Origin of the sequence: Rhizobium sp. CF142 (assembly GCF_000281145.1) — a bacterium.
In the GTDB taxonomy this organism is placed as follows: domain Bacteria; phylum Pseudomonadota; class Alphaproteobacteria; order Rhizobiales; family Rhizobiaceae; genus Rhizobium.
Genome location: NZ_AJWE01000129.1, coordinates 1 through 50,089, shown reverse-complemented (window position 1 = coordinate 50,089; position 50,089 = coordinate 1). Strand labels below are relative to the sequence as shown.

The 50,089-nt window shown below is 59.6% G+C and carries 52 protein-coding genes and 2 pseudogenes; 30 read left to right on the top strand and 24 right to left on the bottom strand.

The genetic code is table 11. From position 1 onward, the window contains the following. Nucleotides 1–72 precede the first annotated feature (72 nt). The gene (locus PMI11_RS32630; protein WP_007826090.1) at nucleotides 73–1,062 is read left to right on the top strand and encodes an IS5 family transposase; all 990 of its coding nucleotides are present in this window, start codon (nucleotides 73–75) and stop codon (nucleotides 1,060–1,062) included. Nucleotides 1,063–1,157: 95 nt separating this feature from the next. Here the strand turns inward: PMI11_RS32630 and PMI11_RS32625 are convergent, their stop codons facing one another. After that, the gene (locus PMI11_RS32625; RefSeq protein WP_007826089.1) at nucleotides 1,158–1,910 is read right to left on the bottom strand and encodes a YoaK family protein; all 753 of its coding nucleotides are present in this window, start codon (nucleotides 1,908–1,910) and stop codon (nucleotides 1,158–1,160) included. Nucleotides 1,911–2,253: 343 nt separating this feature from the next. Between PMI11_RS32625 and PMI11_RS32620 the strand changes: the two genes are divergently transcribed. From PMI11_RS32620 to PMI11_RS38555, 10 genes are all read left to right on the top strand, one after another. Beyond that, a complete protein-coding gene (locus tag PMI11_RS32620) occupies nucleotides 2,254–2,568 on the top strand; it encodes a helix-turn-helix domain-containing protein (protein WP_244430739.1) in 315 nt (104 codons plus the stop codon). After that, nucleotides 2,565–4,592: a hydrogenase 4 subunit B gene (gene hyfB / locus PMI11_RS32615; RefSeq protein ID WP_007826084.1), complete on the top strand. Its 2,028-nt coding sequence runs from the start codon at nucleotides 2,565–2,567 to the stop codon at nucleotides 4,590–4,592. The genes PMI11_RS32620 and hyfB overlap by 4 nt, the downstream gene beginning before the upstream one ends. Then, complete coding sequence (locus tag PMI11_RS32610) at nucleotides 4,583–5,539, top strand: respiratory chain complex I subunit 1 family protein (RefSeq protein ID WP_007826081.1); 957 nt, start codon at nucleotides 4,583–4,585, stop codon at nucleotides 5,537–5,539. The genes hyfB and PMI11_RS32610 overlap by 10 nt, the downstream gene beginning before the upstream one ends. Continuing rightward, nucleotides 5,539–6,204: a hypothetical protein gene (locus PMI11_RS32605; RefSeq protein WP_007826080.1), complete on the top strand. Its 666-nt coding sequence runs from the start codon at nucleotides 5,539–5,541 to the stop codon at nucleotides 6,202–6,204. Before PMI11_RS32610 ends, PMI11_RS32605 begins: the two co-directional genes overlap by 1 nt. After that, the gene (locus PMI11_RS32600; RefSeq protein ID WP_007826079.1) at nucleotides 6,201–7,664 is read left to right on the top strand and encodes a hydrogenase 4 subunit F; all 1,464 of its coding nucleotides are present in this window, start codon (nucleotides 6,201–6,203) and stop codon (nucleotides 7,662–7,664) included. The genes PMI11_RS32605 and PMI11_RS32600 overlap by 4 nt, the downstream gene beginning before the upstream one ends. A gap of 13 nt (nucleotides 7,665–7,677) precedes the next feature. Beyond that, on the top strand, nucleotides 7,678–9,195 hold the full coding sequence (locus PMI11_RS32595) for a hydrogenase large subunit (RefSeq protein WP_007826078.1): 1,518 nt from the start codon (nucleotides 7,678–7,680) through the stop codon (nucleotides 9,193–9,195). 12 nt (nucleotides 9,196–9,207) lie between these two features. Then, nucleotides 9,208–9,741, top strand: coding sequence for an NADH-quinone oxidoreductase subunit B family protein (locus PMI11_RS32590; protein WP_007826077.1), 534 nt, complete (start codon nucleotides 9,208–9,210; stop codon nucleotides 9,739–9,741). 184 nt (nucleotides 9,742–9,925) lie between these two features. Beyond that, on the top strand, nucleotides 9,926–10,810 hold the full coding sequence (locus PMI11_RS32585) for a DUF4365 domain-containing protein (RefSeq protein WP_007826076.1): 885 nt from the start codon (nucleotides 9,926–9,928) through the stop codon (nucleotides 10,808–10,810). Nucleotides 10,811–10,876: 66 nt separating this feature from the next. Next, entirely contained in the window at nucleotides 10,877–11,587 is a 711-nt protein-coding gene (locus PMI11_RS38560; RefSeq protein ID WP_348258209.1) for an IS110 family transposase, read from the top strand. Between the two features lie 15 nt (nucleotides 11,588–11,602). Continuing rightward, nucleotides 11,603–11,932 carry a transposase gene (locus PMI11_RS38555; RefSeq protein WP_348258207.1) on the top strand — a complete coding sequence of 110 codons (330 nt, stop codon included), beginning with the start codon at nucleotides 11,603–11,605 and terminating at the stop codon, nucleotides 11,930–11,932. A gap of 135 nt (nucleotides 11,933–12,067) precedes the next feature. Here PMI11_RS38555 and PMI11_RS32575 read toward each other — a convergent pair whose 3' ends face one another. Genes PMI11_RS32575 through PMI11_RS32530 form a run of 10 tightly spaced genes read right to left on the bottom strand, consistent with a single transcriptional unit; the run spans nucleotide 12,068 to nucleotide 21,044 of the window. Then, the gene (locus PMI11_RS32575; RefSeq protein WP_007826061.1) at nucleotides 12,068–12,949 is read right to left on the bottom strand and encodes a F0F1 ATP synthase subunit gamma; all 882 of its coding nucleotides are present in this window, start codon (nucleotides 12,947–12,949) and stop codon (nucleotides 12,068–12,070) included. Next, a complete protein-coding gene (locus tag PMI11_RS32570; protein WP_007826059.1) occupies nucleotides 12,946–14,493 on the bottom strand; it encodes a F0F1 ATP synthase subunit alpha in 1,548 nt (515 codons plus the stop codon). The genes PMI11_RS32575 and PMI11_RS32570 overlap by 4 nt, the downstream gene beginning before the upstream one ends. Next, nucleotides 14,480–15,220, bottom strand: coding sequence for a F0F1 ATP synthase subunit delta (locus PMI11_RS32565; RefSeq protein ID WP_007826057.1), 741 nt, complete (start codon nucleotides 15,218–15,220; stop codon nucleotides 14,480–14,482). Before PMI11_RS32565 ends, PMI11_RS32570 begins: the two co-directional genes overlap by 14 nt. 13 nt (nucleotides 15,221–15,233) lie before the next feature. Then, complete coding sequence (locus PMI11_RS32560) at nucleotides 15,234–15,479, bottom strand: F0F1 ATP synthase subunit C (protein ID WP_007826055.1); 246 nt, start codon at nucleotides 15,477–15,479, stop codon at nucleotides 15,234–15,236. Beyond that, nucleotides 15,476–16,174, bottom strand: a complete 699-nt coding sequence (locus tag PMI11_RS32555; protein ID WP_007826053.1) for a F0F1 ATP synthase subunit A — start codon at nucleotides 16,172–16,174, stop codon at nucleotides 15,476–15,478. Before PMI11_RS32555 ends, PMI11_RS32560 begins: the two co-directional genes overlap by 4 nt. Next, complete coding sequence (locus PMI11_RS32550; RefSeq protein ID WP_007826052.1) at nucleotides 16,171–16,464, bottom strand: ATP synthase subunit I; 294 nt, start codon at nucleotides 16,462–16,464, stop codon at nucleotides 16,171–16,173. The genes PMI11_RS32555 and PMI11_RS32550 overlap by 4 nt, the downstream gene beginning before the upstream one ends. Next, nucleotides 16,461–16,715 (bottom strand): AtpZ/AtpI family protein, encoded by a 255-nt coding sequence (locus PMI11_RS32545; RefSeq protein WP_157179724.1) that lies wholly within the window; start codon nucleotides 16,713–16,715, stop codon nucleotides 16,461–16,463. The genes PMI11_RS32550 and PMI11_RS32545 overlap by 4 nt, the downstream gene beginning before the upstream one ends. Before the next feature lie 32 nt (nucleotides 16,716–16,747). Continuing rightward, nucleotides 16,748–17,197 carry a F0F1 ATP synthase subunit epsilon gene (locus PMI11_RS32540; protein WP_007826049.1) on the bottom strand — a complete coding sequence of 150 codons (450 nt, stop codon included), beginning with the start codon at nucleotides 17,195–17,197 and terminating at the stop codon, nucleotides 16,748–16,750. Continuing rightward, a complete protein-coding gene (gene atpD, locus PMI11_RS32535) occupies nucleotides 17,194–18,639 on the bottom strand; it encodes a F0F1 ATP synthase subunit beta (RefSeq protein WP_007826047.1) in 1,446 nt (481 codons plus the stop codon). Before atpD ends, PMI11_RS32540 begins: the two co-directional genes overlap by 4 nt. Nucleotides 18,640–18,674: 35 nt before the next feature. Next, nucleotides 18,675–21,044, bottom strand: a complete 2,370-nt coding sequence (locus PMI11_RS32530) for a phosphoketolase family protein (protein WP_007826045.1) — start codon at nucleotides 21,042–21,044, stop codon at nucleotides 18,675–18,677. 1,135 nt (nucleotides 21,045–22,179) lie between these two features. On the opposite strand from PMI11_RS32530, the gene PMI11_RS32525 reads away from it, so the two are divergent. Beyond that, a complete protein-coding gene (locus PMI11_RS32525) occupies nucleotides 22,180–22,695 on the top strand; it encodes a RidA family protein (RefSeq protein WP_202803167.1) in 516 nt (171 codons plus the stop codon). 253 nt (nucleotides 22,696–22,948) lie between these two features. On the opposite strand, the pseudogene PMI11_RS32520 reads toward PMI11_RS32525, so the two are convergent. Continuing rightward, nucleotides 22,949–23,572, bottom strand: a pseudogene (locus PMI11_RS32520) (plasmid pRiA4b ORF-3 family protein). Nucleotides 23,573–23,862: 290 nt separating this feature from the next. Between PMI11_RS32520 and PMI11_RS32515 the strand changes: the two are divergent. The 3 genes from PMI11_RS32515 (at nucleotide 23,863) to PMI11_RS32505 (ending at nucleotide 26,102) form a co-directional block, all read left to right on the top strand. Further along, nucleotides 23,863–24,189 (top strand): hypothetical protein, encoded by a 327-nt coding sequence (locus PMI11_RS32515; RefSeq protein WP_007826037.1) that lies wholly within the window; start codon nucleotides 23,863–23,865, stop codon nucleotides 24,187–24,189. A gap of 787 nt (nucleotides 24,190–24,976) precedes the next feature. Then, a complete protein-coding gene (locus PMI11_RS32510; protein ID WP_007826035.1) occupies nucleotides 24,977–25,459 on the top strand; it encodes a CBS domain-containing protein in 483 nt (160 codons plus the stop codon). Nucleotides 25,460–25,583: 124 nt separating this feature from the next. Further along, the gene (locus PMI11_RS32505) at nucleotides 25,584–26,102 is read left to right on the top strand and encodes a SixA phosphatase family protein (protein ID WP_037072608.1); all 519 of its coding nucleotides are present in this window, start codon (nucleotides 25,584–25,586) and stop codon (nucleotides 26,100–26,102) included. A 142-nt stretch (nucleotides 26,103–26,244) separates the two neighbouring features. Here the strand turns inward: PMI11_RS32505 and PMI11_RS37550 are convergent, their stop codons facing one another. Further along, entirely contained in the window at nucleotides 26,245–26,460 is a 216-nt protein-coding gene (locus PMI11_RS37550; protein WP_157179723.1) for a Na+/H+ antiporter NhaA, read from the bottom strand. Nucleotides 26,461–26,534: 74 nt separating this feature from the next. Here PMI11_RS37550 and PMI11_RS38310 point away from each other — a divergent pair, with 74 nt between their 5' ends. After that, a complete protein-coding gene (locus PMI11_RS38310; protein ID WP_007826031.1) occupies nucleotides 26,535–26,792 on the top strand; it encodes a hypothetical protein in 258 nt (85 codons plus the stop codon). Between the two features lie 690 nt (nucleotides 26,793–27,482). Further along, complete coding sequence (locus tag PMI11_RS32495; protein WP_007826020.1) at nucleotides 27,483–28,250, top strand: toll/interleukin-1 receptor domain-containing protein; 768 nt, start codon at nucleotides 27,483–27,485, stop codon at nucleotides 28,248–28,250. Here the strand turns inward: PMI11_RS32495 and PMI11_RS32490 are convergent, their stop codons facing one another. Further along, the gene (locus tag PMI11_RS32490) at nucleotides 28,251–28,454 is read right to left on the bottom strand and encodes a cold-shock protein (RefSeq protein ID WP_007826019.1); all 204 of its coding nucleotides are present in this window, start codon (nucleotides 28,452–28,454) and stop codon (nucleotides 28,251–28,253) included. Nucleotides 28,455–28,657: 203 nt separating this feature from the next. Continuing rightward, entirely contained in the window at nucleotides 28,658–29,032 is a 375-nt protein-coding gene (locus PMI11_RS32485; protein WP_007826017.1) for a winged helix-turn-helix transcriptional regulator, read from the bottom strand. Between the two features lie 123 nt (nucleotides 29,033–29,155). Here PMI11_RS32485 and PMI11_RS32480 point away from each other — a divergent pair, with 123 nt between their 5' ends. Then, nucleotides 29,156–29,989, top strand: a complete 834-nt coding sequence (locus PMI11_RS32480; protein WP_007826011.1) for an enoyl-CoA hydratase/isomerase family protein — start codon at nucleotides 29,156–29,158, stop codon at nucleotides 29,987–29,989. Nucleotides 29,990–30,140: 151 nt separating this feature from the next. On the opposite strand, the pseudogene PMI11_RS36935 reads toward PMI11_RS32480, so the two are convergent. Both PMI11_RS36935 and PMI11_RS32475 read right to left on the bottom strand, forming a co-directional pair. Beyond that, nucleotides 30,141–30,572 (bottom strand): annotated as a pseudogene (locus PMI11_RS36935) (class I tRNA ligase family protein); the annotation flags it as partial. Further along, nucleotides 30,484–31,458 carry an AraC family transcriptional regulator gene (locus PMI11_RS32475; protein WP_244430737.1) on the bottom strand — a complete coding sequence of 325 codons (975 nt, stop codon included), beginning with the start codon at nucleotides 31,456–31,458 and terminating at the stop codon, nucleotides 30,484–30,486. The pseudogene PMI11_RS36935 and the gene PMI11_RS32475, both read right to left, overlap by 89 nt. A gap of 84 nt (nucleotides 31,459–31,542) precedes the next feature. Between PMI11_RS32475 and PMI11_RS32470 the strand changes: the two genes are divergently transcribed. Beyond that, the gene (locus PMI11_RS32470; protein WP_007826005.1) at nucleotides 31,543–32,283 is read left to right on the top strand and encodes an SDR family NAD(P)-dependent oxidoreductase; all 741 of its coding nucleotides are present in this window, start codon (nucleotides 31,543–31,545) and stop codon (nucleotides 32,281–32,283) included. Between the two features lie 119 nt (nucleotides 32,284–32,402). Here PMI11_RS32470 and PMI11_RS32465 read toward each other — a convergent pair whose 3' ends face one another. After that, entirely contained in the window at nucleotides 32,403–33,296 is an 894-nt protein-coding gene (locus tag PMI11_RS32465; RefSeq protein ID WP_007826003.1) for a LysR family transcriptional regulator, read from the bottom strand. 152 nt (nucleotides 33,297–33,448) lie between these two features. Here PMI11_RS32465 and PMI11_RS32460 point away from each other — a divergent pair, with 152 nt between their 5' ends. The 6 genes from PMI11_RS32460 (at nucleotide 33,449) to PMI11_RS32435 (ending at nucleotide 38,179) form a co-directional block, all read left to right on the top strand. Further along, entirely contained in the window at nucleotides 33,449–34,111 is a 663-nt protein-coding gene (locus PMI11_RS32460) for a hydrolase (protein WP_007826001.1), read from the top strand. Between the two features lie 218 nt (nucleotides 34,112–34,329). Continuing rightward, complete coding sequence (locus PMI11_RS32455; RefSeq protein WP_007825998.1) at nucleotides 34,330–35,361, top strand: LLM class flavin-dependent oxidoreductase; 1,032 nt, start codon at nucleotides 34,330–34,332, stop codon at nucleotides 35,359–35,361. Nucleotides 35,362–35,398: 37 nt separating this feature from the next. Next, the gene (locus PMI11_RS32450; RefSeq protein WP_007825996.1) at nucleotides 35,399–36,289 is read left to right on the top strand and encodes a LysR family transcriptional regulator; all 891 of its coding nucleotides are present in this window, start codon (nucleotides 35,399–35,401) and stop codon (nucleotides 36,287–36,289) included. Between the two features lie 166 nt (nucleotides 36,290–36,455). Further along, entirely contained in the window at nucleotides 36,456–37,391 is a 936-nt protein-coding gene (locus PMI11_RS32445; protein ID WP_007825994.1) for a pirin family protein, read from the top strand. A 76-nt stretch (nucleotides 37,392–37,467) separates the two neighbouring features. After that, nucleotides 37,468–37,755: a GNAT family N-acetyltransferase gene (locus PMI11_RS36930; RefSeq protein WP_007825993.1), complete on the top strand. Its 288-nt coding sequence runs from the start codon at nucleotides 37,468–37,470 to the stop codon at nucleotides 37,753–37,755. 82 nt (nucleotides 37,756–37,837) lie between these two features. Then, nucleotides 37,838–38,179: a hypothetical protein gene (locus tag PMI11_RS32435; protein WP_007825992.1), complete on the top strand. Its 342-nt coding sequence runs from the start codon at nucleotides 37,838–37,840 to the stop codon at nucleotides 38,177–38,179. Nucleotides 38,180–38,368: 189 nt separating this feature from the next. Here PMI11_RS32435 and PMI11_RS32430 read toward each other — a convergent pair whose 3' ends face one another. Next, entirely contained in the window at nucleotides 38,369–39,280 is a 912-nt protein-coding gene (locus PMI11_RS32430) for a LysR family transcriptional regulator (RefSeq protein ID WP_007825991.1), read from the bottom strand. A 251-nt stretch (nucleotides 39,281–39,531) separates the two neighbouring features. Here PMI11_RS32430 and PMI11_RS32425 point away from each other — a divergent pair, with 251 nt between their 5' ends. The 3 genes from PMI11_RS32425 (at nucleotide 39,532) to PMI11_RS32415 (ending at nucleotide 43,420) form a co-directional block, all read left to right on the top strand. Further along, entirely contained in the window at nucleotides 39,532–41,337 is a 1,806-nt protein-coding gene (locus PMI11_RS32425) for an amidohydrolase (RefSeq protein WP_007825989.1), read from the top strand. Between the two features lie 171 nt (nucleotides 41,338–41,508). Further along, entirely contained in the window at nucleotides 41,509–41,742 is a 234-nt protein-coding gene (locus tag PMI11_RS32420; RefSeq protein ID WP_202803166.1) for a VOC family protein, read from the top strand. Nucleotides 41,743–41,941: 199 nt separating this feature from the next. Then, nucleotides 41,942–43,420 (top strand): alginate export family protein, encoded by a 1,479-nt coding sequence (locus PMI11_RS32415; protein WP_007825981.1) that lies wholly within the window; start codon nucleotides 41,942–41,944, stop codon nucleotides 43,418–43,420. 333 nt (nucleotides 43,421–43,753) lie between these two features. On the opposite strand, the gene PMI11_RS32410 is transcribed toward PMI11_RS32415, so the two are convergent. The 5 genes from PMI11_RS32410 to PMI11_RS32390 all read right to left on the bottom strand — a co-directional run bounded on the left by PMI11_RS32410 (nucleotide 43,754) and on the right by PMI11_RS32390 (nucleotide 48,749). Beyond that, nucleotides 43,754–44,740: an aldo/keto reductase gene (locus PMI11_RS32410; protein ID WP_007825979.1), complete on the bottom strand. Its 987-nt coding sequence runs from the start codon at nucleotides 44,738–44,740 to the stop codon at nucleotides 43,754–43,756. Between the two features lie 58 nt (nucleotides 44,741–44,798). Further along, the gene (locus PMI11_RS32405; protein WP_007825977.1) at nucleotides 44,799–45,995 is read right to left on the bottom strand and encodes a (R)-mandelonitrile lyase; all 1,197 of its coding nucleotides are present in this window, start codon (nucleotides 45,993–45,995) and stop codon (nucleotides 44,799–44,801) included. 64 nt (nucleotides 45,996–46,059) lie between these two features. Further along, nucleotides 46,060–47,076: a zinc-dependent alcohol dehydrogenase family protein gene (locus PMI11_RS32400; RefSeq protein WP_007825975.1), complete on the bottom strand. Its 1,017-nt coding sequence runs from the start codon at nucleotides 47,074–47,076 to the stop codon at nucleotides 46,060–46,062. A 48-nt stretch (nucleotides 47,077–47,124) separates the two neighbouring features. Beyond that, nucleotides 47,125–47,952, bottom strand: a complete 828-nt coding sequence (locus tag PMI11_RS32395; protein WP_007825973.1) for an SDR family oxidoreductase — start codon at nucleotides 47,950–47,952, stop codon at nucleotides 47,125–47,127. Beyond that, a complete protein-coding gene (locus PMI11_RS32390; protein WP_007825972.1) occupies nucleotides 47,949–48,749 on the bottom strand; it encodes an SDR family oxidoreductase in 801 nt (266 codons plus the stop codon). Before PMI11_RS32390 ends, PMI11_RS32395 begins: the two co-directional genes overlap by 4 nt. Before the next feature lie 264 nt (nucleotides 48,750–49,013). On the opposite strand from PMI11_RS32390, the gene paoA reads away from it, so the two are divergent. Together paoA and PMI11_RS32380 are read left to right on the top strand one after the other, a co-directional pair. Continuing rightward, on the top strand, nucleotides 49,014–49,652 hold the full coding sequence (gene paoA, locus PMI11_RS32385; RefSeq protein ID WP_007825971.1) for an aldehyde dehydrogenase iron-sulfur subunit PaoA: 639 nt from the start codon (nucleotides 49,014–49,016) through the stop codon (nucleotides 49,650–49,652). Then, nucleotides 49,649–50,089, top strand: a 441-nt coding sequence (locus tag PMI11_RS32380; RefSeq protein WP_007825970.1) for an FAD binding domain-containing protein, incomplete at its 3' end; no start/stop codon positions are given. The genes paoA and PMI11_RS32380, both read left to right, overlap by 4 nt.

Below are 50,089 nucleotides of genomic sequence, written 5' to 3'. Positions count from 1 at the left end.
GGCGTTGGTGCAGGGATCGTTAATCGCAGCGGCTTAGGTGCTGTTCCAGTCTCATAACTGGTCTGCCCGACGATGCCCTTCAAACACAACGCCTCTCGCCGCCATCGCATCGACAAGATGAAGTTCAAGCTGACGAACTGGCCGGAATATGAGGCCGGTCTTCGTCGGCGAGGCAGCCTGACGCTTTGGATCTCGCCGCAAGTAGTATCGTCCTGGCAGGCGCCGAAGCGAACAACACGCGGCGGTCAGCCGCGCTATTCCGATCTGGCGATAGAGACTGCTTTGACGCTGGGATTGGTGTTTGGCCTGAGGCTGCGACAGACGGAAGTCTTTATGGCTTCGGTGCTCAAGCTGATGGGGCTGGATCTGGCCGTTCCCGATCATACGACGTTGAGCCGAAGGGCAAGCAACCCGAGAGCGCCGAACAAGCGGCAGTTTTCTCGTGTCCCCGACAAGGGGCCCGTCCACGTCCTCATCGATAGTTCAGGGTTGCAGATCTACGGTGCGGGCCAATGGCTGGAGGAAAAGCACGGCGCCAGATCCCGTCGCAACTGGCGTAAACTGCATCTGGCGCTGGATGCCGACAGCGGCGGGATCATCGCACAGGTCATGACGGATCAGGATGCCGGCGACGCTTCTCAGGTGGAGCCGCTGCTTGACCAGATAGAGATGCCGATCGGGCAGTTCACGACCGATGGCGCTTATGATGGGAATCCCCCCTATGAGGCTGTTATCAGGCACAGCCCCGGCGCTACGGTGGTAATTCCGCCACGTGCCAATGCGGTGGAACAGCCAGCCAGCGATCCCACCGATCAACGAAACCAACATATCGCGGCCATCGACGCCGATGGCCGGATTAAGTGGCAAGTCGATACCAGCTATGGCAAGCGATCGCTGGTGGAGAACGCGATCGGCCGGTACAAATCGATCATCGGCACCCGGCTGAGGGCACGCTCGTTCGCAGCACAGCAGACCGAAGTGGCCATTGGCTGCGGCGTCCTGAACCGGATGCTCGCATGCGCCCGCCCGAAATCCGTCCGATGCAGAAAAGCTACCGCATAGCCAGGACTTCAGAGACAGAAATCGACTTACACTGCGATCGCTGCACCAACGCCTAGATTAACCCGAAAACTGATTCCTGTGAATTCGCTGGAGTTTTACGGCCCCATTCTTGCCGGAATCTCGCTTGGAAGGGCCGGTGTGCGTCTCGCGCGTCGGATGGCATCTAGCGCTATCGCGGTTAGGAGGCCTGCGGCGAGAATGAGGAGGTAGCCGCCGATGGCGCGATAGATGATCACGCCGAGAATGCCGCCCGCCAGGAACGAGGTGATCGTATAGAGATGCAGCCGGAGCTTGGTCTGGTCGCGCCGGGCTTCTGCCGTCGGCTCGCGTCCAAGCAAGATGTCAAAGGCGGTCCCGAGTTCGATGCCGAGATCGGTGGCCATGCCGGGAACGTGGGTGGTGCGCACACGCGCATCGGAGATGCGGGTAACGACGGCATTTTGCACGCCCATCAGGAAGGCAAGCCCCAGGATGAGGACCGGCACGCGCCAGGTGGAGAGCAGCCAGAGATCCGCGCAGCCGAGAATGGCAAGTAGTGCCGCCTCGGTGAGGATGCTGTAGGCATAGATGGCATGCATGTTGCGGCGGCGGCCTTCCTTGACGATCAGCGTCGATACTGCCGCGCCCAGAACGAAGGAGACGACGATACCGCCGTAAAACAGGGCAGAAAGAAATTGGCTGACGGCAAGGTGATCGGAGAGCGTTGACACGTTGCCGGTCATGTTGGCGGAGAAGAAGCCAACGGCATAGAACGCCGAGGCGTTGAGCGCACCGGCGATCGCAGCAAGCGAAGCCGCCAAGCTGAGATCGATCTTTTCGTTACGATGAGAGCCTTGTCTTACGAGCATTTGTCCGAACTATCGGCGCGACCGCATCAGGATCGCCTGGAGGAGGGGTACGCCTTGCACGCTACTTTCAAAGGGCTCAACGACCGGGGATCTGATCTGCCACCACGTTTTGAGGCGGACCCATCGTCCAGAGTTGCGGCCGCTGACGGCAGAGGCGCTCTCGGACGTCGATCTCTCCTGGGTCGATGATGAGGCTCATCCTTACTCCCTGGTGCGACGTCCTCACAAGCCAAAGATCTGCATCGAACGAAGATGACGCATCGAAATCTTGATTTAAAACATCAATAAGTAGATCATATCCGGCAAATATCAGGGCCTGCGCAAGATAAACGATGGTTTGATCGTGATTACTGCCGCTCAGATGCGGGCCGCCCGGGCCCTTCTCGGCATCGACCAGCGTCGGCTGGCCGATCTGGCGGGAATTTCGGTGCCGACAATCCAGCGCATGGAAGCGAGCGCCGACGTCGTGCGTGGCAATGTCGATTCGCTGATGCGGCTGCTGGCGGCGTTCGATGGCGCCGGCATCGAGCTGATCAACGAAGGGGCTGTGAGCGAAGAGGGCGGGCGAGGGGTCCGGCTCAAGGCGAAGGCTAAGCCTTCCGATGGCGGAGCGAAAGGATCATCCGGGTCCGCGCGTGGCGCGAGGACACGCCCATGACGCCTGTTTCCGCCATGCTGTGGTACGCGGCGGCGCTGCTTGCGATCGCGGTTGTTGCGGTCTTCATCGCGCGGTCGAACTACGCGACGCGGATCATATACGGATCGTGCCTCGTCGTTTCGGCGACCGCCTTTGCGACCGCGCTGGTGCATCTCGCCGGGGCGATCTCCGATACGCCGGCTCCGACGCTGGTTCTTCCGATCGGCTTGCCGTGGCTCGGAAGCCGTTACCGGCTCGATGCGCTTGCCGCCTTCTTTCTCGCGGTTGTCAATCTCGGCGGCGCCCTTTCCAGCCTCTATGCCCTCGGTTACGGCCGTCACGAGCATGCCCAGCATCGCGTGCTGCCGTTCTTCCCTGCCTTTCTCGCCGGCATGAACCTCGTGATCCTGGCCGACGACGCCTTTACCTTCCTCATTTCCTGGGAGTTCATGTCCCTCGCATCATGGGCGCTGGTAATGGCCAATCATCGTGATATCGACAGCCGGAAGGCCGGCTATCTCTATATCGTCATGGCAAGCCTCGGTACGCTCGTCCTGGTGCTTGCTTTCGGTCTGCTGGCAGGCCCGGAGGGCAACTACGGCTTCGCAGCCATGCGTGCTGCCGGGCATATGCACACGCCGTTTGTCGCCGCCATCACGCTTATCCTGCTGCTCTTCGGCGCCGGCTCGAAAGCCGGTCTCGTTCCCTTGCATGCCTGGCTGCCCCTGGCGCATCCGGCAGCGCCGAGCCATGTCTCGGCGCTCATGAGCGGCGTCATGACCAAGGTCGCGGTCTATGGCTTCATCCGAGTGGTCTTCGATCTGCTCGACGCGCCGGCGTGGTGGTCGGGCGTCGTCGTCCTCACGGTCGGTGGCGGGACGGCCGTGCTCGGCATCCTGCACGCAACAATGGAGAACGATCTCAAACGGCTGCTTGCCTACAGCACGATCGAGAATATCGGTGTCATCTTCATCAGTCTCGGGCTTGCGCTCGCCTTTTCGGCAAACGGCATGGGGCTGGCTGCGGCGCTGGCATTCACGGCCGCTCTGTTCCACGTCCTCAATCACTCGCTCTTCAAGAGCCTTCTGTTCTTCGGCGCCGGCGCGGTGCTGACGGCAACGGGCGAGCGCAACATGGAGAGACTGGGCGGCCTCATCCATCGCATGCCGTTCACCAGCTTCGCATTCCTGATCGGTTGCGTGGCGATTTCGGCGTTGCCGCCGTTCAACGGCTTCGTTTCCGAGTGGCTGGCGTTCCAGGCCGTTCTGCAAAGCCCCGACCTGCCGCAATGGGGGCTGAAGATCATGGTGCCGGCCGTGGGCGGACTGCTTGCCTTTTCGGCGGCACTTGCGGCCACCTGTTTCGTCAAGGCGTTCGGCGTCAGCTTCCTCAGCCGTCCGCGAACCGCCGCCGCCGAACATGCGCTGGAGGTCGACCGCTTCTCGCTTGCTGCGATGTTCGCCCTGGCAGTCCTGTGCCTTGTTGCCGGCATCCTGCCGGGTGTCGTTATCGACTGGCTGGCGCCGGTGACGCTTTCGCTGATCGGCGAGCGGATGCCGGTACAGACGGATATTCCATGGCTATCGATCGTGCCGATCGTCGAAAGCCGCAGTTCCTACAACGGTCTGCTGGTCTTTCTTTTCACGCTCTTTTCGGCAGCGTTGACGGCCTATCTCATCCACCGTTTCGCGTCGCGAGCGCTGCGCCGGGCGCCGGCCTGGGACTGCGGCTTCCCCGAGCCCAGTCCGGCGGCCCAATATACGGCCGGCAGCTTCGCCCAGCCCATCCGGCGCGTCTTCGGGACGCTGGTTTTCCACGCACGCGAACGAGTCTACATGCCGGCGCCTGGAGATACACGGCCCGCGCATTTTGGCGTCGAGACACATGATTTCATCTGGGAGGGGCTCTATCTGCCGATTGCGGGGGCGGTTGGCTACACCGCCGAAAAGCTTAACCATCTGCAGTTTCTGACGATCAGGCGCTATCTCAGCCTGGTCTTCCTGGCGTTGGTATTCCTGCTTCTGGTGCTGGCGCTATGGTCGTGATCTCGGCTCTCTTCGCTCAGATTTTCCAGATGGTGCTCGTCGTGCTGCTTGCGCCGCTGTTGACCGGCTTTATCCGCAAGACGAAGGCACGATTGCTGCGCCGCCGGGGGCCCCCCCTCATTCAGCCTTACCGTGACCTGTCGCGGCTTCTGCGCAAGGAGGTCGTGCTGGCCGGGAATGCTTCATGGCTGTTCCGTGTGGCCCCCTATCTGATCTTTGCCATGACCTGGGTTGCAGCGGCGATCATCCCGACCTTCGCCACGGGACTGATCTTCAGCTGGACCGCCGACCTGATCGCCATCATCGCCCTGCTCGGCAGCGCGCGTTTCTTCCTGGCGCTCGCCGGCATGGATGTCGGCACCAGCTTCGGTGGCATCGGATCGAGCCGCGAGATGATGATCGCGACCCTTGCCGAGCCGTCGATGCTGCTGATCATCTTTACGCTCGCGCTTGTCGCCGGATCGACTCAGCTTTCGACCATCGCCGTCTTCATGACCTCTCCGGAGGTGGGGTTGCGCGTTTCGCTGGCGATTGCTCTCGTTGCGCTGATCATCGTCGCGATCGCCGAGAATGCCCGCATCCCCGTCGACAATCCGGCCACCCATCTCGAACTGACCATGGTGCACGAGGCCATGGTGCTCGAATATTCCGGCCGCCATCTCGCCATGATCGAACTGGCCGCATCCCTCAAGCTGCTTCTTTATGTCTCCCTGATCGCCTGCATGTTCGTGCCGTGGAAGCTCGCGGCTTTCGGGGAGGGGCCTGCCGCCTACCTGATCGGCATTTTCACCTATCTCGCCAAGCTGGCGGTTGGCGGCGTGCTGCTTGCCGTGTTTGAAACCGCAACCGCGAAGATGAGGGTCTTCCGCGTGCCGGAATTCCTGGGCGCGGCGCTCATGCTCGGTCTGCTTGCCGTCCTTCTGCGCTTCGTTTCGAGGAGCCTGTGATGAACGGTCTCTCCTTCGACATCGCCCATCTGCTTGCCGGCGGTCTGGTCGTCGTCAGCATGATGATGCTCTACCAGGATCGCCTCTATGCATTGCTCAACGTGTTCGCGCTGCACTCGCTGCTGCTGACCCTGTCGGTGGCATGGCAGGCCTTTATCCAGGATGCGCCGCATCTCTATGTCACGGCGGTGATCGCTCTGCTCTTCAAGGTCATCGTCATCCCGGTGGTGCTTCACCGCATGATCCGCCAGCTCGGCATTCACCGCGAGATCGAGACCGTCGTCGGTATCGGCCCCACCATGCTTGCCGGCATCGGCCTTGTCGCTTTGGCGATGGTGGTGATGCTGCGTGTCACGCCGCAAGCCAATCCCCTGGCGCGTGAAGACCTTGCCTTCGCATTGTCGGTCCTGCTGCTCGGGCTGCTAGTGATGGTGACGCGCCGCAACGCCGTCAGCCAGGTCGTCGGCTTCATGTCGCTGGAAAACGGCCTGGTGCTTGCGGCGACCGGCGCCAGGGGCATGCCGCTGGTGGTCGAAATCAGCGTCGCCTTCTCCATCCTCGTCGCCTTCATCGTCATCGGCGTGTTTCTGTTCCGCATCCGTGAACGGTTCGACACTATCGATGTGCGCGCGCTCGACGACTTCAAGGGGAGACGGCGGAAATGAACGTTTCTTCCTTCGTCCTGCCCTTCGATGCGGTCGCTGCCATCCTGCTGATCCCGGTCGCAGCGGCAGCCCTTCTGGCACTCTTGCCCGGCTATCGCATGACGGCACGCCTGAATGTTGCGGCAAGCCTGCTTACCCTGCTTGCCGCGCTTTCGCTGTTCGTCACCGAACGGCCCGCGCCGGGGCGGTATCTGCTCGTCGACGATCTCAACATCGTCTTCATCGTCCTCAATACCTTCGTCGGCTTCACCACAAGCCTCTTCAGCGCCAGCTACATCGCCCATGAACTTGAGACGGACCGCCTGACGCCCGCGAACCTGCGGTTCTATCACGCGATGTACCAGATCATGATGTTCGGCATGAACCTCGCCTTCGTGTCGAACAACATCGGGCTGATGTGGGTTGCCGTCGAGATCGCCACGCTGACGACGGTGCTGATGGTCGGCATCTACCGCACCCATGAAGCGCTCGAAGCCGCGTGGAAATATTTCATTCTCGGAAGCGTCGGCATTGCCTTTGCGCTCTTTGGCACCATCCTTGTGTATCTGGCCGCACAGCCAGTCGTCGGCGAGGGCTATGACGCCATGGTCTGGACCATCCTGGTGGATCATGCTGCAGCCTTCGATCCGGCGCTTCTCAATGTCGCCTTCATCTTTCTGCTGCTCGGCTACGGCACCAAGGTCGGCCTGGCGCCTCTGCATGCCTGGCTTCCCGATGCACATGCGGAAGGTCCAACGCCGATTTCGGCCGTGCTTTCCGGCCTGCTGCTGAACGTTGCGCTCTATGCCGTACTGCGGTTCAAGATATTGCTTGCCGCCAGTCCGGAGGCGATCGCGCCGGGGCCATTGATGATGACGATGGGGCTCGCTTCGTTGAACTTTGCCGCCTTCATGCTCTACCGCCGCCGCGATATCAAACGCTTCTTTGCCTATTCCTCGATCGAGCACATGGGCATTATCGTCTTTGCCTTCGGGCTCGGCGGGCCGCTCGCCAATTTTGCCGGTTTGCTGCATATGGTCATGCATTCGCTGACCAAATCGGCGATCTTCTTCGCCGTCGGCCATATCGCCCAGATCAAGGGGACACAGCGCCTCTCTGCCATCCGCGGCCTGACCGAAACGCATCCGGCGCTCGGTTGGGGGTTGGTAACCGGTGTCGTTGCCATCGTCGGCCTGCCGCCGGCCGGGGTCTTCATGAGCGAATTCCTGATCGTCAGCTCGGCTTTCGCGAAGCAACCGTTGCTTGCCATCCTGCTCGTGTTCGGTCTGTTGGTCGCTTCCGGGGCCCTCTTACTCCGGCTGACAGGCGCCGCTTTCGGCCAGCCGCGTGGCAGCACCAAGCCGTCAGAGGCATCCTACATGCCGATGTATGCCCATCTGGCGCTGGTGCTCGGCGCCGGCATCTACCTGCCGCCGCCGCTGGTCGCCTGGTTCCAGCATATCGCAAATCTTCTGCGGTGATGGGAGAGCGGACATGTCGATGCTGAGCGATCTTCTTCGGAAAGGCCAGTTGGTTCCTCACCACAGTCCATGGCCGCGCGCCGTTGTCGATCCGGCGACTTGGGAGGTTGCCGCGACACAGCTTGCGGAAGGGCAGTTGACCCTGCTCGGCTATTGGGGCGAGGGGCGTGCCGTCCATATGGCCCTGCTCGATGAGACGGCTGGTGCGATTGGCATTCTTAGCTTGGAAGGCCTGGAGGATCGTTATCCGTCCGTCGCAAGATACCATCCGCCTGCCATGCGCATGGAACGGACGATCCGCGATCTTGCCGGGCTAGATCCGCAAGGTCTGCCGGATGACCGGCACTGGCTCGACCATGGCCAATGGGACCGGCGTTTTCCGCTAGCGGACAGTCCCTCGCAGCATGCACAGGACGCGGCACCTTACGCCTTCCTTGGCGCCGAAGGGGAGCACCTCCATCAGATTCCCGTCGGTCCGGTGCACGCAGGCATCATTGAACCGGGGCATTTCCGCTTCACGGCAAACGGCGAGACCGTCGTTCGCCTCGAAGAGCGGCTCGGCTATGTCCACAAGGGGATCGAAGCGCTGATGGCCGGTGCCAACCTGATCCGTGGCGTGCAACTCGCCGGGCGCACATCCGGCGACAGCACGGTCGCCTACGCCTATGCCTTTTCGCGGGCGGCGGAGGCTGCGCTGGGCCTCGAAGTCCCGACCCGCGCAGTCTGGCTGCGGGCGCTCATGGCCGAGCTGGAGCGGCTTGCCAATCATCTCGGCGATATCGGCGCCATCTGCAACGACGCCGCCTTCCCCCTGATGCTCACCCATTGCGGCGTGCTGCGCGAACGCGTGCTGCGCACCGCCGATGCGGCCTTCGGCCACCGGCTCATGCGCGACCTTATCATGCCCGGCGGGGTCATGGCCGATCTGAGCGATGACGGAGCGGCCGGCTTGCGTAACCTGCTTGCCGATATCCGCCGGACCTTTCCGGCATTGGTGGAATTCTATGACAACACCACCTCGCTTCAGGATCGCACAGTCGGGACAGGCAGCCTCACCGCCGCGCTAGCCCGGCACTACGGCGCGGGCGGCTACATCGGGCGGGCATCCGGCCGCAGCTTCGATGCCCGGCATGTCCTTTCCTATCCTCCCTACGACGAACTGGCTTTCGACGTTCCGCTGCTCAAGGAAGGTGACGTCAATGCCCGCATCTGGATTCGCATTCGCGAGGTCGATCAGAGCCTGTCGCTCGTCGGGCAGATTCTCGACCGGCTTCCGGCCGGTCCGATCGTCACCGATATCCCTTTCACCGGCGAAAGCCGGGAAGGCGTGGCGCTGGTCGAGGGCTTTCGCGGCGATGTGCTGGTCTGGCTGCGGCTGAGTTCCGGAAGCAGGATCGATCGTTGCCATCTGCGCGATCCCTCCTGGTTCCAGTGGCCGCTGCTGGAAGCGGCGATCGAGGGCAATATCGTCGCCGACTTCCCGCTCTGCAACAAGTCGTTCAATTGCTCTTATTCCGGGCACGATCTCTGAAGGAAGGCTGTCATGCGCAAGCTGCTCTTCGAAAGTCTTATCCTGCCACCGCTGACGGAACCGGCGCCTTTCCAGGCCGACGCGGCGATGGAGGAGCTCGCTATCGCCATCGACAAGGCTGCCCGCCGGCGGCTTGGACGCAGCCTGTCGATCCGCGCCGTCGACGCCGGCTCCTGCAACGGCTGCGAACTGGAAATGCATGCGCTCAGCAACGCCTTCTACGACATAGAGCGTTTCGGTATCCGTTTCGTCGCTTCGCCGCGGCACGCCGATGTGTTGCTGGTGACCGGACCTGTGACCAGCAACATGCGGGAAGCCCTTGAGCGGACCTACAATGCCACGCCCGGTCCCAAATGGGTGGTCGCACTCGGCGGATGCGCCCGCGACGGCGGCCTCTTTGCCGGAAGTTACGCAGTCGTCGGCGGCGTTTCGAAGGTCGTGCCGGTCGATCTGCATATTCCGGGCTGCCCGCCTTCGCCGATCGATATTCTCAAAGGCCTGCTTGCATTGCTCGACCGTGTGAACAGGGGAGCCGGCGCTTCGTGACGGCAATACTTCAGTGTTTCGACTCTTCCAGGCCAGACTCATCGCAATAGGTGCTCAGCTTGCCGCCGTGACAACGGCGGCAATCAAAGTCTTCGTCTTCCTTCGAAGCCGAATATTTTCGCCAACATTGCCCTCGCGCTTGCAGCACATAAGGAGGCCGAGCAGATATGAGACCGACCCGACCGTGCGGCTTGCGATCGACGCGGTCGAGAAAATCTTCGTTCGCGATTTCAAATGGGCCTTTCGCCGGTTGCCTGAATCCGGCATCGGCATCGACGCACGCGCGGAAATCCTCGACCAAGGCCTGCCGACAGGCAGATTCCTGCCGCTGCAAATCAGATCGATGTCGTTCCAGGCAGAGCCTGGTGGCGACTACATCCACCACGGAGAGAAGAGACATCTGGATTATTGGACGAAGCATTCATTGCCCGTCTGTGTGATCGTCGTCGATAACCATACCGGCCTGACGTTATGGCAAATGGTGGAGAAGGGGCGACTGGAGGAAACGGACGCAGAGTGGTCGATCGCCATCCCGCCGACCAACCTTCTCAACGCTGCTGCCAGGCTCGGTTTCGAAGAGGCCACCCCCTCGGATGAGGAATCGCTGCTGCGTTCCGTATTTGCGCTCGATCGCGCTCTGATGGAGGCGATGCAGGATCAGACAGCTTTCTTTCTGTGGGACGAGTGGGGCGACGCGACGCCGACTTTCTGCAATCTCCGTATTTATATCGGCGAAGGCCCGGAGGAAGAGCCGGACCTGCAGGTCGACTATCATCTTCGCGCGACCAATCTCCACGGGGTCATGGCAACGCTTTTCCCTTGGGCAAGCTATGCCTATGCCGAGCCGATAAGGGAATATTCCGGACAGGTCGCCGTGCACGTCCTCGAGGTCGAACTGCGCCCAGAAGCCCGGGCCTATATCGAGGCCGAGACTTTCTTGGAGTCCGGCTATCCCGACGAGGAGGAGCCATGGGCTCCGGAAGCCGAAACCTTTGTGACGGAAGAAGAGGAGCGGGAATTCGGGCGCAGGCGCAGCCTTCGCCGCGATTTCCACGATGAGGAAGACTGAATCAACCGCCACAGCGGCCAGAGATCGCCGTATGGCCGGAAGCCTTTTGCCATCCTGACGCTCGAAGTGAACTCTGATAACGTGCCGTTTCGCGAGCGGCGGATGGCGGTGCGGACGAGGGACCAGCGCTTGGCGCGGCCCGACGGTCCAGCAACGATGGCGGGCGAAGTACGGTATCGAAAGAAACTGTCACGAGGACAGTTTCTCCGCTTCCTATCGGAACAGCCGCCAGCGATTGTGATTATGGAAGCCTGCGGTAGCGCTCATTACTGGGCTCGTGAGTTGGTCAAAGTGGGGCACGAGGTCAGGCTGATCGCTCCGCAATATGTCCGCCCTTTCGTGAAGCGCCAGAAGAACGACGCCGCCGATGCTGAAGCAATCGTCATCGCGGCCCGTCAGCCCGAGATGCGTTTCGTCCCGCCCAAAACTGCGGATCAGCAAGCTCGGGCGGTTCTGTTTCGGGCGCGCGAGCGGATTGTCCGCCAGCGAACGGAATTGGTGAACGCTTTGCGTGCTGTTCTCTATGAATATGGCCAAGCCATTCCACAGGGCATTGCTCACATCCAGCGCATTGAAGCGATCGTTGAGAGGGCTGAGATCGACCTGCCTGAACTCGTGCGGGAGGAGTGCCGTGATCTTCTGGCTCAGATAGACGAGAAGACAGCCCGGATTAAGGAGAAGGCCAAGAAGCTCGTGGACCTGTCTCGGCAGAGCGGAATCGCGCATCGACTTCAAACGATGCCTGGCGTGGGTCCGCTGGTCGCACTGGCGGTATAAGCCTTCGCGCCAGCGATGGAGAATTTCCGGTGCGGCCGAGATTTCGCAGCCTGGCTTGGTCTCGTTCCCCGACAATTTTCGTCGGGCGGAAAGGAACGACTCGGCCGGGTATCGAAGGCCGGACAGGCCGACATTCGCAGACTTCTGATCATCGGTGCGATGACCTGCGTAAGTTGGGCGGGTCGCAAACCGCCAGTGCATGGATCGTGGCTTTCACGGATGCTCGCAAAGAAGCCGAAGATGCTGGTGGCTATCGCACTGGCAAACAAAATGGCGCGGAATATATGGGCCATGCTGACGAAGCAGGAAGATTATAGAGACCCGGCTCCGGCAATTATGGCGTGACACGGAACCGCTACGGATAACCAGAACTTAGGAAACGCGCGGCTACCCTACGTGATTGGAATAGCGGGGAGATCGGTTCAAGTGACCCATATGCGGAACTGTCCGATTAGCGAGGTGTTTTTGCGTCGATCGCCATTAGACGTCCAGTCGCCAGAAGGTGGCGCTTTGCGCGCCGCTGGCCAGTTCGACAATCTCGTTGGTGATTTCTTCCTGACGCAATTGCCGCGATCGGGCCACAAGTTCATCGAGGGTTTTCGACACATTGGTCCGGGCTGCGATCATTGCCCGTGTTCTTGCTTCGTTTTCGGCGGCAAATGAGAGGATCACAGCTTCGAACAATTCCGCATAAATATATTCCTCTGTGAGCCGTTGCACCAAAACCTCGCCTGGAAGAGTGATGAGAGGAGCCGCCGTGCCGGGCGCAATCGCGAACCGCTGGTAGTCGAAGGGCACCAATCGCCTGGTCAGAACCTGGAAGTCTTCAGCATGGCCAGGAGCTGCATGGACGATCGTGACCTGCTCGATGCTTCCGGCGTCCAGTCTCGCATAGAGCGCTTCGACCATTGCATTGGTGAGATCTGCAGCCTGATCGACATGGGCAATCATCGGCATCGACCACGCTATCTTTAATCCGCGTTCGCCGGCGATCATCAGGCCTCGATCGCCGATGACCAGCAGTTCGGCCTCTTGAACAGCAGCAGGGTCAGCCACCGCCAACGCGGCGTCGAGCACGCGCTCGTTGAAATTACCCGCAAATCCCTGTTCAGCGCAGAGCGCGATAACGGCTTGCCGTCCTTGTGAGCCCGTCACCGAATAGGTTGCGCGACCGCCCTGCAACAAGGCCAGTGCCTCGCCGATCGCCGACGCAATCACCTGAGAATAAGAGCGGATGCCGTCAAGTTGCTGTCGTGCTTCGCGCGACCGGGCGGCGGCAATACCGCGCATGGCGCCAACCACCGACGAAAGCTGCTGCACGGAACCAATGCGGGCTTCGACGTCGCTCAGCCGATCCGTCATGATGCACCCTCAGGCTTTGCCGTGTCGTTGCTGACTTCGGCGGCAAGGGATCGAACCAGCTCAACGAGCCGCAAGAGCAGCGGAGGATCCAATTTTCGACCGGCGTTGATTGCAGCGATGATATCTGCGCCAGCCGTATCGAGAAAGGATCTGATGCGGCTGCGTACGATCGCGATGGCTGCAATCGACATTTGATCGAAAATGCCTTCCTCCAGCGCGGCAAGGAGCGCGATCTGGTCGGCCGTTCTGAGCGTCGAAAACCGCGGCTGCGTCAGCAGCATTCGAATGTGCTCGCCCCGATCCATCTGAGCCTTGACCCGCGTGTCCGAAATCCCGCCAAACCTTGTAAACATCTCCAGTTCCAGAAACTGGGAATAATCGAGGCGAATGCGTCCGGAGACCTGCCGCAGCGCTGGATGCTGTGCCTTGCCTCCAACGCGGCTGACGCTCAGGCCAACATTGACCGCGGGTCGCTGGTTCGCGGCGAAAAGGTGCGAATCCAGCACAATCTGCCCGTCCGTGATGGAGATGAGGTTTGTCGGAATATAAGCGGAAAGATTGCCGGCATCCGTTTCGGCGATCGGCAATGCCGTCAAAGAGCCGCCGCCGAGAGCTGGCGACAGCATCGCAGCGCGCTCCAGCAGGCGTGCGTGCAGATAGAAAATATCCCCCGGATAAGCTTCCCGTCCGGGAGATTCGTGCGTCAACAAGGCCAGTTCCCGGTGTGTTGCCGCATGCTTGGAAAGATCGTCGACCACGATCAACGCATGGCCGCCGCGGTCGCGGAAATATTCGGCGATGGTAAATCCGGTGAAGGGGGCAATCCACTGCAGGCCCGCCGAGGCTGCCGGCGAAGCGACGATGAATATGCACCTTTCCGGAGCGCCATGTTGGCGAACGGCCTCGATGACGCGTTCGACGGCTGTCGCCCGTTGGCCGATGGCGACATAGACGCAGATCACGTCGGAATGTTTTTGGTTGATGATGGTGTCGATTGCGATCGACGTCTTTCCGGTGGCGCGATCGCCGATGATCAATTCGCGCTGACCGCGGCCAAGTGCGAACAGAGCATCGAACACAAGTATACCCGTCTCCATGGGACGAGATACGAGATCACGCTCGATGATTGCAGGCGCCGGGCGCTCGACTGCGTGGTAGTCCGCGGCGACGACGGCCTCATCGCGATCAAGCGGACGCCCGAGGGGATCGACGACCCGCCCCAGAAGTCCCGGTCCAACGGGCACGCGCACGACTTCTCCGGTCCCGGTTACCTGAGAGCCCGCCTGGATGGCCGCACCATCATCGAGGAGTACGGTATTGATGCTATCGATATCAAGTGTGAGCGCAAACCCGGTGCGACCGCCATCGAACCGCAACAGCTCGTTCAATCGCGTATCCGGCAGACCCGAAACCCGGGCTATTCCGTCGGCAATATGCTCGATGCGTCCGATCGCTTCGCCTTCCGGTGCGAGTGCCGCGCGCGCAATGGCGTCTTTGCCACGTTGGAACCAGAGAGGCTTGTCGTCGATATCAATCGTTGTCATCTCGGCTCAACTCCAGGGCAATACGGTCTAGATCGGCGCGAAAACTGTTGCGAACGAGCGCATGAGGCGTATCGATTTCAAGACCGGCGATCAGATCGGGCTCGACCGCAACGTCAAGGGTCACAGGTTTGCCGAGCGATTCAGATAGCTTTGCCGTGCATGCTTGCATTTCTGCCATTGTCATCGGTCGAGGCGCCTTTATCGCCAACGGCATCGCCTCGGTGATTGATTGCCGCTCGGCCTCCGGCAGGTCGGCCAGTACCCGGGCCATACCGTCGATGAAGCCCGTGATTTTGGCCTCATCCGGCAGCCTGGAGAACAGCTTGACCGCAATAGTCACCGCCAGTGTCTTGGCATGGACAGCATCCGCCTTGCGTGCCTCGGCTTGCGATCGCGCAATATCGATCTCGGCAAGTTTTCGCAATGCATCGGTCTGTGTGCGGGCATCGTCAAGCAGTGCCGACTTGGCGGCTTCAGCCTGTTGATTTGCCTTTGCCAGAACGTCAGCCTGTGTTTCGCCGAGGCGTAAGACCTCTGCCTGCGCCTTGATCTTGGCTTCCTCGGCTTCCGATTTCGCCGCTTGCGCCTCGTTCAAGAGCTTTTCTGCCGCCGCTTTGCGCGCATCAATGACCGCCGCCACGGGCTGAAGTAGAAAGCGCTTCAATAACCAGATCAGAACGACGACGTTGATCGTCTGCAGTCCAATTGTCCACCAGTCGATGTGCATCTGAGCGCCGGTCTCAACCGACAAACGGATTGGCGAAGAGGACAAGCAAGGCGATGACCAGGCAATAGATCGCCATGGTCTCGATCATCGCCAGGCCGACGAAAAGCGTCCTGGAAATGGTCCCGGCCGCCTCGGGCTGCCGGGCGATCGCATCCATCGCCGCGGCCACGGCACGTCCTTCCGCGAGCGCCGGGCCGATCGCCCCGAACGATACGGCAAGGGCGGCGGCGAGTATACTGACGATACCGATCACGTTCATGGTCTGCTTTTCTCCTTCGAAGGTGGGGAGGCTTTCGGGCGTTCACCGACGGCTGCTCCGATAAACACGGTCGCGAGCACCGCAAAGATGTAGGCCTGTACCGCTCCGGTCAGCAGGTCCAGCGCCATCAGCGGGATCGGAACCAGGAGACCGGCCAGAGACAGGACGATGCCGACGACAAAGACGCCGCTCATGATGTTGCCGAACAGGCGCACGATGAGCGAAAAGGTTCGCGTAATCTGCTCAATGATGTTGAGCGGGATCATCACCCAACTGGGCTCAGCGAAGGTCTTCAGATATCCGGCGACGCCGCGTGTCCTTAATCCGTAAAAGATGGTGGCGCCGAGAACGACCAATGAGAGTGCTGCATCCGTCTCGATATGAGCCGTCGGCGGCTCTATGCTGGGAATAAGCGAAGACCAGTTCGCAACAAGCACGTAGATGAATATCGAACCGATCAGCGCCCGATAGGGCCGGGGATCGACCTGCATGGTATCCTGGATCTGACCGTCGATCGCGTCGACGAGCACTTCCAGGGCAGCCTGAGATCGTGACGGTTGAAGGCTGAGACGTCGTGTTGCCAGGAAAGCCAATCCGACGACAACAATCATGATCGCCCAGGTGACGATGACAGGCATGGTGATTGGCACAGGGCCAGCGTTAAAGAGAGGATCGAGCGCAAGCGGTGATTTCATTGCAGGCTCCGTACACGCCGCAGCACGAAAGACCGCGCAATGATAATTCCGAACGCTGCAGATATAAGGACGACAGCTCCATATCTGGACGCGGCATAGAGCGACGCCGTCAGAACGCCAAAGCGAAGAAGATGCAGGCCGATTGCCCGCCATGCACCGCCGCCGGCCAACAACTGAACGTTCCACCAGAGGCTTTGGAAATAGACGGCGCCCAGCAGTGTCCCGAAGGCAAATCCAAGAACAACGTGAACCGCCGTTGCAGCTGTCATCAAAGAGAGTGCATCCGTCATGGCAGACGCATCCATTTCCATGCAGACCAGAATCCAAAGATCACACCGATGATGATGAGCGGTGCGGAAAAGAAGATACCGGTTGCAAACTCACGGTCCAGCCAGCGGCTAAGTGCGAGGGCGAGCAATGTCGGCACGACAATCGTCCAGCCAAGCACACCGATCTGACCGAGACGGGCGCCGAGCGACGGCTCAGGATTTTCCAGGCTCGCCTTTGCGCGGTCGGCAGAACGCCGGGCGGCATTGGCCAACTTATCTTCTTTTTGCGGATCAGGAGGAGTGATCACCGGCGGAGGCCCCTTTCTGAGAGAGGGCCGGCAGCAGCTGCGTCCGGTCGCATGAAACGCATGAGCTGCCTGACAGCGTTTGCATGAAGGCGGGTCTGCTCGACGCGGGACTTTCGGTCGGATTCGACGGCGGCTGCGCGCATCAAGAGAACCTCGTCCTGCAGTTTCGAGAGCACTTCCCCACATGTTCCCTGGCGGCAGGCAACGAGGACGCGGCTTCCATCTGCGACAGTCAGCACACCGCCGCTTTGGGCGCAGTAGCGTTCTTTTCCGGTAAGATCCCGCCACCGCAGGACGGAGGCGGAGAGGACCGTCAGCAAATTGGCATGTCCCGCCAGGATACCGAAGCCGCCACTGTCATCTTCAGCGCGAACAGACGTCACCTCGGCGGCATCGACAAGGACGGTCGTGGGCGTTGTGATCGTGAGATGCAATTTGCCTATCATTTGACGCCCGCCACTGATGCTGCAGGTTTCAAAGCAGCCTCCTCCTTCTGGCGCGCTTCCTCAAGGGTCCCGATCATATAGAGCGAGCTTTCCTGCCAGCCGTCGCAAGTTCCCGCCATGATAGCCTTGCAGCCCGCGATCGTATCCACCACGGAAACGGAGCGCCCTGGAACACCGGTAAAGGCCTCCGTGACGGTGAAGGGTTGCGTCAGAAATCGCTGAAGCCGGCGCGCGCGCTGAACGATCTGCCGGTCTTCGCTCCCAAGCTCCTCGACGCCAAGCAGGGAAATGACGTCCTGAAGCTCGCGATAATGTTCGATCGTCTGGCGGACCTCCATGGCTACACGCGCATGTTCTTCGCCAACCACGAGCGGATCGAGCAGGATCGAGGAGGAGGCGATGGGATCGACGGCCGGATACATGCCCTCAGCGGCCATTCCACGCGACAGCACGACCATGCTGTCGACATGTGCTGCAATGGTGGTGACGGCCGGGTCCGTGAAATCGTCAGCCGGAACATAGACCGCTTCAATCGCCGTAATCGAAACGCCCCCCACTGACGCGATCCGTTCCTGAAGTGCGGCCACTTCACTCGCAAGGGTCGGTTGATAGCCGACTCGGGATGGCAGACGCCCCAAAAGACCGGAAACCTCAGCTCCCGCCTGAACAAAGCGAAAGACGTTATCCATGAGCAGCAGAACATTCTTATGCTGCTCATCGCGAAAAAATTCTGCGATGGTCAGTGCAGTCATGGGCACCCGCCAACGCGCACCAGGGGGTTCATTCATCTGGCCATAGACGAGCGATGTCCGACCAAGGACACCTGAGCCCGACATGTCGAGCAGCATCTCGTGGCCCTCACGCGAGCGTTCGCCGACGCCTGCGAATACCGATATCCCCTCATAACTTGCGACCATGGCGTGGATGAGTTCCATGACAAGCACGGTCTTTCCAACGCCCGCTCCGCCAAACATGGCTGCTTTGCCGCCTTGGGCCATCGGCGCCAACAGATCGATGACCTTGATGCCTGTCGCGAACAGGTCCGATGCCCCTGTCTGGGCAGAGAGGGGAGGGGGTGGTCGGTGAATGGGCCGGCGCAGGGTGTCGGCTGGCAGGTCGCCAAGGCTGTCACCGATCCGCCCGACGACGTCGATAAGCCGTCCCAATACGGCGTCTCCCACCGGAACGGTCACCGGGCTTCCGGATGGGCGCACGACGTCCCCACGCTTCAAGCCCGTCGTCGCCTGAAGCGCAATGGCGCGAACGGTTGACTGATCAACATGGGCCTGAACTTCGGCGACCACGGTTTTCTGCACGGCATCTTCAATGACCACGGCCTCTTCGATCGCGGGAAGATGCCCGGCTTCAAAAGCAATATCGATCACTGCGCCGCGGATAGCGACCACCCTGCCAGGCCTGTCCCGGGCGTCCCCCGACGACATGGTGTTTCCGTTTGTTTGCTCTGGATTGAGTTTTATCACTCCGACCAGATCCATTCCTTGATTTCAGGCAAATCGTCGAAATGTTTGCGAATGTAGATATCGTGTTCCCGAAGCAGTCCCGTGCAGTGCGCGGCGAGCGCGGCATTGTTCAACAGCATGCCGGGCACATAGCGCAGGACATCCAGGCAAAGATGCAGCCGGCTGATCTTGTTGAGGACGACCATGTCGAAGGGCGTGGTGGTCGTGCCTTCTTCGAGATAGCCCCGAACATGAAAGCGATCATGCGCCTCCCTGCCATGCAGGAGATCATGGATGACACCGGGATATCCATGGAAGGCAAAGATGACGGGCGCCGTCGTCGTGAATATCTCTGTAAAGTCGGTATCGCTCATGCCATGCGGATGGCGGTCTGCCGGGCAGAGCCGCATCAGATCCACGACGTTGACGACGCGCACTTTCAGATCAGGCGCATGCTGGCGCAGCATCCAGGCGGCGGCGATCGTTTCCTGCGTCGGGATGTCACCAGCACAGGCCAGCACGACGTCCGGCTCCGCAGGTTGGTTGCTGTACATATCCCAGACACCGGCACCCTTGGCGCAGTGGGCCCTTGCCTCCTCCATTGTCAGCCATTGCAGTTGCGGCTGTTTATCGATGACGATCAGATTGAGGTAGTTCCGGCTTTTGAAACAATGGTCTGCAACAGATAGAAGGCAGTTCGCGTCCGGTGGAAGGTAGACGCGGGCGACAGCCGGCTTGCGATGAATGATTGTGTCGATGAACCCTGGCCCCTGATGGCTGAAGCCATTGTGATCGTTCCTCCAGCAGGTCGAGGTGAGCAGATAGTTCAGCGACGGAATATCCGCACGCCACGGCACACGCTTGGCGTGCTCCATCCACTTTCCATGCTGCATCGACATGGAGTCGACGATCATGGCAAAAGCCTCGTACGTGGCAAAGAGACCATGACGACCTGTCAGCGTATAGCCTTCCAGCCATCCGTGGCAGCAATGCTCGCTCAGCACTTCCATGACGCGACCGTCATGCGATACATGATCATCACCAGGCACGATATTGCTGACCAGGCAGCGGTCTGAAACCTCAAACACGGCCCCGAGTCGGTTCGAGTTGGTTTCATCAGGGCAAAACAAGCGGAAATTGTCCGGATTGCTTGTATAAATATCGCGTAGATATTCGCCAAGAACCGCGGTCGACCCCAGTCTGTCTCGCGCGCGCCGTTCGAATTTTACCGCGTACGCATTGAAATCCGGCAGGTTCAACGGCACCGTCAGCTTGCCGCCATTGGCATTGGGATTCGATCCCATTCGACGCTCGCCGGCGGGTGCAAGTTCGGCGTATTCAGCACGGAAAGCCCCGTTCTCGTCGAAGAGCTCTTCCGGCCTATAGCTGCGCATCCAGTCTTCGAGGATCTGCAAGTGTTCGGGTTTGGTGAGCACCTCGGATACCGGAACCTGATGGGCGCGGAACGTGCCCTCGATCGGGAGGCCGTCGACGACCTTCGGGCCGGTCCAGCCTTTCGGCGTGCGCAAGACGATCACCGGCCAGAGCGGCCGCTTATCGACGCCGCCGGTGCGCGCCGATGTCTGAATCGCCCGGATGTTGCCGATCGCCGTCTCGAGAACCTCGGCAAAATCCTGGTGCACCGTCTCAGGCACGTCGCCTTCGACAAAGTAGGGCGCATAACCCTGTCCTTCGAAGAACTTTGCCAGGTCCGTATCGCTGTGGCGGGCCCAGACTGTCGGCCCGGAGATCTTATAGCCGTTGAGATGCAGGATCGGCAGTACGGCGCCGTCACGGGCCGGATTGATGAAATCGATGCTTTTCCAGCTTCCCGCCAGAGGACCCGTTTCCGATTCCCCATCGCCGACGACGGCTGTCACGATTAGATCTGGATTGTCCATCACCGCCCCGAAGGCATGCACCAGCACATAGCCGAGCTCGCCGCCCTCGTGAATGGATCCGGGCGTTGGAACACTCACATGGCTCGGAACCCCGCCCGGTGTCGAGAACTGCCGGAAGAGCCGGAGCATCCCGGTCTCGTCCTGGGTTACCTCGGGATAGAATTCGGTGTAGCTGCCCTCAAGGTAAACGTTGGCGATCATTGCTGGCCCGCCGTGACCAGGGCCGGCCATATAAATCGTGTTGAGGTCGTATTTCCTGATCAGCCGGTTCAGATGCACATAGATCAGGTTCAGGCCGGGCGACGTGCCCCAATGTCCCAATAGTCTCGGCTTGACGTGCTTGACCGAGAGTTTCTCGCGCAGCAATGGATTGGCAGAAAGATAGATCTGCCCGACGTTCAGATAGTTTGCAGCTCGCCACCATGCATCGATCTTTCGCAGTTCCTCCTGGCTCAGCGGGACTGGTATTCTTGCGAGATCGTTCATAGGTCGCTCCTGGGGTTGCCTGACGAAATCAAAAAGTCCAGCTGTCGCCGATGCTGAGTGAGTCCTAATGCCTGGTTTTCTATGACGCTTTGATTTCGATCATTTTTGTTCCAATGAAAGCGCTGGTAGTGGCGCTATTTCGAGACCAGAACCTTGGTCCGTTGATGGGCCATCCGTCGCCGGAACCAACGCAAATACGTCATTGACAATAACTTGCTCTTCACCCGTTGAATTAAGAAGCGCAGCGACTTGACGGGTCACTTAGAGTTTGGCTGCCGGCAGCGTTCGCTGCTTGATCGATCACTAGGCCGAGCCGAAGCAGGGTGCATCCGGCCATAGTTCCCTCGTTTTTCAGATAGTCGCGGCATGAACCGCGGGCAAGAATGCGTCACAGCGCCCACCACAATGGTGAGGAGGCATCTTACGCGGCCTTTGTCGTTTGCTTCTTCGCCTTTACGGCTGGCACGGGTCCGTTGGCGGCGATTTCGGCATCCCTGGACAGACGCAAGTCGCGAAGCCGTGAAGTTTTCTTATCTCGTGCGATTTTTTGCGCCACGATAAGCGTCTGCGACTCGACGTGGGTTGTTTCTGCTTTGCTGTAGCGTTTTGTGGAAACGACTTTTTTATTTGTCATCCTGGCCAATTAGCGCGAAACGTCGAACAATCAATAAGCGGCCTGACGTTGCTGAACCTTCAACCTTGAACGCGGGGAACGGGCGGGCTGTACTCACCATCGCGACGCCTATTTGGGAAAGACTCCGCGGATATGCCACCAGTCGGGTTGTCGTCGCGGCACTGCTGCCCGAGCATGGCGGTCAGCGGCCGACCTCTACCGTTGCTCGCGGGATGACATGCTCGACGATGTTCTTTTCATCCCTCGCCAGCGCCTGCTCACGAGAACGCCTGAGAACTGTTGAGCCATCCCGTTATGAGGTCGCTCTCCTAAAGTCACACGGTCTTCAGCGTATAAACTGGGAAGGAAAGCCGAGATGATCCACCTGGAAGGGCGCATCGGTATCGACGACGTTGATCAGACTGTGGTTGATGAACTCCTTGATGCTGAGGCAAGGCTACTCGCGGCCATAGCCTGAGCGTCGGACAAGATCGAAGGAAGGTGGGCCTTGACGATGGTGGGATGGTTGACGGTCACCTGTTCGAACCCTCCGATGTGTCCAGATCAGATGCCATGACGCAAAGGTCTTTTTTATCGAAACCAGCATCCAGCTCAAAATGGCACCGACCGGAATTGACATATCCGCGTCAGGTCCAGGCAGCAAAGTCCCTGAAGCCGTACCCGGTCGTGTTCCATAAACCAGCTTCCTACAGCCAAGCCCTCAAGGCCGCAGCATTGGTTTTCGTGTCAGGGACTGCGCCGATCGACCCGTTAACAGGGCAGGTTGTGAAGGGGCCGGTGCAGGCCCAGGTCGAACAATGTCTTCGCAACATCTCCGCTATTCTGGAAGCCGCAGGGAGCGGTTTGGAGAAGGCGGTCAGTGCGACGCTGATCGTGGCCGACGAGGAGGACTTCGCAGGTGCCAATGAGGAATGGCTTAAGTGGTTTCCACGCAATCCACCTGCCCGACAGGGCGCCAAGATGCCTGTGCGCATTCCGGACATGAAAGTCTCGATAGCAATGATCGCCGAGGCATGAGCACAGAATTGCGATAGCGACGGCGTTGATCGCCGCGCTTGGCTACGAGGCTTGCCAGCCGGTCTGCGGTGTCAGCTGTTCTTACTGCCCTCTAGCAAAGCCGCCAGTCCGTTTACGGCCTCAAAGTGGTCATTCCTCTAGGGCCGGGGCGATGTTAGCTGGACGTGCATTTGAAAAAAGGACGGCCCCTGTAAGATATAAGGCTGTCGGTTCGTGTCCGTTCAAGACGTTCCATTTGGAATCCTCGCCCAACTCATTTCTTCGGAACGGCTTTCGGTTTCGGTTGATACAGACGCCGTTTGACGTTCGAGCGTAAAGCATTGCGGAGATCTTTGTCCGCGATCGAAAGGTCGAACCATTCCGGATCAAAGTAGCCACCGCGCCACCGAATGGTTTCGTCATATTCGGGATCTTCCCGGTCGGCGATGATCTCCAGAAACCGCTCGTAACCGGAGACGCCACCAACATCTTCGGGCGGTCGCGCCCTTTCGCCGGCGATGCAGCTTCCTTGTTTGGGCGTAGAAGCGAGCGTCAAGAACTCCTGAACCGCAACTGTGTGCCGCCAGCCATCCCCGAAATCATAGTGGTAGCTGAAGACGGCACCTTGATCGAAGTCCAGCAAGCGAACCTCGCTCTGATCGAAGACCCGAGGATCCTCATCGGTTGCATCCTCCATCAGGGTCTCAACGTCGCCATACCGCAGACCACCGATGCGGAACTCCTAGAGATGATAGTTCCACTAGTTGAATGCGGCCTGAATTCCGAGATGCAACTGCTCCAGGTTCCAATGAACCGGCAGGACTAACCGACGCCAGACTTCCGGCTGGATCTCGTCGATAGAAACTCTGATCTGCACAGCGTTAGCGGCTCTGCCCATTGCACGAATGAACAAGGTCGGGGGAAGATCGTCAAGAAGGCCGTTCGATTGTGGCAGACAGCGATCTGACGGCTTGTGCAGCCTTCGCGGCGTACCATCTCTGTATAAACCCCAACGTGGAGCATCGCCATGGATCGAAGCGCGGCTAATACACTGTCGAAAGTCTGCATTGACATTTTTCCGCCGGACCGCGAAGAGACGTGCGCGTCGGATGCAACGACCTGTCCGTGCTGTCGAAAGTTGCGTCCGGCATCGAGCATGGATGACGATGGCTGCGGGATCTGCGACGAATGCCTTGCACCGTGACCGCCTGCGGCAAAACACTTCCACCTGTTACAGTGACGTTCGAAGACGCGCTTGCGAAATTGCCGGATGGCTATCGCGCCGGATATTTTGGCGGTCGACGATGGGGAGTGACGGTCAAATGGTCGGAGGATGGCAAACGGACCTGGCTTTATGGTGAGGAGCTTAGCGCAACGAATATCGTCAGCTTCAACCTCTACCGATTGGCAGGATCGAGGTCGCTACTGAAGCCGTGCGAAATGTCCGCCGCCAAGGTGATCGAATTCGTTCTCGGTTTCGAGCCGAGCACCGAGAAGAATGCGTCGCGCCCATAATGACCGAAAAATGAGCACAGAATTGATGCTCCATTGCAACATATGCATAGCTGCACTGCAATCTGAGCGCTGGCGAGGTGAGCAGTCCCTGGTATCTTTAGAGCATCGAAGCAATGCAACTCCTCCCGCAGAGCTTCGTGTCGCAGGCGACCCATTCCTCCTCCCAAGGGGCGCCTGACAGAACAGCGGCAATCCTCCTCCCAGCCGTTGTTCAATATTTCGAGAGGCCTGCCGCACCTCCTCCCGCGGCAGGCTTTTTCGTTTTCCGACACAATCAAGCTTAGAGTTCAGGCGTCAAAGCTGACTGCCCCAGCTTGTCGCTTACAATAACGCTTGGTCCTCCGGCATTGGAACAGCTCACTCTGGGGTTCCCAAAGGTTGTCCTGCCTCTATTTTTCACGGGTCAAGAGGACCATCAGTGGACAGGCCAGAATGGCAATGGAGGATTTATATCGCTTGATGAACACGGGTGAAGTGCGGGCCGTTGGGGTGGCTGATACCACGACCCAACCTGTTGTCGTTCTCGACCACTATTGCTGCGTTATCGCCAGCAGCGCTCTCGTCAAAAATTCAGGGTCGTTCTTCTACCTTGAAAGGTCGAGTGGGTTATTCCCAACGGCAGCAAGGGCATCGGTGCAATTCGTAACCACCCGACTACAGCATCGCCGCTGAGGCGTGATCATCTCCAAAGGGCAGCGACCGAGTCATCGCAAATTGCGCTGGGTCAAGGCGTTCGGCAAGTCAGTGAAGTATTCTGCGTGCTTCTGGATTCGTAGGAGGCCTATATATGACGATCCCCGCCAAGTCAGTAATGACAACGGATTTAGTTACTGTCTCGCCAGACACGACCGTGGCTGAGGCCGCCCGGCTCATGTTGCTCCATCACGTCACTGCCGTACCTGTAGTCGACGCCGATAAACGGCTGCTTGGATTGGTCAGCGAAGGTGATGTTATGCGCCACTTCGGCGCGCAGTTTCAAAGTAAGCGAGCGCAATGGCTACGCATGCTAGCAGAAGGCGAGGCACTGGCACCGGAGTTTCTCGCCGAAATCCGTATCAACCAGCAGCACGTCCGCGAGATGATGCACACTTCGATCATATCTGGTGATGAGGAAGCCTCACTTGCTGAGTTGGCCGATCTGATGCTGAAACATCAGATCAAGCGCGTTCCTATCCTGCGTAATGGCGTGTTGGTCGGCATCGTCAGCCGCGCCGATGTGGTTCGGGCCGTGGTCGAAACACTGGACGATCTAGTTGAGCCGACGGACTAACCGAATAACTGCACCTGCCGGCGACATCCGCTAATCTGAAAGCCGTATCGGAGACTGTCCTTGCTCCAACACGAAACGGAGATCTCACCTGTGCCCGGCCTCGAGCGAAATTGACGGTGAACCCATGGTTCCGAAACACCGCCTCATGCTTCTGCGCCACGCCAAATCCGCTTGGCCCAACGCCGTTGCCGACCGTGATCGACCATTGGCAGTTCGAGGTTGCAAGGCAGCATCCGTCATGGGAGCCTACATGGTACGCGAAAGGCTGTTTCCCGATCTTGCGCTCGTTTCGCCCGCCCGCCGGGCGCAGGAAACGTGGAGGCTCGTTCGCGATGCGCTTCCCAAAACGGTCTCCGAGCGCGAGGCGGATATCTACGAGGTATCGGGCGAGCGCATCCTGGATTTGATCCGGACCGTCGACCCGGGCATCCGCACGCTGCTCATCGTTGGCCATAATCCCGGCATTGAGAGTGCTGCCACGCTTATTATAACGGGCGGCAAGGCCGATGCAGTAGGACGCATGCGGGAGAAGTTCCCAACTACGGCGCTCGCCATCATCGACCTCGACTTCGAGGGCTGGGACGAAATTGCAGCGGGTACCGGTTACCTTGAGCGGTTCGTGACCCCGCGATCCTTGGGGTAAAAGAGCATTCCACCGTCGAATTTGATGGGCATCTGTTCCGTGATGGCGTGGTGAGAGCAGAATGCTTCTGGTGCGGCTGGACACGCCTTAGAAGGTGCGCAAAAATTCGCGCTCTCACGCCGCAAAATGATCTGCAGGCGCCTCAACGATCATTCGAGGAGCACGGCCGTGCCCACGACGCGGAAATGATCGAGCCGAGCAACATGCCTATTTTAACCTGATCTTGACCGACCAGGTCGTTGAACGCGAGCAACGCAATGAAGGGCGAAATGGTGAAGCCGATGCCAAAGACAACGCGGTTCCGCTCATCTGCCTCGGTAATATGCGCATTTCGTGGTTGAGTAGGATCAAGGACCATGATTGAAATCTAAACGATGATCGGAGGGCGGCTGCTGATGCTCGCCGTCACGGCATAGCACTGTGGCGATCCCGATGCTGCCGATCTCCAATGCTTTGATCAGCAAGGACAATATGACGGCGGTTTATCTCCGCCGCGGCTTCCACACGGCGGATGGCTTCCACGCCTACAATGGATACAGGGCATCGCCGGGCGACACGATGATTGTTCTAAAAGTGCTCGTGATCCTGCGTGAGTGCGCCTGTTGCGATACTGAAAACAGCGAGAAGAAAAATCGTAGCCCCGGCGGCGACGTTGCTGTAGCTAACGAATGTCTCCTCGTGGAAACGTAGCAGCCATGGACACACCACGAGCCAAGAGCCTGCACCGATCTGAATTATTGCCTGCCAATTTTTCGGAAATGCCAATGAAAGCCAAGATACCATCGTAATGAATAGACCAAATGCGACGTGTGACACGACGATCACGTCGGAGATGGCCAAGCTAGGCAACGCCCATGGCACAATCAAGGGTGTCGCAAACACGTAAATGCCGACGAACAAGCGTAGCCATATCGGCCACCGATATTCGCTCATCAAATCCTCCCTGGGTGTGATCGAAGCTTGAGTGCGCGGATGGCCGATGTGATTTACACGCCAGCAGCAGTGAGCACACTGCCCGACGAACTGTTCCAAAAGCCGTCACATCCGCGCCTGTCGGACGCCAAGCTCAGAGTTTGAGGGCGCGCAAAGCCTGCCGTCGACCGCAACAGCTTATCGCTGCCTCGCCGGAGAGCATTGCGATGAATCAATGCAAAGTAAGTTTACCCTGGCTAAAAATCTCTGGACTCAAGAGAGTTCACGAATAGGCCACGCGAGAGAACAAGCCAACCGTGCGGGAAGCGAAGGGTGGCGGGAGCACTGGAGGCACCTATCGGAGTGCCATCTCCGGTCGCTTCGTGACAACAAAGCACGGCAAGGCCAACCCGCGCACAACGATCAAGGACAATTGAACGCAACATTCCATCATGGAGAGGTCTTACAATGGCCCAATGCACAGCACCGACAGAAGGGCATCGCTCAGCGAGTGCCGCAGCGAACTGCCCGGCATGCCGTGGCCGCAGCCGCTATGGTGGCTACAGCAGTTACAGTAGCGGTTATGGTTCGTACCCCTCAAGTTCTCCGTCTTATCAATCTTCCTTAAGAAGCAGCGGCAGCGGGTTAGCTCGTGTGCGAGCGAAATGGTCGAAAGCCGGTTCGTCTGTGTTGTACACGCCTACAGAAGTGTTGGCGCTCACGCCAATTCGTCAGACTGCCGAAGTCCGAGCGGAGCTACCCGATCTCCGTGATGTTTTCCTATGTCATGCATGGGACGATCGGCAGGGGGATGCCAGGATGCTGCATGATCTTCTCGAAGCACGTGGCGTATCGGTTTGGTTTAGCGAAAAGGACGTTGCCCTCGGTACGTCTTTGCTTCGAGAGATTGACAAAGGATTGGTAAAGTCGCGCGTCGGCATCGTGCTGGTGACGCCGGCATTGCTGCGCCGTCTTCCAGCAGCGGGCGTTGCCGATAAAGAACTCTCGGCACTTCTGGCGACCGAACAGCTTGTACCGATCGTCCACAACACGACATATGAGGCTCTCCGCAACGTCAGCCCCCTTCTGGCCTCGCGAAGCGGCCTCAGCACCCAAGAAAATACTATGACAGAAGTGGCGAACAAGCTCGCCGAGCTTGTTTCGCGTTGGCCTGCGATGGTATCTTCACGCGAAGCCCAGCCTGCCTGGACAGGCTGGGAAATCTACGACCGTTGATTAGAGCACCGAGACGTTCTCAGCTTTCGACTTTCCGGTCTTGCGATCCTGTCCGACCTCGAAGCTGACTTTATCGCCTTCCCGGAGCGAACCACCGCGTTGCAAGGCAGACACGTGAACAAATACATCTTGGCCGCCATTCTCAGGCGTTATGAAGCCGAACCCCTTGTCGTCGTTGAAGAATTTAACCGTACCCGTTGGCATGAGAGACCTTATCCTTGTGTCGTTCGTCCAAATTGCGAAGTGGAAGCTACAGCGCCATCACCCATCGATCAACGGTGAGCATGCAGGTGGCTTTGATCGAGATATCCCGAAACGTCGTCAACGAGGCCCACGCCTCGACTCGCGCGTACATGCTATTTCACCCGCTGAATTGGGCTGCGCGTAAACCGCCGCTCAAGTCGGCCCTAATCCTCGCGCGCATCGTAGCTGCGCTGACAATCCTGGATGACGTCGATATTCTCGACGGTCCAGTCGAACAGGGTTGAGAACGGCCCTTGCAGCGACCTGCCAAGGGGTGTCAAGGCATATTCAACCCCGAGCACACGCCCATCCAGGATCCTGCGCGTCAGCATACCGTTGCGCTCCAGCTTTCGAAGCGTCTGTGTCAGCACGCGTTGGGTCACGCCATCGAGGCGACGCTTGATCGCATTGAAGCGACGGGGCTCGCTTAACACGGCCAGCACCATCATCGACCACTTGTCGGCGATCTGGTCGAGGATCACGCGGCTCGGGCAGTCGGCACGGTAGACCGGGCCATTTTCATCGGTCGGTTCATCCATCGGTATCCTCAAGCATCCCTGGGATGCTTATGGTGCGTAATTGACGCTAGGTATCCGATGAATACTTTAGGGTCAATGGCGCATGTGCGACGCCAGAGGTTCCCGAAGAACAGAGACCTACATATGACAGACACAGATTTCAGCCGGCTTCGGATTAGTCGGACAGACGGCGTTGCCACGATCACGATCAACAACCCGCCGGTAAACGTTCTCGATGTCCCCCTGATGAGGGAGATCCGCCACTTTCTCCTTTCTGTTCGCAACGATCCGGACACCCGTGTGCTGGTTTTCCAAAGTGCGGACCCCGAGTTCTTCATTGCCCATGTCGACATGACGTTGATCGATGAACCGCACGCCTTCGACGAGATCGCCCTTGAAGCTCCGGAAGGCCTCAACCCGTTCCAGGCATTTGGCGAACTTCTACGACAGCAGCCACAAGTGACGATCGTCAAGCTCGCAGGGCTCGCCCGCGGCGGCGGAGCTGAGTTTGTCGCGGCGGCGGACATGGTGTTTGCTGCGGAAGGGCTGGCAGGGCTTGCTCAATGCGAGGCGTTGATGGGGATTACGCCGGGCGGCGGAGCCACCCAGTATCTGTCCAGCCGGATGACGCGTGGCCGAGCTCTTGAAGTGATCCTTGCCGCCGATCTCGTCGATGCTATGACGGCGGAGCGATATGGGTGGATCAACCGGGCACTGCCGGCTTCTGAACTCGACGGCTTCGTCGAGCGTTTGGCACGCAACATCGCCGCACTGCCCACCGGCGTCATCGCCGCGGCCAAGAGGGCGTTGCCTCCCGAAGACCTGCGGGATGGCTTTCAGCGCGAGCATGAGGCCTGGGCAGGATTGTTCGAACTCCCTGCTGCCGAAAAGCTCATCCGGGGCGGACTGAAAGCAGGAGCGCAGACCAAGGAGGGCGAGAGAAGTCTGGAAGGCCTGCTCCGGATGTTGACGGTGTGAGTCCTGACTGACGAGAGAACAGCGAAACCGCTGCAAGAATTTGTTGCATAGCGGTTTCGGTCTTTGGATGGCGCGTAGGCGTTATCGGAAGCGCCCGCGCTGAATCATGACCTCGTTCGCACCACTGCCTGCCGCGGGAGGAGAACCTCTCCACGTAGCCATGAACGAAGATCGATGACGGGAGCAGCACTCCGGCAGACAGGAGTATCGCAGGCCAGTAAATCGCGTGAAACTTGGAAATTCCCTTGCCGACAAAGTGGGAGGGTTCGCCTTGCTGTGCCCAGTTTCGCCAGAACAGGGTTTAGTCGGAACCGTAGTCGAGCCCTCTGAGATAGTTCGCCAGAGTATCGAACCAGACATAGATAACTTCGTCGCTCCCAGGCACGGGCACGCCCCAGCCGCGTGCTCGCTCAGCACTACGCGACACACTGATGTCCTCCAGTCCCCGCCGAAGCCATCGACTTTTTTCTTCCGTCAGCGGATAACGACTGGGTTCACCGCTCCAGATCAGCCACCGGCGCGCTGCCGAACATGCTCTTGTACTCGCGGCTGAACTGCGACGGGCTTTTATAACCCACCTCATACGCCACGCGCGAAACATTGGTGCTGCCGCCGGCAAGGAGCTTCCGCGCCTCAAGCAAACGGATATGGCGTTGAAACGCAAGTGGGCTGAACCCGGTGACTTCCTTGAAATGCCTGTGAAAGCTTGTGACGCTCATGTGAGAAGCCGCCGCCAGCTCAGGAATATTGACAGGCTCGCTATGATTGGAAGCGAGCCAATCGGCCGCCGACTTGAGTTGTTGAAATCGGCCGTTTCTCTGGCTGACCTGTCGCAGCGTGTCGCCCATCGAGCTCTGAAGCAGGCGATAATAAAGCTCAAACTCGTAGTGTGGTGCCAACGCACCGATATCGTCGGGCGCTTTCAGCAGCCCGACGAGGCGAGCAAATGCGTCGCCGACGGGTCCGTCCAGATCGCCGGCGGCGACTGCGCATGTCCAACGGTCCTCACGCTTGGGGATATCGAGCATGACGCGCGTCAAAATATCGGCATCAAGATGAAGGCTGATGCCGACATAGGGGAAATTAGGCTTAGCGCCGGTCAATTGGTGGCTGTAGGGCAGGCCAAAGGACGATACCGCGCAAGCGCCTGTGGCCAGTTCGAACCGATTGGCGCCCATGATCAAGACTTTGGTTCCGCGCAACACCGCATAGAACATGGGTTCGAACACCGCCGGAGTGGGCGACGTGGCCCTTGTGCTTGTCCAAATAGTCAAGCGCGGAACGGGGGTAGGAACGCCGACTGTACCCGCATGCGCCGAAACAAACGGAGCGACGGCGTTCAGCAGAAGTGTCGATGGCTTCACAGGGTCGAACATCACGCCAGCATGTAGTGATTTGGTAGGATCAGGCAAGTGTCTGGGAAGATCAGGAATGTTGCCTGCGTCGCAACTGCCTATTTTGAGGCTCAACAAAAAGCCTGCCGGAGCAGCCCGTAGCGAGGAATGAGCCTCTAAATCGGCGTCAAGGCGACAGGAATAGGAAAGGGTTCGACCATGCAGGAACTAGCTGGAAAGAATGCGCTCGTCACGGGTGGATCGCGTGGCATCGGGGCCGCGATCGCGATTGCTCTGTCGGAGAAAGGTGCGAACGTTGCGATAACGTACGAGCGATCCGCCGACAGCGCGGAGCGACTTTTCCGGACTATTGAAAGGAATGGGGGCAAGGCAATCGCGATACAGGCCGACAGCGCGGATCCCTCGGCCATCCAGCGGTCAGTGGACGAAACTGTCCGCACGCTGGGCGGTCTCGACATTCTCGTCAACAATGCGGCGATTGCGCGATACAACAACATTGCAGATTTCACGATCGAGGACATCGACGCGCTGCTTGCCGTTAACGTGCGTGGGCCTGTTCTGACCGCAAAGGCTGCCATCCCCCACCTCAAGGAAGGCGGGCGCATCATTACCATCGGATCAGCGGGCGCGGATCGCATAGCCGGCGTGCCTGGTACTGTCTACTATATGACCAAAGGCGCGCTCCAGGCATTCAACCGTGGCCTCGCCCGCGAACTGGGCGCCCGAGATATAACGGTTAATCTCGTCCAGCCTGGATCGACAAACACCGACGCGAATCCCGAGACGGGGGAATTCGCCGACTATCAGCGTGGTCTCAGCGCCCTTGGCCGCTTTAACCAGCCGGAGGATGTCGCGGCAGCAGTCGCTTTCCTCGCAACGCCCGCGGCCCGGCAAATTACCGGCACCATCCTTACGGTGGACGGCGGTGCGCTTGCGTAGTGTTTGGTAATGGCTGTTGGTTGCCCGGGCTGACGGCGTTCTACTCAAAGTATCTGCCGACATAGTCGCCGGCCTGCGCGTCAGCTCCGGGACCGTCTCGATCTGCCGCTCTATATCCGTTAGATGGGCTGTTCGTTTCCTTGCCCGCTATCATCGAAACACTCGATCAGCATTTCGGTCAGGACGCGGACCTTTCTCGAGGGGTGCTGTCCCGGCGGACGAACGACATAGATTCCGGCCGGTGGCGGCGGATGATTTTTCATGACCGTCACCAACGCGCCGGAATTGAGATAGTCCCGGGTGAGGCCATCGGGTAGGGCCGCGATACCCAAACCGGCCGCGGCAGCGACGACGAGAGCCGCCCCGTTGTCAGCCTTGAAACGGCCCTGCGGGCGAATGGTCAGGATCTTGTCGCCGTCCATCACCTGCCACGTTTCCATCCCCTGCATAAGCGCCTGATGCGTGACGAGTTCCTCCGGTGTTTCCGGGGAGCCATGGGCTTTGATATAGGCGGGGCTCGCGACGTATTTTCCATGGAGGGGGCCGACGCGTCTTGCAATCAGGTTGGAATCCTGAAGGGTACCGACCCGGATCGCGCAATCAAACCCTTCCGCGATCAAGTCCACGAAACGGTCGCTATAGCTGGTCTGGATCTGCAGTTGCGGATGGCGAGATGCCATTTGCGCAATAACAGATGCAAAATGGGTGGGTCCGAAGGAAAGGGGTGCAGCAACTCTCAGGCGGCCGCTCAGTTCGCCGGCGGGCAGGATCGTGTCTCTGGCGACATCGATCTCGGCGCTGACCCTGGCGGCATAATCCCGGAAAGTGGCGCCCGCTTCCGTCAAGGACGCCCCGCGTGTCGACCTTGCAAGCAGCTGGACCCCAAGCTCAGCCTCGAGCCTTACGAGCCGTCGGCTGACCATTGATTTGGAGACACCCAGCCGGAGCGCAGCAGACGTCACTCCGCCCGCATCCGCAACCTCTACAAACGTGCGCAGATCTTCGATGTCCATGCTGCGTTCCCCGTTCCGCGACACTGTTCGGCACAAACGATGACTACCGCATCGAAATTGGGAATGACAAGGTCCTTTCGCAGACGACGCTTCGGAGGGTGTTCGCCCCTCCTGCAGTTTGTCTCAATCAACCGCCAACACAGGATGTAAGTATGACCTTTCGTAACGGCCTTGACTCACTTCTTCGTCCCGAAGACTCCGTCCTCGTCATGATCGACCATCAGCCTTATCAGCTCGCAAACGTGAACAGCCACGATCCGCAGGCGGTCGTGAACAACACCACGGCGCTTGCGAAAGCGGCAAAGGTTTTCAACGTTCCTACAATCCTGACGAGTGTGATCGCCGGCCGCGGTGGTCTGCTCTTCAAACACCTCACTAATGTTTTCCCGGGACAAGAGGTGATCGACCGTACATTCATCAACACCTGGCAGGACCCGAAAGTGGTGGACGTGGTCAAGGCCACCGGCCGCAAGCAGCTCATCATTGCCGGTCTGTGGACCGAAGTCTGCGTTGCGATGCCGGCTATCCAGGCTGCCGGCGAGGGCTGGGACGTTACGGTGATTACCGACGCATCGGGTGGCACCTCGGTCGAAGCGCATCAGGTCGCCATCCAGCGGATGATCGGGGCCGGCATCAACATGATGACCTGGCTCGCGATCGCCGCAGAATGGCAGCGCGATTGGGCTCGCGAGGAAACTGCCGCTGCGCTGACGGACGTCATCATCGAGCATGCCGGTGGTAGCGGCATCGCCTATCTGTGGGAGCAGCAGCTCCTCAATACGCCCGTACAGGCGGCCAGCCAGGCCGGTCTTTAAAAGCTGACTGGGATGGCGGAATCTCGAATTGATGTCACCGTAAAGGCCCCAAAGTCGAGCCTCGCCATCCCGACTCAAGCGAGTTCACGCTTGGCCCAGCCGTGCACCGACGCGAAAGATGCGCCTGCGACCACCGTGACGGCGACAATCTGAGGGCGGAAATGAAGCCGGCCTGGTAGCGACGACAACGAACCGCGCAATCAACTTAAGGACCAAGCATGGAAATCGGTATCGACAGTTTTGCAGCCATCCTTCCTGATCCGAAAACGGGTAAGCTCCCGTCACCGTCGGATCGCATGGCCGAGCTTATCGAGGAGGTCGTTGTCGCTGATCGCGTCGGGCTCGACGTCTTCGGTATCGGCGAGCATCATCGGGCTGAGTTTCTCGACTCCGCTCCGACTGTCATTTTGGCCGCGGCCGCGGCCCGCACTACCCGTATCCGGTTGGCGAGCGCGGTCACGGTTCTAAGCGCGGCCGATCCGGTGCGTGTCTTCCAGGAATTCGCGACGCTCGACTTGATTTCCAGGGGGCGTACCGAGCTCGTGGTCGGTCGAGGCTCCTTCGTCGAGGCCTATCCGTTATTCGGGCTGGATACGCGTCATTATGACGAGCTTTTCGCCGAAAAGCTCGATCTGTTTCTCAAGCTCGGCGAAACGAGAGATATCACCTGGGAAGGCCGCTTTCGTCCGCCACTCAAAGGGCAAGGCGTCTTTCCGCGTCCACATCAATCGCGGCTTCCAGTCTGGATTGGCGTCGGCGGTTCGCCGGAATCCTTCGCACGCGCCGGTGCACTTGGCCTTCCCTTGATGGTGGCGATCATCGGTGGCAGCTTCGAGCGCTTCCGGCCCCTTGTCGATCTCTATCGCGAAAGTGGCCTGCGCGCCGGGCATGATCGCGAAAAACTCAAGGTGGGAGTCCATGCAATGGGTTTCGTCGGTGAGACCGACATGGTCGCAAAGGATGCCTTCTTTCCCGGATGGGCGCATCTGACGACGAAGATCGGTCGTGAGCGCGGCTGGTCGCCACCGACGCGACAGCAGTTCGAGATCATGGCGGGTCCTGACGGTGCATTCCTGGTCGGCGATCCGAAAACTGTTGCCGCCAAGATGCTGCAGGCCAACGAAACGCTTGGCGGTCTATCGCGCATCACCTTCCAGATGAGTACCGCTTCGCTTGAAACGGCCGCGATGAAGCAGTCGATCGAGCTTCTGGGCACGGAGGTCGCTCCGATCATCAGGGCGGCGCGATAGGACGGGTATCCACCGTGTCGCAACGGAGTAATGCCAAATGGACGTCGAAGATCTGCGGGTATTCGTCGAGGTTGCCGATTCGGGAGGCATCACTTCGGCTGCGCGTAGACTGGGGGTCTCCAAGTCCATGGTCAGCCGCGCCCTCACCAGGATCGAGGGTGCGCTCGGCACCCAGCTTCTTGCTCGAACGACACGCGGAGCCGGTCTGACGGAAGCAGGGGTCTTGTTTCGGGACCACGCAGCACGGGTCTGCACCGAGATCGACACTGCTCGCGAGGCGATCCTGCCGGAAGGTGACCTTCGTGGACGTTTCCGGATTGCAGTTCCGCTGACATCGGGCCCGGTACATTTCGCACCGGTTCTGGCCAAAATGGCGCGCCACCACCCGCAGCTTCAGATCCATGCCGACTACAGCGATCGGTTCGCTGACTTGATCGTCGACGGGTTCGATTGTGCAATCCGTGTCGGCGCTCTTCGCGATTCGAATTTGATCGCAAAACGCGTCGGCCAGATCTACGGCAAGCTGGTGGCGAGCCCGGACTATATAAGATTGCATGGCTCGCCGGAGACGCCGGAAGACATCGCGTCGCACCAGGCTTTGGTTGGTGCGGAGAGCTGGCGATTCATGGATGGCGAAAAGATCATCACCGTGCAGCCGCAGGGCCGCTTCAGGACCGACAACGGCATGGCGCTTGCGAGCGCAGCCGCCGAGGGGCTCGGCATCGCCTGGCTCCCCGATTGTGTCACCCGTGATTATCTCGTGTCAGGGGCCCTCGTTCCGATCATGACCCGTTTTCCGCTACCGGTCGGCGGGGTCTATGTCGTACGGCCCCCCAGCCCGCATCCATCCCGAAAGGTGCGGATCCTCTCGGAATTCCTGATCGAATCCTTTGAGACTGACGCGCATCTTTGGGGCGCCGGAAGTTGATGCCTTAAACAGCGCGTTCCGCTTGCTGCAACACAGCGTAGCATTCGCCGCAGCTAGTCGCGGGTGCCGTCGATTTCTAGTGTCGGTGGCGGCTTTGGCCGATCGGTAGCACAACGAAAGGGTAGGCGAGCGGCGCCTATCCTGCACAGTGAAGAGGAGAACACACATGAGTTGGAATCCCGCCATTGCGCCAGCCTGTCCTGAAGAGGTCGGCCTGGATGCGATCGACACCCTCATCATTCCACGTTCGCGCGACCTCGGTGGCTTTGAGGTTCGGCGCGCCTTGCCCGCGCCGAAGCGTCAGATGGTTGGCCCGTTCATCTTCTTCGACCAGGTCGGGCCTGCGGAACTTCTGACTGGTCAGGGCATCGATGTTCGACCGCACCCCCATATTGGCCTCGGCACCGTCACTTATCTTTATCGCGGTGAATTCCATCATCGCGACAGCACAGGCGCCGACCAGATCATTCGCCCCGGAGCTCTGAACTGGATGGTCGCGGGCCGGGGTGTCACGCATTCAGAGCGCACTACGCCAGAGGGCCGCAGCGGGCCGCAAAGCCTGCTGGGAATCCAGACCTGGGTGGCGCTTCCCGACAGCCATGAAGATAGGGCGCCGTTGTTCGAACATCATGGTACACAGGCGCTGCCCATGATCGAGGATCGTGGCGTCACGGTTCGGCTTATCCTGGGAAATGCCTATGGCAAGGCCGCTCCCGCGACGATGTTTTCCGAGACTTTCTATGCCGATATCACGCTGGAAGCAGGTGCTCGCCTGCCCATGCCCGACGATCACGAGGATCGTGGGATATATATCGTCGAAGGCTCTATCTCGATCGCCGGCCAGGACTTCGAAGCGCCGCAGATGATGGTGTTCCGTCCCGGTGACAGGATCACGGTAACCGCAGGCGGCCAAGGTGCAAGGCTGATGGCACTGGGTGGCGCGACGCTTTCAGGGCCACGTTATATCTGGTGGAATTTCGTCGCTTCTTCCAAGGAGCGCATCGAAGAGGCCAAGGCCGAATGGCAGGCCGAGAACTGGGGGAAGGGGCGTTTCGATCTCCCGGTTGACGACAGGGATGAGCACATTCCCTTGCCCGATTGATTTTTGCCGATCGGCTTTAATTTGGAGACCATCTGAGGATGGGGCGGGTCGGCGCCTTAAACACGGAGGAAATGCGATGAGCGAAGAGGTTGAACGGGAAGATGGCATGTCCGAGGGGCGCTACCTGATCGTTGTTGATGGGAACGAAGCCGAAATGACATACAGTCGTGCGGGTCAAAAGCTGATCATCATCGACCACACGGATGTTCCTGCCGCGTTGCGCGGTCGAAAAATCGGCGAGCAATTGGTCCGGCAGGCGGTAGAGGACGCCCGGCGCGAAGGCATCACGATCATACCGCTTTGCCCATTCGCGAAAGCGCAGATAGAGCGCCATGCGGAATGGCAGGATGTTTTGAGAAAGTGAAAATTTTGCCGAACGCGGAAGAACACCCACCTGTTTCAAGAGGCGAAGCAGGCCGTTCAAGCTGCTGCCGGAGAGATAAACAATGGCCGAAAACACTCCTGATCAAACTTTGGCAGAACGCCAGATCGCCGAGGTCATCAGTCGCACCGACAAGACTCTTGCTGCCGCGGTCTCCTGTGCACTGGAACAGGCGACCAAACAAGCTGCCGAGGATATGCGAGCGATCGGCCAGGAAGATGCTGTGCCGGCAATGCAATATTTCGCGGCAGTTGTTCACCAGCGAATGTATTGTCTCATGTGTGGCGCAGACCCGGATACATTCGAAGGGGGAAACCCTGAAACTGCCTACAACGTCATCCGCAACTCCCAGAATATCGCCAAGCATTATTGGTCAGCAGACGTTGAGCCTTACCCAGCGAAATAGCGGTGGATCATCCATCGGCATCCAGCACCGCGCCATTATTGCATCAGCGGCACCTTTCGTTGCTGATCAACTCGGCACTAAGAGAGCCATTTCGTGACGTTGGGAAGGACTGGCCGCGTCCGCGATCGCTGATGCAGGTCAGATTCCTGTATAATCGGGATTCGCGGCGACCCGTTACCCACATGCTGATCATTCGCCTTGCCTACCGAGGCCTGCCGCGCCGTCCTTGACGGCCGCGGTTCCGAAACGTTCGATAAGCATTTCAGTGAGGATCCTCACCTTTCGCGAGGGATGCTGGCCGGGCGGCCTTACGACGAACATGCCGGCTGGCGGAATCGGATGACGCGTCATGATTGGCACCAGTGCGCCCGAACGAATATGATCCGCGACAAGCGGTTCCGGCAGGTAGCCGATCCCAATACCATCCAGAGCGGCAGATACGAGTGATACTCCGCTATCAGCTACGAAGCGTCCCTGGGGACGCACCGTAACAATTTTATCGCCATCCATGAATTGCCACCTCTCGTCGTCTCGCATGACGACTTGATGATCTACGATGTCGCCGGGTTTTTCGGGAGCGCCGTGAGCTTCTATGTATTCGGGGCTCGCAACCAGAATGCCGAAGATCGATCCGACACGTCGTGCGATTAGGACAGAATCTTGAAGGTGGCCAAGCCGAATAGCGCAGTCAAACCCCTCTCCGACGAGATCTACGAAACGATCGGTATAGGAAGAAAGGATTTGCAGTTGCGGATGCCTGCGCGCCATTTGTGAGAGGATAGGAGCAAAATGTGTTGGGCCAAAAGAAAGCGGCGCAGCGACACGTAACCGGCCGCGAAGATCTCCTGAAGGGAGAGTGGCCTCCCTCGCAACTTCAAACTCGCTGCAGATTTTTGCCGCATGCTCGCGAAATGTTGCGCCAGCTTCGGTCAAGGAGGCCCCGCGCGTCGTTCGCGCGAGCAACTGAACGCCCAGGAATTGCTCAAGTCGCGCAAGCCGTCGGCTGACGAGCGATTTGGAAACGCCAAGCCGGCGCGCTGCCTGTGTGACGCCGGTTGCGTCAGCAACCTCCACGAAGGTGCGCAGTTCCTCAATATCCATTGGTGTTTCCTTTTCGGCGACACGGTGTGTCAGTTTGATGGCCTACCGTAGCCGAAATTGCAATGGCACTGTCCACTTGGACGTTTTCACAAGGGTTTTGTCTTCCGACAAGTCGGCCTTCAACGACGGCATGCGAATAAAGTGATGACCTTTCGCGAGCGCTTGGACTCACTTCTTCGCCCATCGCGCGCATCCGCATGGCACCGGCTCCGAATGACCGCATTTCGTAAAATCAGTAGAACGAGGATAAAATGATCAGAAAGATATTCATCGCGTTTGTGACAAGTTTTTCTTTCTCTGTAGTTCAGGCACAAACGACGCAGGAACAGCCCGGCGCCGATCTGATCGTTATCAATGCAAAGATCTTCACCGGCAGCCGTGTTCAGCCTGAAGCTTCGGCTTTGGCGGTCAAGAATGGCCGCATTTATTCCGTCGGCTCCGATGTGGACATTCTCGGTCTAAAGAACTCCAACACCGAGATTATTGATGCTCGCAGCCGCACACTCATTCCCGGCATCATTGATGCCCATATCCATGTCCTCAACGATCTGGCCTATAACTACAATGTTCGATGGGATGGCGTGCCGACGCTGCGCCGGGCGTTGACTATGCTGAGCGAGCAGGCCGCACGTACGCCGAAGGGCCAATGGGTCAAAGTGATCGGAGGTTGGTCACCCTACCAATTTGAGGAGAACCGCTTCCCCACGCTGGATGAATTGCGCAGCGCCGTGCCCGATCGCCCCCTGATCGTGCAATATGCCTATAACCAAGCCTTCTTGAACAAGCAGGCGATGGAGGCGCTTGGCGTGGGTACCGATCGGTTCCCAAAGGTGCCGGACACCGAATTCGAAAAGGACAGCCGCGGTAATCCCACTGGTGTGATCCACGGTTATACTTGGTTGTTTCTCGCCCTCGAGAGCATGGTGCCGCAGCCCACGTTCGACGAACAAGTGAGTTCGATGGTCTATAGCATTCACGGTCTGAACCGGTTCGGCGTGACCTCGATCATTGATAACGGCGGTAGGTGGCCCTACCCGGAGGCCCAGGCGAGGGTAGACGTGCTTGCGCGAGACAACCGTCTCAATGTGCGCATGCCCTTTGTGGACTTGCAACTCGGCGACGGCGGACCGGTGAACATGGTGGATCTGGAAATCGAGGCGATCACAAAAACAGCGCCGATAAGTCCAGGACAAAACCTGCATCCCATCCTGGCACATGGCCATGAATATCGAGGTGCCGGGGAGGTTCTGAGCGGGGAAGTGCACGATCATGAGAACTTCGACCGTCCGGCGGTCATCATCGAGCCCGAGAAGATGCGGCGCTTCGTCGAGCAGGATGTGATGAAGCTGGTCCAGCGGCGCATCCCGTTCCGAATGCACGTCAGCTACAACGAGAACATCTCCCCCTTTCTCGACGCGCTGGAGAAGGTGAACAAGACGATCCCGCTCGATGGCCTGAAATGGAGTCTTGAGCACGCTGAGACCATCAGTCCGGAGAACATCGCTCGGGTGAAAAAGCTGGGGGGCGGTATCGCCCTGGACGCCAAAATGGCGCTCCACGGCGATGGCTTCATCAGGACATATGGTCGCGAGAAGGCGTTGGAGACGCCGCGTCTGCGCATGCTCGTCGATAGCGGCATGCCGCTGGCCATGACCACCGACGCCTTCCGGGCAGCCACGTTCAACCCTTGGGTGGCTGTAAGCTGGATGGTATCTGGCAAGTCTGTGTCCGGATCCGAGATACTTGCCGAGGACAATCGCCTATCCCGCACCGAGGCGCTGAAACTGTTCACCAGTGGCGCAGCGTGGTTCATGAACACAGAATCAGAAATGGGCGTAATCGCTCCCGGATACCTGGCGGATTTTGTTGTGCTCGACAGGGACTACTTCGCCGTGCCGGAAGATCAAATCAGCTCTATATCTTCTGTACTGACTATTATGGACGGAAAGGTAGTGTTTGGTGCACAGGACTACATCGCTCTATCGCCAAAACTGCCCGACATCCTTCCGGCTTGGTCACCCGTAAAATACTTCGGCAGCTATCATGGGGAAAAATGAACCCAGCGGAATGGTTCCCCCTGCTCCACCGACAGTTCCATTGCAGGAGCTCATTGGACCGCGGTTTCGCCGCCCGGGCGTACCCTACCGCGGCGAAAGAACCATCGTCTACATTGACGGCGATCGTTCAATACCCCGTCGAAAACAAAGCGCGTCAAGGGGTCTGTCGTTATGTCGAGGTCCGCATACGGTACCGGTTTACAAGGATCTGGCGACAGCTTGAGGCATGCCAGTTACCACCACTTCTGCCTGACCGGCGCCGATATCGAAGCCACTGTGGAAGAGCTGCGCCGCCGCAACGTAAAGATCCTCACCGAACCGTTTCAGGTCAACGAGATTAGCCGCAAGATTGCTTTCTTCGCCGATCCTTTCAGGAACGTGGTTGAGTTGGCCGAAGTCATCTAGCAGCGCAGCCGCGCAGGCTCCCACGGACGAGCCCAAAACGATTTCACCATAAACGCCCCGGCTGACGGAATCCACCTTCAGCCGGTCGATACGCAACTGGGGTGGCCGTGTGCGCCCCATGCTTCGCCGTGCCAATGGCGGACGGCGTCGACCACCCACGCAGGATGTGGCCACGTGCCGAAGGCTGAAAGGCGAGCAGATGATTGACCAACAGAGATGTTTCACCTCGCTTTTTTCAATGGCGCTCAGCCTTCGGTTCGTATCCATGGTGCGGTCACTCCTGCTTTCGCTTTTCGCCCTTGCATTTGCTCAAGGGGGCTACCGGTCAGCCCTGGCGGCGGATGATTTTTCCTTGGAGCAGAAGAGGCCCTCGATAAAAGCCGACCGTTCGCAGGAGGACTGGTCGCTTCTCGCGGATCCGAAACTGCGGAATGAGCCGCTGGATAGTCTCAAATACATTCCGTTGTTTCCCTCCAATCCCGACAGCTACATCTCGTTAGGGCTCAATCTACGCGAAATCTTCGAAGTCAGTGATGCGCCGGCTTTCGGAACCGTGCCGGCGAATCCCAGAGATTCTTATTGGTTACAGCGTGCGCAGTTCCAGATCGACGTTCGCCTGAATGAAAACTGGCAACTGTTTACACAATTCGAGGATGTGCGTGCGTTCGACAAGACGGTGGTCAGCCCTAACGACGCAAACCGATTTGACCTTCGGCTCGCATTCATCGGCTATACGCAGGAGACTGACCTAGGAACCTTCAGGGCAAGGGTCGGCCGCCAAGACTTCGCGTTTGACCTGGAGCGGTTCGTATCGGTGCGCGATGGGCCCAATGTCCGCCAGGCGTTCGATGCCGTCTGGGCCGGGTGGGAGACGGAAGCATGGCGCTTCTATGGTCTTGTCAGCCAGCCGGTTCAGTATCGGGATGACAACCCCTTCGATGATCGATCAAGCGGCGATGCACTGTTCAGCGGCGCCCGCGTTGAGCGGCAACTCTCGCCGACGATCGAGGCCTCCGCCTATTACGCGCTCTATCAGCGCAAGGACGCCACTTTTCTCACCGCGTCGGGTGAGGAGGACAGGCATGTGCTCGATATCCGGACGGCCGGCAAATATGCAGGTTTCGACTGGGATGCGGAAGCGATGGGACAGGTTGGCCAGGTCGGCTCAGCCGATATTCTGGCCTGGGCCGTCGGTGCGAGGACTGGTTACACCTTCGAGGATGTCCCCTGGTCGCCGCGGATCGGTCTGCAGTTCGACGTGGCGTCCGGCGACCGGGACGCAAGTGATGGCACGCTTGGCACCTTCAACCCGCTGTTTCCGAACGGCTTCTATTTCTCGCTTGGCGGCCATACCGGATATGCTAACCTCGTTCACCTCAAGCCGTCGATTACCGTTCAGCCGACAGAAGACCTGACCCTGATGGCCGGGGTCGGACTGCTCTGGCGACAGACAACACAGGACGCTGTCTACACCCTGCCAAGCGTTCCCGTCGCTGGCACGGCGGGTAACGGGCAGGCATGGACCGGAGCTTATGTGCAGGTCAAGGCGGACTACCGCTTCAATCCCAATCTCACGGGGTCGCTGGAGGCTGTTCATTACCAGGTCGGCTCGGCGCTCGAAGCTGAGGGCGGCCGCGACAGCAATTATCTCAGGGCAGAACTGAAGCTGGCCTGGTAACAATGCCGACGCTACAGTGTTCGCCGACGAAGGAAATCACCGATTGAAGCGGCGGCCAAGCTCCCGAGTTTCTCGCTCAAGAACCTTCATATTCAACCACAGCCTCGGCAGTGCCAAGAAATTTGAGGCTACTTTCGACACACGACTGCGTCGTTCCAACGGGATTGGGTCATAATAGCAGCTTACGCCACAGCCAACGTTACGCTTGCATAAGGTGATTGCAATTTTCAACTCATTGGCGAATCTAATGCGCCTCGGTGGTTCGATTCCACTCAAGGCGCTCATAGCTGCTCGTCACGACTAAATCGCGGGGATGCTCGCTTTCCGATCCCCTTATTTGACCACACGCGCCGCCGAGTCGCCCGAATAGCGATCGCCATGGATCGTAAGGTTTGAAAACACAGCATCGATCTTCTCGAGATCGTTGTCAGTAAATGCGACCGTGGCCGCTCCGATATTCTCTTCCAATCTATGAAGCTTCGTCGTGCCGGGGATCGGCACGATCCAGGGCTTGCGCGCGAGCAGCCATCCGATCGCGACCTGCGCCGCGGTGGCGCTCTTCTCGTCCGCGATCGATTGGATAGCGTCAATGACCGGCTGGTTAGCCGCTCGGTTCTCGGCGGAAAGGCGGGGGTTCGTCTTGCGATGATCATTATCGCCATCGAAGCTTGTCTTCTCGTCCATCGCCCCCGCCAGGAAGCCACGGCCAAGCGGGCTGTACGGGACGAAGCCGATCCCGAGTTCCTCGACCGTCGGCAGAACCGTCTCCTCCGGGCGACGCCACCACAGGGAATATTCGCTTTGTAGCGCCGAGACCGGCTGAACGGCATGTGCCTCACGAAGGGATTCTGCATCGGCCTCCGACAGCCCGAAATGCAAGACCTTGCCAGCGGCCATCAGGTCTTTCACGGCGCCTGCGACGTCCGCCATCGGGACGTTGGGGTCGACGCGGTGCTGGTAGAGTAGGTCGATGCGGTCGGTCCGCAACCTTTCAAGTGCCTCGTCGACGACTTGGCGAATCCTTTCGGGCCGGCTGTCGAGGCCGACGTCCGGTCGCCCGTCCTTGAAGCCGAACTTCGTCGCAATCACGACCTGCTCGCGGATCGGGGCGAGCGCCTCGCCGACGAGTTCCTCGTTGGTGAAGGGGCCGTAGGCCTCAGCCGTGTCGAAGAATGTCACGCCGCGCTCGAAGGCGGCCCGGAGGAGCGCAATCGCATCCTGTTTGGGCATCGCGGGCCCGCGATGATAGTTCAGTCCCATGCAGCCGAAGCCGATGGCCGAAACTTCCGGGCCGCGCCGGCCGAGTTTCCGTTTTAGCATGCTTTCCTCCTCAGGGTTGGTGGTCTGGTCTCGTCTCATCCGGCAAGGTGAATCCGGATCAATCGATCCGGCTCGCTTTCGCATAGTCCTCGTCGGAAACCTTCTCCATCCAGGTCACGACGCTGCCATCCAGCGCTTCGGCGACCGCGAAATGGGTCATCGCCTCGTCCTTCGTGGCTCCGTGCCAGTGCTTCACATGAGGCGGAATCCAGACGACGTCGCCGGGACCAAAGGTCTCGGCCGGGCCGCCTTCCTTTTGAACCCAGCCCTTCCCGGAGACGATGAACAGGGTCTGCCCGAGCGGATGCGTATGCCAGGCCGTGCGGGCTCCAGCCGAAAACGAAACGGTCGCGCCGCCGATCCGTGCTGGCCCATCGCTCTTGTAAAAGCCGGACGTCTCGACGGCACCGGTAAAGTACTGTTCCGGAGCGGTCGCCTTGCCTTCTCCGGCGCGCGTGACTCTAACCTCGGTCGGAGCGTCAGGCGTCTTCTGGGCCGAAGCCCTAACGTCGAGCACTTTCTTCAGGACCGGGACGGCGGACATGGCGCGGGGCCAGCCAGCATAGAACGCGACATGGGCGACGACTTCCGAAGCTTCCGAGGAGGTCAGCCCGTTGTCCATCGCCCTGTTGGCATGAAACGGCAGCTGCTCCGGCTGGCCGATCGCTATCAGGGCGGTCATCGTGATCAGGCTGCGGTCGCGGGCCGACAGGTCGGGACGCTGCCAGAGATCACCGAACAGCACGCGGTTTGTAAGGTCCGCGAGGGCAGGGGCCGTTGGCGCGACATTCGAATCTACCGTCGCGGATCGCGCTGCCTCTGCTACGGCCTCCAGTTCGATCCGGTCCGCTTTACTGTTGGAAACCGGGCCTATTCCACGTTCGTCGAAGACCTTCTTCGTCTCGGTTACCGCCGACATCGCATTCGGCCAGCCCGTGTAGAGGGCAAGTTGCGTGATGAGCTCGCCAAGCTCCTCCGGCTTCACGCCGTTGTCGAGCGCACGGCGGACGTGACTACCGGTCTGCGCGATCTTGCCCGTTGCAACAAGAGTGGCGACAGTCACCAGGCTCCGGTCGCGGGGTGAAAGCTCCTTGCGCTCCCAGACCTCACCGAACAGGACGTCGTCGGTGAAGTGGCCCAGACCCGGCGCCGTCTCGTAGACGGCGGCAGGGGCGACGCGCGGACGGCGATCTTCGGCTTCAACGCCGCTGGCGGCGATGGCGGACGCGGCAATCGTGGCTGCGATCTTCTTCATGGGATTGCTCCATTTCATATGTGTCGAAAGCGAAGGACCGCCCTGTAGGCGGCCCCGTAGGTCGTCAGACGCGAAGCAACGTCTTGATGGCGCGACGCTCGTCCATGGCGCGGTAGCCTTCGGCGACGTCGGCGAGCGGAACTTCGAGATCGAAGACCTTGCCCGGATTGATCTCGCGGTTGAGAACGAGATCCATCAGATAGGGCAGGTAGCGCCGGACCGGGGCGGGACCGCCGAGAAGGCTCTTCTGCTGGAAGAACAGGTTCTGGCCGTCGAAGGTGACGCCGTGTGGTACGCCGACGAAGCCGATCTTGCCGCCTGGACGGGCGCAGTTGATGGCCTGAGACATGGACTCCTCAAGGCCGACGCATTCCAGTACTGAATCCGCGCCAACACCGTTCGTCATTTCCTTGATCCGGGCGATGCCTGCGTCGCCACGCTCGGAGACGATATCTGTCGCTCCGAATTCGAGTGCGAGATCCTGCCGGCTCTTGTGGCGGCTCATGGCAATAACGCGAGCCGCACCCATCCGCTTTGCAGCCAACACGCCCATGAGGCCGACGGCGCCATCGCCGACGACCACCGCGGTCGATCCTTCCTGAACACCTGCAGCGTCTGCGGCGTACCAGCCAGTGCCCAGCACGTCCGATACCGCAAGCAAGCTTGGGATCAGGTCGTCCGAAGGCATCTCGGCCGTGGCGACGAGCGAGCCGTCCGCAAGGGGAACGCGAGCGTAGGGCGCCTGTGCGCCTACCATGAACTCACGCTGTTCGCAGGACGACTGGAAGCCGAAGCGGCAATGCGGGCAGGTGTTGTCGGAGAGGCAGAAGGACCCGACCACGAACTGGCCCGGCTTCACCGTCTTAACCTCGCTACCGACCTCGACCACGACGCCGCAATATTCGTGGCCCATGGCCTTGGGCTCGCTGGTGTCGTTCGCACCCCTGAATGGCCAGAGGTCCGATCCGCAGATGCAGCTTGCCGACAGCTTGATGATCGCGTCGGTCGGCTTGAGGATCTTCGGCTCGGCGACTTCCTCGCAGCGTACGTCGCCCGGCCCATAGAGAACTGTTCCTAGCATTTAAGTGTCCTTCAGACAGTGTTGAGAGTTGGTAGGAGAAGGTGCCCATCACTTGGGCTGGAGCTCTCCGTAGAAGAACGAGGCGGTCACGCCGCCATCGATCAGAAAGTCGCTGCCGGTGATGAACGCGCCTTCCTGGCCCATCAGCAGTGCGGCGAGGGAAGCAATCTCGTCCGGCGTCCCGGCGCGGCCGACAGGAGACAGATCGATCATGCGGCGGTAGCCTTCGCCGCGTGGACCCGTCAGCTCGTCCTTGGCCAGAGGCGTGATGACGATACCGGGGCTCATCGTGTTGACGCGCGCGCCCCGTTTGCCCCAGCGGACGGATTCAGCCTTCACCCGCAGTGCGTTGCCGCGTTTGGAGATCTGGTAGGCGTTCAGCGGATCGGTGACCTTGTCGGGCTGCAGCATCTCAAGATCAAGAAGCGCGTCGGCAGGCGTGGTGGCGAGCAGCCGATCCTGATCGGCGGTCAGAGCCGCAAGACGATGGCCGGACATCGAGGCGATGACGACGCACGAGCCACCCGGCGCGATGACGTTGCCGAACTCCTCGAGGATGACGGCCGTGCCGTAGAGATCGACCTTCAAGATCACCGCGGGCGGCGCCTGGGATGGAGAAACACCGGCGGCATGAACGACGCCGGTCACGTCGCCGATCGCGGTGGCGGCCTCGACGAGAGCGTGGACGGACTCCCTGGAGGAAATATCGACGACGGTCGTGCTGACGTCGAACCCCGCTTCGCTGAGCACCTTGGCCGCAGCGTCGGCATTTTCTTGTCTCAGGTCGGCGAGCAGGACATGCTTGCCAGAGCTGACCCTCCGGGCGATGGCCTGTCCAATAGAGCCGGCGCCGATAACGACTGTCACGCTTGTCATTGTATCATCCTTTCGTGAGACGGGTGCCCGACGGCTTCGAGATCGCGCCTGACGCGTTCGGGTTCCTGATCGAGCGGCATGTTGTCGAGGTCGAGGACGGCGTCGAGTGCGTCGTCCGGATCCTGTTTCAGGGCAGCGAAGAGCGGATCGAAATCCGTCTGGGCGGGACCGTTTTCCGCGACCAGTTCGAACGTCTTCCTGTTCGCCACGTCCGACGTGAGGCTGGCAACCAGGAGCTCCGCGATCTGCCTGCGGGCGATCACGCCGTCCTCAGGCGTTCCAGCGTGGCGGCGGTCGCCCTGCAGAAGGACGAGCCGGTGCTGGTCGGCGTCATTGTAGTCGAACCAGCCGGGTCGGACGATCGTGTAGTCGAGACCGCTCCGGCGCAGGAGCCGTTCCGCACGGCGCTTCCAGTCGTGTCCTTCGTTCGACCGGTTATACCTGCCACGGCGCTCGGTCACCCCGATCGTCGTCATCAGCGCTATCCGTACCGGACGCCGACCAATGGCTGTGATGAGGTCAAGGACGCCGCGGTAATACACGGCCTCTGCACCTTCCTTGCCCTGTCCATCGGCATTGACCGTCAGGACGACGGCGTCGACGCCGTCAAGGGCTGGCGCGAGCGTCTCTGGCTTCGTCACGTCGCCGACCACGACTTCCACGCCAGACATTCGACCGGCGCGGGAGGCGTCGCGAACCATCGCGCGAACGGCATGCCCTCGCGCCAGCGCTTCCGTGACGACCAGCCGTCCGACGCTCCCCATCGCCCCGATCACCAGTATCTTCAACTGCTTCATTCGAGCGTTCCTTCTTAGGTGACACGAAAGATAGCGCGGAGGGATTGATCTGATTAGACGGGTTCGATGGCATGCGCTTATGTTCTGAGTTCATATGTCTGCGCAAAGGGAGTTCGTCGCCGTTTCGATCATTTATGAATTGAGGCCATAACTCCATGCAGCCAATCGCCCCTAATCTTCGTCGTCGAGAGCCTTACTCTCTAAGTTCGCGCAAGAGCTTTCGAGCCTTGATCCCATTCCTCGCCTATCGAAAAGGGAGCGGAAATGTCGAACTACAACCAACTGGAACTTTCTCGACGGGAGCTTCTTATATCTTCCGCCGCCACGGTCGTGGTCACTGGGACCGCTACAAGCAACGCGGCTGCCCAGTCAGCGGGAGAGGACATGAAACTTACGACGCCTGTGGCGCTCACCGTCAACGGCGAGCGGCGCGAACTGGAACTCGACAACAGAACCACGCTCCTCGACGCCCTGCGGGAACACCTCCACCTCACGGGAACGAAGAAGGGGTGTGATCACGGACAATGTGGAGCATGCACCGTGATGGTCGATGGTCACAGGATCAATTCCTGCCTGACGCTCGCCGTCATGCACGACGGCGACGAGATCACGACGATCGAAGGACTGGGACGTCCGGGCGACCTTCACCCGATGCAGGCGGCGTTCGTCAAGCACGACGGCTTTCAATGCGGCTACTGCACGCCTGGCCAGATCTGTTCCTCCATCGCGGTCCTGGAAGAGATCAAGGCAAACATCCCGAGCCACGTCACAGGCGACCTCACGGAAGCGGTGAAGCTCACCGCCGCCGAGGTCCGCGAACGCATGAGCGGAAACATCTGTCGGTGCGGTGCCTACTCCAACATTCTGGATGCCATCTCGGAAGTGGGAGGGATCGAAGCATGAAGGCCTTTACATACGAACGCGCATCGTCTGTCGAAAGCGCCGCCAAGGCGGCAGCTACAAACCCGGAAGCCAAGTTCATCGCCGGCGGTACGAACCTGCTGGATCTGATGAAACTCGAAATCGAGCGTCCGACCCATCTGATCGATGTGAACGGTCTCGGCCTCGACAAGATCGACCCAACGCCGGAGGGCGGTCTCAGGATCGGTGCTCTGGTCAGAAACACGACCCTGGCCGCAGACGAGACGGTGCGCCGCGATTACGCCCTGCTGTCGCGCGCGCTGTTGGCAGGTGCATCCGGCCAGCTTCGCAACAAGGCGACCACGGCAGGCAATCTTCTGCAACGGACGCGCTGTCCGTACTTCTATGATCCGAACCAGCCTTGCAACAAGCGTCAGCCCGGGAGCGGCTGTTCCGCGATCGGCGGCTTCACCCGCCAG

Excerpts from the sequence above, each read along its gene's own strand:
- PMI11_RS32630 (WP_007826090.1), top strand. The coding sequence starts at position 73 with ATGCCCTTCAAACACAACGCCTCTCGCCGCCATCGCATCGACAAGATG.
- PMI11_RS32625 (WP_007826089.1), bottom strand. The coding sequence starts at position 1,910 with ATGCTCGTAAGACAAGGCTCTCATCGTAACGAAAAGATCGATCTCAGC.
- hyfB (WP_007826084.1), top strand. The coding sequence starts at position 2,565 with ATGACGCCTGTTTCCGCCATGCTGTGGTACGCGGCGGCGCTGCTTGCG.
- PMI11_RS32610 (WP_007826081.1), top strand. The coding sequence starts at position 4,583 with ATGGTCGTGATCTCGGCTCTCTTCGCTCAGATTTTCCAGATGGTGCTC.
- PMI11_RS32605 (WP_007826080.1), top strand. The coding sequence starts at position 5,539 with ATGAACGGTCTCTCCTTCGACATCGCCCATCTGCTTGCCGGCGGTCTG.
- PMI11_RS32600 (WP_007826079.1), top strand. The coding sequence starts at position 6,201 with ATGAACGTTTCTTCCTTCGTCCTGCCCTTCGATGCGGTCGCTGCCATC.
- PMI11_RS32595 (WP_007826078.1), top strand. The coding sequence starts at position 7,678 with ATGTCGATGCTGAGCGATCTTCTTCGGAAAGGCCAGTTGGTTCCTCAC.
- PMI11_RS32590 (WP_007826077.1), top strand. The coding sequence starts at position 9,208 with ATGCGCAAGCTGCTCTTCGAAAGTCTTATCCTGCCACCGCTGACGGAA.
- PMI11_RS38555 (WP_348258207.1), top strand. The coding sequence starts at position 11,603 with ATGGAGAATTTCCGGTGCGGCCGAGATTTCGCAGCCTGGCTTGGTCTC.
- PMI11_RS32575 (WP_007826061.1), bottom strand. The coding sequence starts at position 12,949 with ATGACGGATCGGCTGAGCGACGTCGAAGCCCGCATTGGTTCCGTGCAG.
- PMI11_RS32570 (WP_007826059.1), bottom strand. The coding sequence starts at position 14,493 with ATGACAACGATTGATATCGACGACAAGCCTCTCTGGTTCCAACGTGGC.
- PMI11_RS32565 (WP_007826057.1), bottom strand. The coding sequence starts at position 15,220 with ATGCACATCGACTGGTGGACAATTGGACTGCAGACGATCAACGTCGTC.
- PMI11_RS32560 (WP_007826055.1), bottom strand. The coding sequence starts at position 15,479 with ATGAACGTGATCGGTATCGTCAGTATACTCGCCGCCGCCCTTGCCGTA.
- PMI11_RS32555 (WP_007826053.1), bottom strand. The coding sequence starts at position 16,174 with ATGAAATCACCGCTTGCGCTCGATCCTCTCTTTAACGCTGGCCCTGTG.
- PMI11_RS32550 (WP_007826052.1), bottom strand. The coding sequence starts at position 16,464 with ATGACGGATGCACTCTCTTTGATGACAGCTGCAACGGCGGTTCACGTT.
- PMI11_RS32540 (WP_007826049.1), bottom strand. The coding sequence starts at position 17,197 with ATGATAGGCAAATTGCATCTCACGATCACAACGCCCACGACCGTCCTT.
- atpD (WP_007826047.1), bottom strand. The coding sequence starts at position 18,639 with ATGTCGTCGGGGGACGCCCGGGACAGGCCTGGCAGGGTGGTCGCTATC.
- PMI11_RS32530 (WP_007826045.1), bottom strand. The coding sequence starts at position 21,044 with ATGAACGATCTCGCAAGAATACCAGTCCCGCTGAGCCAGGAGGAACTG.
- PMI11_RS32525 (WP_202803167.1), top strand. The coding sequence starts at position 22,180 with ATGGTTGACGGTCACCTGTTCGAACCCTCCGATGTGTCCAGATCAGAT.
- PMI11_RS32515 (WP_007826037.1), top strand. The coding sequence starts at position 23,863 with ATGCCTTGCACCGTGACCGCCTGCGGCAAAACACTTCCACCTGTTACA.
- PMI11_RS32510 (WP_007826035.1), top strand. The coding sequence starts at position 24,977 with ATGACGATCCCCGCCAAGTCAGTAATGACAACGGATTTAGTTACTGTC.
- PMI11_RS32505 (WP_037072608.1), top strand. The coding sequence starts at position 25,584 with ATGGTTCCGAAACACCGCCTCATGCTTCTGCGCCACGCCAAATCCGCT.
- PMI11_RS37550 (WP_157179723.1), bottom strand. The coding sequence starts at position 26,460 with ATGGTCCTTGATCCTACTCAACCACGAAATGCGCATATTACCGAGGCA.
- PMI11_RS38310 (WP_007826031.1), top strand. The coding sequence starts at position 26,535 with ATGCTGCCGATCTCCAATGCTTTGATCAGCAAGGACAATATGACGGCG.
- PMI11_RS32495 (WP_007826020.1), top strand. The coding sequence starts at position 27,483 with ATGGCCCAATGCACAGCACCGACAGAAGGGCATCGCTCAGCGAGTGCC.
- PMI11_RS32490 (WP_007826019.1), bottom strand. The coding sequence starts at position 28,454 with ATGCCAACGGGTACGGTTAAATTCTTCAACGACGACAAGGGGTTCGGC.
- PMI11_RS32485 (WP_007826017.1), bottom strand. The coding sequence starts at position 29,032 with ATGGATGAACCGACCGATGAAAATGGCCCGGTCTACCGTGCCGACTGC.
- PMI11_RS32480 (WP_007826011.1), top strand. The coding sequence starts at position 29,156 with ATGACAGACACAGATTTCAGCCGGCTTCGGATTAGTCGGACAGACGGC.
- PMI11_RS32470 (WP_007826005.1), top strand. The coding sequence starts at position 31,543 with ATGCAGGAACTAGCTGGAAAGAATGCGCTCGTCACGGGTGGATCGCGT.
- PMI11_RS32465 (WP_007826003.1), bottom strand. The coding sequence starts at position 33,296 with ATGGACATCGAAGATCTGCGCACGTTTGTAGAGGTTGCGGATGCGGGC.
- PMI11_RS32460 (WP_007826001.1), top strand. The coding sequence starts at position 33,449 with ATGACCTTTCGTAACGGCCTTGACTCACTTCTTCGTCCCGAAGACTCC.
- PMI11_RS32455 (WP_007825998.1), top strand. The coding sequence starts at position 34,330 with ATGGAAATCGGTATCGACAGTTTTGCAGCCATCCTTCCTGATCCGAAA.
- PMI11_RS32450 (WP_007825996.1), top strand. The coding sequence starts at position 35,399 with ATGGACGTCGAAGATCTGCGGGTATTCGTCGAGGTTGCCGATTCGGGA.
- PMI11_RS32445 (WP_007825994.1), top strand. The coding sequence starts at position 36,456 with ATGAGTTGGAATCCCGCCATTGCGCCAGCCTGTCCTGAAGAGGTCGGC.
- PMI11_RS36930 (WP_007825993.1), top strand. The coding sequence starts at position 37,468 with ATGAGCGAAGAGGTTGAACGGGAAGATGGCATGTCCGAGGGGCGCTAC.
- PMI11_RS32435 (WP_007825992.1), top strand. The coding sequence starts at position 37,838 with ATGGCCGAAAACACTCCTGATCAAACTTTGGCAGAACGCCAGATCGCC.
- PMI11_RS32430 (WP_007825991.1), bottom strand. The coding sequence starts at position 39,280 with ATGGATATTGAGGAACTGCGCACCTTCGTGGAGGTTGCTGACGCAACC.
- PMI11_RS32425 (WP_007825989.1), top strand. The coding sequence starts at position 39,532 with ATGATCAGAAAGATATTCATCGCGTTTGTGACAAGTTTTTCTTTCTCT.
- PMI11_RS32420 (WP_202803166.1), top strand. The coding sequence starts at position 41,509 with ATGTCGAGGTCCGCATACGGTACCGGTTTACAAGGATCTGGCGACAGC.
- PMI11_RS32415 (WP_007825981.1), top strand. The coding sequence starts at position 41,942 with ATGATTGACCAACAGAGATGTTTCACCTCGCTTTTTTCAATGGCGCTC.
- PMI11_RS32410 (WP_007825979.1), bottom strand. The coding sequence starts at position 44,740 with ATGCTAAAACGGAAACTCGGCCGGCGCGGCCCGGAAGTTTCGGCCATC.
- PMI11_RS32405 (WP_007825977.1), bottom strand. The coding sequence starts at position 45,995 with ATGAAGAAGATCGCAGCCACGATTGCCGCGTCCGCCATCGCCGCCAGC.
- PMI11_RS32400 (WP_007825975.1), bottom strand. The coding sequence starts at position 47,076 with ATGCTAGGAACAGTTCTCTATGGGCCGGGCGACGTACGCTGCGAGGAA.
- PMI11_RS32395 (WP_007825973.1), bottom strand. The coding sequence starts at position 47,952 with ATGACAAGCGTGACAGTCGTTATCGGCGCCGGCTCTATTGGACAGGCC.
- PMI11_RS32390 (WP_007825972.1), bottom strand. The coding sequence starts at position 48,749 with ATGAAGCAGTTGAAGATACTGGTGATCGGGGCGATGGGGAGCGTCGGA.
- paoA (WP_007825971.1), top strand. The coding sequence starts at position 49,014 with ATGTCGAACTACAACCAACTGGAACTTTCTCGACGGGAGCTTCTTATA.